This window comes from Microvirga tunisiensis (assembly GCF_009296175.1).
Taxonomy (GTDB): Bacteria; Pseudomonadota; Alphaproteobacteria; order Rhizobiales; family Beijerinckiaceae; genus Microvirga; species Microvirga tunisiensis.
Window position 1 is genome coordinate 1 of record NZ_VOSK01000020.1, and the last position, 53,824, is coordinate 53,824.

45 protein-coding genes and 3 pseudogenes are annotated in these 53,824 nt (G+C 64.4%); 19 read left to right on the forward strand and 29 right to left on the reverse strand.

Going from position 1 to position 53,824, the window contains the following annotated elements:
* Nucleotides 1-346 precede the first annotated feature (346 nt).
* A complete protein-coding gene (locus tag FS320_RS08410) occupies nt 347-943 on the forward strand; it encodes an NADPH-dependent FMN reductase (protein WP_152710777.1) in 597 nt (198 codons plus the stop codon).
* Between the two features lie 81 nt (nt 944-1,024).
* Here the strand turns inward: FS320_RS08410 and FS320_RS08415 are convergent, their stop codons facing one another.
* The 5 genes from FS320_RS08415 to FS320_RS08435 form a co-directional block, all read right to left on the reverse strand.
* On the reverse strand, nt 1,025-2,188 hold the full coding sequence (locus FS320_RS08415) for an iron-containing alcohol dehydrogenase (RefSeq protein ID WP_152710779.1): 1,164 nt from the start codon (nt 2,186-2,188) through the stop codon (nt 1,025-1,027).
* 11 nt (nt 2,189-2,199) lie between these two features.
* Nucleotides 2,200-3,591: an aldehyde dehydrogenase family protein gene (locus tag FS320_RS08420; RefSeq protein WP_152710781.1), complete on the reverse strand. Its 1,392-nt coding sequence runs from the start codon at nt 3,589-3,591 to the stop codon at nt 2,200-2,202.
* Between the two features lie 73 nt (nt 3,592-3,664).
* Entirely contained in the window at nt 3,665-5,035 is a 1,371-nt protein-coding gene (locus FS320_RS08425) for a glutamine synthetase family protein (RefSeq protein WP_152710783.1), read from the reverse strand.
* Nucleotides 5,036-5,098: 63 nt separating this feature from the next.
* Nucleotides 5,099-6,634 (reverse strand): amino acid permease, encoded by a 1,536-nt coding sequence (locus FS320_RS08430; RefSeq protein ID WP_152710785.1) that lies wholly within the window; start codon nt 6,632-6,634, stop codon nt 5,099-5,101.
* Nucleotides 6,635-6,697: 63 nt separating this feature from the next.
* Nucleotides 6,698-7,486, reverse strand: a complete 789-nt coding sequence (locus tag FS320_RS08435; RefSeq protein WP_152710787.1) for an N-formylglutamate amidohydrolase — start codon at nt 7,484-7,486, stop codon at nt 6,698-6,700.
* 124 nt (nt 7,487-7,610) lie between these two features.
* Between FS320_RS08435 and FS320_RS08440 the strand changes: the two genes are divergently transcribed.
* Entirely contained in the window at nt 7,611-8,498 is an 888-nt protein-coding gene (locus FS320_RS08440) for a MurR/RpiR family transcriptional regulator (protein WP_338105308.1), read from the forward strand.
* Between the two features lie 4 nt (nt 8,499-8,502).
* On the opposite strand, the gene FS320_RS08445 is transcribed toward FS320_RS08440, so the two are convergent.
* Complete coding sequence (locus FS320_RS08445; RefSeq protein WP_244627041.1) at nt 8,503-9,567, reverse strand: AbrB family transcriptional regulator; 1,065 nt, start codon at nt 9,565-9,567, stop codon at nt 8,503-8,505.
* A gap of 197 nt (nt 9,568-9,764) precedes the next feature.
* Between FS320_RS08445 and FS320_RS08450 the strand changes: the two genes are divergently transcribed.
* The gene (locus tag FS320_RS08450) at nt 9,765-10,229 is read left to right on the forward strand and encodes an RbsD/FucU domain-containing protein (protein WP_162002880.1); all 465 of its coding nucleotides are present in this window, start codon (nt 9,765-9,767) and stop codon (nt 10,227-10,229) included.
* A gap of 10 nt (nt 10,230-10,239) precedes the next feature.
* Here FS320_RS08450 and FS320_RS08455 read toward each other — a convergent pair whose 3' ends face one another.
* The 4 genes from FS320_RS08455 to FS320_RS08470 form a co-directional block, all read right to left on the reverse strand.
* Entirely contained in the window at nt 10,240-11,442 is a 1,203-nt protein-coding gene (locus FS320_RS08455; RefSeq protein WP_152710791.1) for a pyridoxal phosphate-dependent aminotransferase, read from the reverse strand.
* A 116-nt stretch (nt 11,443-11,558) separates the two neighbouring features.
* Nucleotides 11,559-11,993 carry a large conductance mechanosensitive channel protein MscL gene (gene mscL, locus FS320_RS08460; RefSeq protein WP_152710793.1) on the reverse strand — a complete coding sequence of 145 codons (435 nt, stop codon included), beginning with the start codon at nt 11,991-11,993 and terminating at the stop codon, nt 11,559-11,561.
* A gap of 54 nt (nt 11,994-12,047) precedes the next feature.
* On the reverse strand, nt 12,048-12,575 hold the full coding sequence (locus FS320_RS08465) for a VOC family protein (RefSeq protein ID WP_152710795.1): 528 nt from the start codon (nt 12,573-12,575) through the stop codon (nt 12,048-12,050).
* Between the two features lie 10 nt (nt 12,576-12,585).
* Nucleotides 12,586-13,020 (reverse strand): DoxX family protein, encoded by a 435-nt coding sequence (locus FS320_RS08470; protein ID WP_152710797.1) that lies wholly within the window; start codon nt 13,018-13,020, stop codon nt 12,586-12,588.
* A gap of 103 nt (nt 13,021-13,123) precedes the next feature.
* Here FS320_RS08470 and FS320_RS08475 point away from each other — a divergent pair.
* Together FS320_RS08475 and FS320_RS08480 are read left to right on the forward strand one after the other, a co-directional pair.
* Nucleotides 13,124-14,037 (forward strand): annotated as a pseudogene (locus FS320_RS08475) (LysR family transcriptional regulator).
* 72 nt (nt 14,038-14,109) lie between these two features.
* On the forward strand, nt 14,110-17,619 hold the full coding sequence (locus tag FS320_RS08480; protein WP_152710799.1) for a PAS domain-containing hybrid sensor histidine kinase/response regulator: 3,510 nt from the start codon (nt 14,110-14,112) through the stop codon (nt 17,617-17,619).
* 119 nt (nt 17,620-17,738) lie between these two features.
* On the opposite strand, the gene FS320_RS08485 is transcribed toward FS320_RS08480, so the two are convergent.
* The 9 genes and pseudogenes from FS320_RS08485 to FS320_RS08520 form a co-directional block, all read right to left on the reverse strand.
* The gene (locus tag FS320_RS08485; RefSeq protein WP_152710801.1) at nt 17,739-18,452 is read right to left on the reverse strand and encodes an aspartate/glutamate racemase family protein; all 714 of its coding nucleotides are present in this window, start codon (nt 18,450-18,452) and stop codon (nt 17,739-17,741) included.
* A 7-nt stretch (nt 18,453-18,459) separates the two neighbouring features.
* On the reverse strand, nt 18,460-19,083 hold the full coding sequence (locus FS320_RS08490) for a 2-hydroxychromene-2-carboxylate isomerase (RefSeq protein ID WP_152710803.1): 624 nt from the start codon (nt 19,081-19,083) through the stop codon (nt 18,460-18,462).
* A 56-nt stretch (nt 19,084-19,139) separates the two neighbouring features.
* Nucleotides 19,140-19,688 carry an acyl-CoA thioesterase gene (locus FS320_RS08495; RefSeq protein WP_152710805.1) on the reverse strand — a complete coding sequence of 183 codons (549 nt, stop codon included), beginning with the start codon at nt 19,686-19,688 and terminating at the stop codon, nt 19,140-19,142.
* Nucleotides 19,685-20,194 (reverse strand): DinB family protein, encoded by a 510-nt coding sequence (locus FS320_RS08500; protein ID WP_152710806.1) that lies wholly within the window; start codon nt 20,192-20,194, stop codon nt 19,685-19,687. The genes FS320_RS08495 and FS320_RS08500 overlap by 4 nt, the downstream gene beginning before the upstream one ends.
* Before the next feature lie 190 nt (nt 20,195-20,384).
* Nucleotides 20,385-22,595, reverse strand: coding sequence for an FAD-dependent oxidoreductase (locus FS320_RS08505; RefSeq protein ID WP_152710808.1), 2,211 nt, complete (start codon nt 22,593-22,595; stop codon nt 20,385-20,387).
* A gap of 26 nt (nt 22,596-22,621) precedes the next feature.
* A complete protein-coding gene (locus FS320_RS08510) occupies nt 22,622-23,830 on the reverse strand; it encodes an acetyl-CoA C-acetyltransferase (RefSeq protein ID WP_152710810.1) in 1,209 nt (402 codons plus the stop codon).
* Between the two features lie 127 nt (nt 23,831-23,957).
* Nucleotides 23,958-25,751, reverse strand: a complete 1,794-nt coding sequence (locus FS320_RS08515; protein ID WP_152710811.1) for an acyl-CoA dehydrogenase C-terminal domain-containing protein — start codon at nt 25,749-25,751, stop codon at nt 23,958-23,960.
* A 304-nt stretch (nt 25,752-26,055) separates the two neighbouring features.
* On the reverse strand, nt 26,056-26,184 hold the full coding sequence (locus tag FS320_RS49695) for a MerR family transcriptional regulator (protein WP_274597155.1): 129 nt from the start codon (nt 26,182-26,184) through the stop codon (nt 26,056-26,058).
* A 29-nt stretch (nt 26,185-26,213) separates the two neighbouring features.
* Nucleotides 26,214-26,464: pseudogene (locus FS320_RS08520) on the reverse strand (MerR family transcriptional regulator); the annotation flags it as partial.
* A 359-nt stretch (nt 26,465-26,823) separates the two neighbouring features.
* Here FS320_RS08520 and FS320_RS08525 point away from each other — a divergent pair.
* From FS320_RS08525 to FS320_RS08540, 4 genes are all read left to right on the forward strand, one after another.
* Nucleotides 26,824-30,030: an SEL1-like repeat protein gene (locus tag FS320_RS08525; protein ID WP_152710813.1), complete on the forward strand. Its 3,207-nt coding sequence runs from the start codon at nt 26,824-26,826 to the stop codon at nt 30,028-30,030.
* 211 nt (nt 30,031-30,241) lie between these two features.
* Nucleotides 30,242-31,171, forward strand: a complete 930-nt coding sequence (locus FS320_RS08530) for a sulfite exporter TauE/SafE family protein (protein WP_152710815.1) — start codon at nt 30,242-30,244, stop codon at nt 31,169-31,171.
* On the forward strand, nt 31,168-31,929 hold the full coding sequence (locus FS320_RS08535) for a TIGR02186 family protein (protein ID WP_162002882.1): 762 nt from the start codon (nt 31,168-31,170) through the stop codon (nt 31,927-31,929). Before FS320_RS08530 ends, FS320_RS08535 begins: the two co-directional genes overlap by 4 nt.
* Before the next feature lie 78 nt (nt 31,930-32,007).
* Nucleotides 32,008-32,982 carry a nitrilase family protein gene (locus FS320_RS08540; RefSeq protein WP_152710817.1) on the forward strand — a complete coding sequence of 325 codons (975 nt, stop codon included), beginning with the start codon at nt 32,008-32,010 and terminating at the stop codon, nt 32,980-32,982.
* Between the two features lie 136 nt (nt 32,983-33,118).
* Here the strand turns inward: FS320_RS08540 and pdeM are convergent, their stop codons facing one another.
* Nucleotides 33,119-33,820 (reverse strand): ligase-associated DNA damage response endonuclease PdeM, encoded by a 702-nt coding sequence (gene pdeM, locus FS320_RS08545; protein ID WP_162002884.1) that lies wholly within the window; start codon nt 33,818-33,820, stop codon nt 33,119-33,121.
* Nucleotides 33,817-36,321, reverse strand: a complete 2,505-nt coding sequence (locus FS320_RS08550; RefSeq protein ID WP_152710819.1) for a ligase-associated DNA damage response DEXH box helicase — start codon at nt 36,319-36,321, stop codon at nt 33,817-33,819. Before FS320_RS08550 ends, pdeM begins: the two co-directional genes overlap by 4 nt.
* 93 nt (nt 36,322-36,414) lie before the next feature.
* On the opposite strand from FS320_RS08550, the gene FS320_RS08555 reads away from it, so the two are divergent.
* Both FS320_RS08555 and FS320_RS47710 read left to right on the forward strand, forming a co-directional pair.
* Complete coding sequence (locus FS320_RS08555) at nt 36,415-36,897, forward strand: GNAT family N-acetyltransferase (protein ID WP_152710820.1); 483 nt, start codon at nt 36,415-36,417, stop codon at nt 36,895-36,897.
* Between the two features lie 85 nt (nt 36,898-36,982).
* Nucleotides 36,983-37,804, forward strand: coding sequence for an SDR family oxidoreductase (locus FS320_RS47710; RefSeq protein ID WP_162002885.1), 822 nt, complete (start codon nt 36,983-36,985; stop codon nt 37,802-37,804).
* Here FS320_RS47710 and FS320_RS08565 read toward each other — a convergent pair whose 3' ends face one another.
* Nucleotides 37,805-38,734: a class I SAM-dependent DNA methyltransferase gene (locus FS320_RS08565; protein ID WP_244627043.1), complete on the reverse strand. Its 930-nt coding sequence runs from the start codon at nt 38,732-38,734 to the stop codon at nt 37,805-37,807.
* Between the two features lie 863 nt (nt 38,735-39,597).
* On the opposite strand from FS320_RS08565, the gene FS320_RS08570 reads away from it, so the two are divergent.
* The 4 genes from FS320_RS08570 (at nt 39,598) to FS320_RS08585 (ending at nt 43,628) form a co-directional block, all read left to right on the forward strand.
* On the forward strand, nt 39,598-40,653 hold the full coding sequence (locus FS320_RS08570) for a ligase-associated DNA damage response exonuclease (RefSeq protein WP_152710824.1): 1,056 nt from the start codon (nt 39,598-39,600) through the stop codon (nt 40,651-40,653).
* Nucleotides 40,650-42,383 carry a cisplatin damage response ATP-dependent DNA ligase gene (locus FS320_RS08575; protein WP_152710826.1) on the forward strand — a complete coding sequence of 578 codons (1,734 nt, stop codon included), beginning with the start codon at nt 40,650-40,652 and terminating at the stop codon, nt 42,381-42,383. The genes FS320_RS08570 and FS320_RS08575 overlap by 4 nt, the downstream gene beginning before the upstream one ends.
* Complete coding sequence (locus FS320_RS08580; protein ID WP_152710828.1) at nt 42,380-42,829, forward strand: secondary thiamine-phosphate synthase enzyme YjbQ; 450 nt, start codon at nt 42,380-42,382, stop codon at nt 42,827-42,829. The genes FS320_RS08575 and FS320_RS08580 overlap by 4 nt, the downstream gene beginning before the upstream one ends.
* Nucleotides 42,830-42,905: 76 nt before the next feature.
* A complete protein-coding gene (locus tag FS320_RS08585) occupies nt 42,906-43,628 on the forward strand; it encodes a response regulator (protein WP_152710830.1) in 723 nt (240 codons plus the stop codon).
* Here the strand turns inward: FS320_RS08585 and FS320_RS08590 are convergent.
* On the reverse strand, nt 43,625-44,566 hold the full coding sequence (locus tag FS320_RS08590) for an alpha/beta hydrolase (RefSeq protein WP_152710831.1): 942 nt from the start codon (nt 44,564-44,566) through the stop codon (nt 43,625-43,627). The two genes, FS320_RS08585 and FS320_RS08590, sit on opposite strands and share 4 nt — an antisense overlap.
* 110 nt (nt 44,567-44,676) lie before the next feature.
* Between FS320_RS08590 and FS320_RS08595 the strand changes: the two genes are divergently transcribed.
* Both FS320_RS08595 and FS320_RS08600 read left to right on the forward strand, forming a co-directional pair.
* Nucleotides 44,677-44,940, forward strand: coding sequence for a DUF6460 domain-containing protein (locus FS320_RS08595; protein ID WP_152710833.1), 264 nt, complete (start codon nt 44,677-44,679; stop codon nt 44,938-44,940).
* 17 nt (nt 44,941-44,957) lie between these two features.
* Nucleotides 44,958-46,295, forward strand: a complete 1,338-nt coding sequence (locus FS320_RS08600; protein WP_152710835.1) for an MATE family efflux transporter — start codon at nt 44,958-44,960, stop codon at nt 46,293-46,295.
* Nucleotides 46,296-46,304: 9 nt separating this feature from the next.
* Here the strand turns inward: FS320_RS08600 and FS320_RS08605 are convergent, their stop codons facing one another.
* Nucleotides 46,305-47,390, reverse strand: coding sequence for a quinone-dependent dihydroorotate dehydrogenase (locus FS320_RS08605; RefSeq protein WP_152710837.1), 1,086 nt, complete (start codon nt 47,388-47,390; stop codon nt 46,305-46,307).
* The gene (locus FS320_RS08610) at nt 47,387-47,731 is read right to left on the reverse strand and encodes a DUF952 domain-containing protein (RefSeq protein WP_152710839.1); all 345 of its coding nucleotides are present in this window, start codon (nt 47,729-47,731) and stop codon (nt 47,387-47,389) included. Before FS320_RS08610 ends, FS320_RS08605 begins: the two co-directional genes overlap by 4 nt.
* A gap of 154 nt (nt 47,732-47,885) precedes the next feature.
* On the opposite strand from FS320_RS08610, the gene FS320_RS08615 reads away from it, so the two are divergent.
* A complete protein-coding gene (locus FS320_RS08615; protein WP_152710841.1) occupies nt 47,886-48,518 on the forward strand; it encodes a S24 family peptidase in 633 nt (210 codons plus the stop codon).
* A 7-nt stretch (nt 48,519-48,525) separates the two neighbouring features.
* Here the strand turns inward: FS320_RS08615 and FS320_RS08620 are convergent, their stop codons facing one another.
* The gene (locus FS320_RS08620; protein ID WP_152710843.1) at nt 48,526-50,259 is read right to left on the reverse strand and encodes a lysine--tRNA ligase; all 1,734 of its coding nucleotides are present in this window, start codon (nt 50,257-50,259) and stop codon (nt 48,526-48,528) included.
* Nucleotides 50,260-50,364: 105 nt separating this feature from the next.
* Nucleotides 50,365-51,279, reverse strand: coding sequence for a transporter substrate-binding domain-containing protein (locus FS320_RS08625; protein WP_152710845.1), 915 nt, complete (start codon nt 51,277-51,279; stop codon nt 50,365-50,367).
* Nucleotides 51,280-51,310: 31 nt separating this feature from the next.
* Between FS320_RS08625 and FS320_RS08630 the strand changes: the two genes are divergently transcribed.
* Complete coding sequence (locus FS320_RS08630; protein WP_152710847.1) at nt 51,311-53,176, forward strand: glycosyltransferase; 1,866 nt, start codon at nt 51,311-51,313, stop codon at nt 53,174-53,176.
* 179 nt (nt 53,177-53,355) lie between these two features.
* Here FS320_RS08630 and FS320_RS08635 read toward each other — a convergent pair whose 3' ends face one another.
* On the reverse strand, nt 53,356-53,670 hold the full coding sequence (locus FS320_RS08635; RefSeq protein WP_338105309.1) for an ATP-binding domain-containing protein: 315 nt from the start codon (nt 53,668-53,670) through the stop codon (nt 53,356-53,358).
* A gap of 43 nt (nt 53,671-53,713) precedes the next feature.
* Nucleotides 53,714-53,824, reverse strand: a pseudogene (locus FS320_RS47715) (IS5/IS1182 family transposase); the annotation flags it as partial.

Consider the following 53,824-nt stretch of genomic DNA (forward strand, 5'->3'; position numbering starts at 1 on the left):
GGAAGCGTAGAATGGTTCATGGCGGGTGGGTTCTCCCAGAAATGAGGCGGATCGGATTCAACAACCAAATCCTAAGTCATCTCAGGCACTTGAGCTACACCCGCCAACCCTCCATGAATTTTCCGGGTTAGGTCCCTCGCCCATCTGGACGACGACCTGGACGCTCCACTTGTCGCCGACGCGTGATAGGATCTCGGTCACCGTCCGGCAGTTGGTGGGAACATGGATGTGACTGGGTGACATGAAAGTGCCTCCTTGCGCGACGCCCAGGAAGTTACTTAATGAGCCTCGGTTACAAAACGGAACTTAAGGGTTCCGGCCTTCGAATGCAAACCAAGGACATGTCATGAAGCCCAAGCTTCACATCATCATCGGCAGCACCCGCCCTGGCCGGATCGGCCCCAGCATCGCCCAATGGTTCAACGACTACACGGCCGAGCATGGCAAGTTCGAGCCTGTTCTGGTCGATCTGGCGGAGTTCAACCTGCCGGTCTTCGACGAGCCCGAGCACCCGATGAAGCAGAACTACCGCCATGCCCATACCAAGGCTTGGGCTGCGAGCGTGAGCGCCGCCGATGCCTTCGTATTCGTGACGCCGGAGTACAACTACGCTCCGCCCCCGGCTCTCGTGAATGCGTTCAATTACCTGTCCCGCGAATGGAACTACACTCCCGTCGGCTTCGTGAGCTATGGCGGCATTTCGGGCGGCCTGCGTTCGGTTCAGGTGGCGAAGCAGATCGTCACGACCCTGAAGATGATGCCGATTCCGGAAGGCGTGCCCATGCCGATGGTGTTCCAGAACCTGGACGAGACCGGCAATCTCAACGCTCCCGACATCTACAAGACCTCGGCGGCCACGATGCTCGACGAACTCTTCCGCTGGACGGAAGCGCTCAAATCGCTCCGGGCCGAGCGCAAGACTCCCCTGAAGGCTGCCGCTTAAACGCCGACCGATATCCGTCAAAGGAAAAGGCACCGCTGCAGCGAACAGCGGTGCCTTTGTCATTTCATAGCGGGCAATTCGTCAGAGACGCCCGGCCAGCGCATCCTCGAAGAGCTTGCGGGCGCTCTCCTTGGCGATCGGCACCGGATTGCCGCCGGCGGTGGGATCGTTGGGCGCCATCTCGGACATTTCGTCGAAACGAGCCGCATCGACCTTCAGGCCTTCCAGGGTGTGCGGCACGCCAAGATCCTTACGCAGTTGCAGCACCCAATCGAGGAAGGCGTGGAACGAAGGTTCCAGGCCGATATAGGCGGCGAGCCGCTCGATCCGGGTCTCGATGGCCTTGCGGTTGTAGACGAGCACATAGGGCATGAAGACCGCATTGGTCAGGCCGTGGTGGGTGTCGTAGAGCGCGCCGGTCGGATGCGAGAGGGCGTGAATCGCACCCAATCCCTTCTGGAACGCGGTAGCGCCCATGGCGGCGGCCGACATCATCTGCGCGCGGGCTTCGATATCCTTTCCGTCCTTGTACGCCCGCGGCAGGTATTCCTTCACGAGGCGGATGCCCTCGACCGCAATGCCGTCCGCCATCGGGTGATAGCCCGGTGCGCAATAGGCCTCGATGCAATGCGCGAGCGCATCGAGGCCCGTGCCCGCCGTGATGTGCTGCGGCATGCCAACCGTGAGCTCCGGATCGCAGATCACGATCTTCGGCATCATCAGCGGATGGAAGATCACTTTCTTGGTGTGGGTGGATTCCTGCGTGATCACGCCGGCGCGGCCGACTTCGGAACCCGTACCCGCCGTCGTCGGGACAGCGATGATCGGGAGAATGCCTTTCGGGTCGGCGCGGGTCCACCAATCGCCGATATCCTCGAAATCCCACATGGGACGGGCCTGGCCCGCCATGAAGGCGATGACCTTGCCGGCATCGAGCGCCGAGCCGCCGCCGAAGGCTACGACTCCGTCGTGCTTTCCGGCCTTCAGAGCCTCGAGACCCTTGTAGACATTGGTCTCGACCGGGTTCGGCTTGATGTCCGAGAAGATCGCGGCCCTCAGGCCGGCGCTCGTCAGTTGATCCAACGCCGCCTTCGTCATGGGCTGTGTGGCCAGGAATGGATCCGTCACGATGAGCGGCGCCTGCAGGCCAACCGACTTGCAGGCATCAGTGAGTTCGGAAATGCGGCCTGCGCCGAAGCGGATCGCGGTGGGATAGTTCCAGTTGGATCGGGGAGACGTGGTCATGATGCTTTCAATCAGATCTGGCGGAGGTGGTAGGATTTCGGACGGGTGAGCGAATCGTAGGCCAGTCGCGAAAGGCTCGCGCCGCGGCCGGTGTCCCTCACGCCTGTCCAGGCGAGCGCGGGATCGAGATAATCGCAGCGATTCATGAAGACAGTGCCGGTCTCCAGCTTTTCGCCGATGGCTTCCGCCGCATCGACATCCGAGGTCCAGATGGCGGCGGAGAGGCCATAGGGCGAGTCGTTCATGAGGCGGATCGCCTCCTCGTCGCCCTTGACCTTCATGATGCCGACGGTCGGGCCGAAGCTCTCCTCGCGCATGACGCTCATGGCATGGTCGACGTCGGTGAGCACCTGCGGCGCGAGGTAGGCGGAATTGCCGGCATCGGCCGGGAACTTCTTGGCGTCGATATGGGCCTTCGCGCCCTTTGCCACCGCTTCCGCGTTCTGCTGGCGCACCAGGTCGGCGAAGCGCTTGTGTGCCATCGGGCCGAGCGTCGTCGTCTCGTCGAGCGGGTTGCCGAGCACGTATGTGTTCACGAGATCGATCGCGCCCTCGACGAAGCGGTCGTAATGCTTCTCGTGGACGTAGATGCGCTCGATGCCGCAGCAGCACTGGCCCGAGTTGAAGAACGCGCCATCCACGAGGTTCTCGATGGCGTGATCGATGTTGGCATCCTCGCGCACATAGGCCGGATCCTTTCCGCCGAGTTCGAGGCCGAGCGAGGTGAACGTGCCTGCCGCTGCGCGCTCGATGGCACGGCCGCCGGAGACGGAGCCGGTGAAATTGCAGTGATCGACAAGACCGGAGCCCAGGATGCGGCTCGTCTGGTCGTGACTCAGGTGCAGGTTCTGGAACAGGCCCTTCGGCATGCCCGCCCGGTCCATTGCCATCTGAAAGCGCTCGCCGGCGAGCACCGTCTGCGAGGCATGCTTCAAGAGCACCGCATTGCCGGCCATGAGCGCCGGCACGATGGTGTTGATGGCGGTGAGATAGGGATAGTTCCAGGGTGCGATGACAAGAACGAGACCTACGGGCTCGCGCTTGATCATGCGGCGAAAGCCCGGCTTCTCGTCGTCGGCCGGGATGGGATGCAGGCTCTTCTCCGCAATCCCGATCATGTGGCGCGCGCGCTCCTCGACCCCGCGGAACTCGCCACCATAACGCACCGGGCGGCCCATCTGCTGGGCGATTTCGGGCACCACTTCCTGGTTCATCGCAAGCAACGCGTCGAGGAAGGCGGAGACCTTGCCGGCACGCTCCGACAGCGAGGTGTTTCGCCACGCCTTCTGCGCCTCTCGCGCCGAGGCAATAGTGGAATCGATGGCAGTCTCTGACATGATAGGACGGCGGACGAGCTCGCGTCCGTCGATGGGGGAAATGCAGACGATATCGGAATCGGCCATGATGTTATGTCTGAAAGACCATGATCCCAGAGAATCATGGTCTTCTCCTGTGCTTTGAGTCTGGATGAATCTTTTAGATGATCTCGAAGTAGCGGGCGAGTTGCCAATCGGTGATGGCCTTGCGGGCCTCACGCTCCTCCCATTCGCGCGTGGCCGCATAATGCTCGACGAAGGTGTCGCCGAAGAGTTCACGCGCAGCCTTGGAGCCCTTCAGACGCTCGGCGGCCTCGCCGAGGGAGCGCGGCAGGGCCCGCTCCTTGGGATGCTCGACCGCATAGGCATTGCCTTCGATGGGCTCACCCGGATCGATCCGGTTCTCGATGCCCCAGAGGCCGGAGCCGATCGCGGCGGCCAGCGCGATATACGGGTTGATGTCGGCGGCAGCGACCCGGTACTCCACGCGCTGCGACTTTTCGGAACCGGGAACGACGCGCAGGGCCGTGGTGCGGTTCTCGACACCCCAGGCAGAATCGGTCGGCGCCCAGAAGCCCGGAATCAGTCGCGTGTAGCTGTTCACCGTGCAGGCGACCATGGCGAGCAGTTCCGGCATCAGCTTCTGCTGACCGCCAACGAACCAACGCATGGTTTCCGACATGTTGTGCTTAGCCTGTGGATCGTAGAACGCGCCCTTGCCGGAGGTGATATCGCGCAAGGAGGTGTGCAGATGGCCGGACTGGCCAGGCCAGTCGCGCGACCACTTCGCCATGAAGGTCGCCATCCAGCCGCGGCGCTGCGCCAAGATCTTGGTGTAGGTCTTGAACAACGCCGCCTTATCGGCCGCCTTCAAGGCATCATCGACGCGGATCGCGGCCTCCAGAACACCGGGGCCAGTCTCCGTGTGCAGTCCCTCGATCTCGAAATCCATCCTGTTCGCGAGGTCGAGAAGCTCGTGATAAAAGTCCGCGTGAACGCCTGAGCGCAGCACCGAGTAACCGAAAAAGCCCGGCGTGATGCTCTTCAGGTCGCGATAGTTCTTCTCGCGCACGGAATGCGGCGTTTCCTCGAACAGGAAGAACTCGAACTCCGCTGCAGCCGAAACGGCAAAGCCCATATCCTCCGCTTTTTTCAGCACACGGCGCAGCACGCCGCGCGGACAGGCGGCCTCCGCATAGCCGTCGAACTCGGCGAGGAAGAAGGGCAGGTTGTTCTCGAAAGGAATGAGCCGCATGGTCTCCGGCAGCACCCGCACCGACGCGTCCGGATAGGCCGTATGCCAGCCGGTGAGCTTCGTGTTGTCGTAGAGCTGATCGTTGGAGTCCCACCCCAGCACCACGTCGCAGAATCCGAAGCCCTTCTCGAGAGCGGATTCGAACTTGTCGCGGGCAATGTACTTGCCGCGCATGATGCCGTCGATGTCGACAACGCCGACCTTCACGAAGGGAAGATCGCGGCTGCGCACGTATTCCGCAGCCTCGGCGGCATTCTTGATCTTGGGAGCGTCCATTCGAAAAACCTTGACCGAAGAGGAAAAATGGGAGCGCGCGCAACTGCGCGCTCCCGGTTCGCATCAATGGGACTTGTATTCGCTCTCGCCCTTGGTGAGCGCGAACTCCTCCTCCGGCGAAAGGATGAGCTTATGGCGTCCGATGAGCAGGAAATAGGCCATCATCACCGCATAGTAGATGGCGACGCCAATGACGGCTGTCTGGAAGACCGAGTCCGTCAGCTGGAAGTAGAGCGTCACCGCCGCGATCACCATGCAGATCACCGCGCCCGCGATGCCGAAGGGGCTGGTGTAAGGCCGATGCAGGCTCGGGAACTTCTTCTTGAGCACGATATAGGACATGCCCTGCATGAAGTAGGCGAGCATCGCACCTGCGACCGCCATGTTGAGCAGCGTGCCGCCGATGACGGTGGCACCCGCTTCGGCACCGCGCGCGAACCAGATGATCAGCATCACCACAAGACCGAGCACAGCGCCCGCGATCAGCGCCATATGCGGAGTCCTGCGCTCTCCGTGAGTAACCGACAGGAAGCTCGGGAAGTAGCCCGCCCGCGAGAGCGAGTAGATCTGCCGCCCGAAGGCGAAGATGATGGTGTGGAACGAAGCGATCAGTCCGATCACCGCAACCGCCGCCAGGATCTTCGCGATATCCGTGCCGAACAGGGTGCGGAACCCGTCGAGCAGCGGCTCGCCGGACTTGCCGAGGCCTGCGGCGCCCGGCGCGATGCCCGTATTCAGGAAGAGCACGAGGAACGCGGACGCGATCAGTGTGAGGATACCGGCGATGATGCCCTTGGGCATGTCCCTCTGCGGATCGTGCGACTCCTCCGCCGCGAGCGGCAGCTGCTCGATGGCCAGGAAAAGCCAGACTGCGAATGGCAGTGAGGCCAGAATGCTGCCCACGCCCATGGGCAGGAACGGGCCGTTGCCGTTTGGCATCTCCGCACCATCAGGGCCTATGTTCAGCGCCCAGCGCGAGAAGTCGAACTGACCGGAGAACAGGACCGACAGGTAGAAGGCGGCAAGCACGGCAAGGGCCGCGAGTGTTACGCCCACCGTGACCTTGAACGAGAGCTCGACGCCGATGATGTTGAGCCCGACGAACAGCGCGTAGCACAGCACCCAGTAGACGGGCTGGAACGCCGGCGCCGTCTCGAAGATCGCCGACAGATACGAGCCGATGAAGAATACGATCACGGCGGGCGTGAGCACGAACTCGATATTCTCGGCAATGCCCGTGACGTATCCCGCCCACGGCCCCATGGAGGTGCGGGCGAAGGAATAGGCGCCACCCGTATGCGGCAGGGCCGGCGACATCTCGGCGAGCGAGAAGGTGAGGCCGAGATACATGATGGCGATGATGATGGTCGCGAAGAACATCGAGCCGAAGCCGTTCGCGAGACCCAAGTTCCAGCCCGAGTAATGGCCAGAGATCACCGCCCCGACGCCGAGCGCCCAGAGCGACCAGACGCGGGCATGACGCTTGAGACGCCGCGCTTCAAAATAGCTTTCATCCACCGTGGTGTAGGTAATGCCGGCAGAGCCCTGCGCTCCGGCCGGCGGGGCATGTACCCCGGTACTTCCTTGTCCGACTGACATCGAGTTGATCCTCCAAGAAGTTCTGTCTTTCGGGTCACGGCACATTCTGCGCCATGCCCGTCATCAGAGCGTCCGTGCCCCCTCCCTCAAAAGCGGCGCCAGACGGTTGGCCCACGACGCCTGTCCGTCTTGTGTGCGGATCAGGTCGTTGCGGATTTCGATCATCAGCGGAGGAAGGCCGCGCCTCTCGGCGTGGCGCTCAAGGGTGTGGAACACCCGATCCGCCGGTGAATAGGGTTCGTTCATGCCGACGACGAGTGCCGGATCCTGTTTCAATCCGGCCTCGACGCTGCGCGCATAGCGCTCATCATGGTTGAAGATCAGGCCGATCTGCCAAGGGCGCGGCACATCCCGGTAAACCGGTGTGAAGGAATGGATGGAGACGATTGCCATCAGCTGCCCTTCCGCCTCACGGGCCTTCGCGAAGGCGTCGACCGCGCCGTGAAACGCATCATATACCTCGCGTACGCGGGTCGACCGCTCCGTCTCATCGAGATCGACGTTGCCCGGAATCGTGGTGCGCTCGCTGAGCGTCCAGATCGAGTCAGGCGCGGACGGCTCCCGGTTGAGGTCGAGCACGAGGCGCGAAACGGTGGCATGGATCAGGGGCGCATCGAGCAGGCGCGAGAGTTCTTTCGCCACGCCAAGCGCCCCGGGGTCCCAGGCGATGTGGCTTGCGAGCTCGGCCGACCCGAGTCCCAGGGTGCCATAGCGCGCCGGAAGGCGGTTGGAGGCATGTTCGCAGATGAGCAGGATCGGTGAGCGTCCTTGCGGATTCTCCACGACGGCAACCGGCTGCTCTGCCGTTGCGGCAGAGGATGGATCGGCCGGCTTCCGACTCGCCTGCGTCATGCAGTTCTCCTTTGACCTGCCTCGAGGCAGGCCAGCCCCCGTTTGAACGCTTGATACGTTTCTTTTATTTTTCTCGCGTTCTGAAATTTCTGATACAGCTTTTCAAAAGCGTCAAGGAGGGGGTGTGAATCAATCCGGTATGCGTGACGACCATCGCCCCTCTCCAACCGATCCATCGAGCCTGGCCGAGCGCATCCGCCATGAGATGGATACCTTCACCCCCAGCGAGAAGCGTGCTGCCCATCTTCTCCTGAGCCATTATCCCTTCGCCGGGCTCGATACGGTGGCCGAGTTCGCTTCCCGGGCCGGCATTTCCGCACCGTCAGTCCTGCGATTCGTCACGCGGCTCGGTTTCGGCGGCTTTCCGGATTTCCAAAAGCATTTGCGCGGAGAACTGGAAGCCCAACTTCTCTCGCCGCTCGCCAAGGCGGGTCCCTCCGACAAGGGCCAGGGTGCGCCGGCGCTCGCTTCCTTTGCGGAAGCCGTCATCGGGAACTTGCGGGCGACGGTGGAGAACATCGCCCCGGCGGAATTCGACGCGGTCGTGGCGCTGCTGTCGGATCCGCGCCGACACATCCATTTTACCGGAGGGCGCTTCACCGGGGCGCTCGCGCGCTATGCCGAGAGCCATTTCCGCATCGTGCGCAGCCACGTGGATTTCATCGAAGGCCAGCCCGTCCTCTGGCGCGACCGGCTGATCGAGATCGGCCGCAAGGACGTGATCGTCGCCTTCGACATCCGCCGCTATCAGGAGGATGTCACGGCGCTGTGCGAGACGGCCGCGAAGCAGGGCGCGACGGTCGTTCTTCTCACCGATCCCTGGCTCTCACCCATCGCCCGCGTCGCCCGGCACGTGCTGCCGGCGCACATCGTGGCGCCCTCCAACTGGGACTCGTCCACCGGTCTCCTGCTCCTGACGGAGGCGCTCGTCGCGGCCGTCACCAAACACCTGTGGGACACCGCCAAGCCACGCATGGAGGCGGTCGAGCGGCTGCGGAGCGGGAGATCGTAATGGCCTATTCCGCGGCTTCCGGCTGGCGTCGTTGCAGCCACGCGATGAGAAGCGGCAGAACCAGTCCGATGCCCAGGAAGCGAACGAGGTGGTGGATGCCCACATAGAGCGGATCGAGTCCGAGGATCAGCGCCAGCACGGTCATGGCTTCGAGTCCACCGGGGGCGAAGGCCACGAGTCCGTTGGCGAAGCTGACCCCTGCGAGCCAGGCCGCGACACCTGCGAAGAGCGCGGCCACCACCATGCCGACCGTGAAAGATCCGAAAGCCGCCACCAGCGCTCGCCTCAGGGTCGAGCGCTGGAGATTGCGGAACCGTTCGGCGATGAAGAGCCCGATCAGCACGAGGCCGCCCGTGGCGATGACCGGAGGGATGACGCCCGTCACCCATTCGGTGCCATGGCTGACGGAACTGACGATGGTGGCGCCGAGCAGGATCGGAGCGGCCACTTTCAGCCGGTTGAACACCGTCCCCAGAGCGAGCCCGCCGAGAAGAATGAAGGCCATGCCCTCCGGGCTCTCGATGGGAAGCCCCTCCCCGATCAGAGCGCCGCCATTACCCCCGCCGCCCGTGACAACGACGAGGCTCGGCAGGAGCGCGATGAGGACGAAGAGACGGAAGTTCTGCACGATGGCGATGGAGGCGACCTCCGCGTTCCGGTCGGCGGCCACCGCCAGAACAGTCGAGAGGGCACCGGGCACGGAGGCCAGCACCGCATCGGCCTTGCGCCAGCCCGACATGCGCGTGAGCCAGGCAGTCGAGGCGGCCGAGATCGCCACGACGCCGATGACAAGGAGGATGAGGCTGCCCGGATAGCGGCCCATGGCGGCGATGGCGGCCGGCGAGACCGCTGCCCCCATGGCGGCGCCGGAGGTCAGCATGGCGGCATCGGCAAGCGCCTTCGGCAGGGGCACGGCCCAACCGGTGAGGCCCCAGAGCGTGGCCGCGATAGCCGAGCCCGACAGCCAAGCGGCCGGAACGCCGAGCCCGTGGAAGACGAGCCCGCCGAGAGCGGCAACCAGGATCTGGATGAGATGGGCGAGGACGAGACGCATCACGGCTCTGCTCATGAACGTCCTTCACCGTCGCGTCAAATGCCGATGGTGCGCAGATGCCATGCGGTCACGATCTGCCCGTGCCTAGCGTATCGTGCGGAACAATGACCCCGGTTTCCGCACCGAACGGTGCGCTATCAAAGAGTGAGCATTGCAGAGATCTTAAAAGCCTGCTGAGATTGCGCTCACTCAAACAAGACGTGGAGGAAACGGTGCTGCACGGAATCGACCCGGCGCTCAATGCGGATCTGCTGTATGTGCTCCAGGCCATGGGCCATGGCGATGATCTCGTGATCTGCGATGCCAATTTTCCCGCTGATTCCATCGCGCGCCAGACGACCTACGGCCGGTTGATCCGCACGGACAATATCGGCTCGCCCCAGGCTATCCGCGCCGTCCTCTCGCTGATGCCCCTCGACAGCTTCGTCGAATATCCCGCAGAGCGCATGGAGGTCGTCGGCAATCCTGACGAACTCCCGGCCATTCAGCAGGAGGCCCAGACCGCGATTGATGCGGTGGCGCAACGCGATGCCGGACGCGACACGTGGCCGATGGGTTCGGTCGAACGCTTTGCGTTCTATGAGCGCGCGAAGAAGGCCTATGCCATCGTCGCAACCGGCGAGCGCCGCTTCTACGGCTGCTTCATCCTGAAGAAGGGTGTGATCCCGCCTCCGTAGAGAACCAAGCTCAGGCCACGAGCCTTGGCAGGGCCTCGCTGATGCGGCGGACCGCTTCTTCCACATCCTCGGGCCTGCGCAGGTAGCACAGACGCAGGTAGCCCTCGCCGGCTTCCCCGAAGGCAGAGCCCGGCGCGAGGCCGACATTGGCCTCGTCGATGAGCCGGAAGGCGATGTCCTTCGAGTTCGTTGCGCCCTTGATCTTCAGGAAGGCGTAAAAGGCGCCGCTCGGCGGCGCCAGTTCCACGAGGCCCGTCTCCGCCAAGCGTCCGACGATTTCCCGTCCGTAGCGTGCCTTGGCGATCTGGTCGGCCAGGAAGCTCTCACCCTGCTCGATGGCGGCGACGCCTGCGCGCTGGATGAAGACCGGCGTTCCGGACGTCTGGTACTGCACGAGGTTCTCGATGACCTGCCCCAAACCCAGTGGGGCCTCCAGCCAGCCGAGGCGCCAGCCGGTCATGGCCCAGTTCTTCGAAAAGGTCTGGATGAAGAGGATCTTGTCCTCCGGCTCCATCACATCGCGGAAGGATGGCGTGCGTCCATCGATGGAGAGCGCCGGGTCATGGACGAAACGGCTGTAGATCTCGTCTGCCATGATCCAGAGCCCATGACGCCGGGCCAGATCGAGTACGGTGCGAAGATCCGCATGGCTTGCGACCCATCCGGTGGGATTCGAGGGCGAGTTGATCACGAGGACGCGCGTCCGCGGCGTGATCGCCTTTTCGAGCCGCTCGAAATCGAGATGCCAGCCTTTGGCGTCGATCGTCATCGGCACCGCGACGGGCCGTGCACCGGCAATCGTGATCGCACCGGCGAAATTCGGCCAGGCGGGCGTCGGAACCAGGACCTCGTCGCCGTTGCCGGCGAGCATGCGGAAGGCGAGCTGCATCGCGGGCATGCCGCCGGAGGTGACGAAGAAGCGCTCGGGATCGAAGGCTTTGCCGTAGACCTGCTCGTGGTAGCCGGCGATGGCCTGGCGCAGTTCGGGAATGCCGCGCTGGTAAGTGTAGAAGGTCTCGCCCTTCGCGAGCGATTGGGCGGCTGCTTCGCAAATGAAGGACGGTGTCGGCAGATCGCCCTCGCCCACCCAGAGCGGGATGATGCCGGGCTTCAAGCGGCCGTAGCTGAAGACGTCGACGATCCCGCTCGTCGGCGCCTGCTCCGCTTCGGGGCGCAGGCTGAGAACGGATGGAATCGAGACGGACGCATTCATCGGAGACTTCCTCGAAAGACAGGCGAACAGGGATGGCCCGTTCGCCCGCTCAAGGCAAGCCTCGAACGCGTCTTATGACAAAAGACGAAGGGTCCAATCGAAACCGGTGATGGGTTTCAGGCTGTCCGGCCAGTCTTCAAGAGGTCGCGGATCTCCGTCAGCAGCTTCACGTCGGCCGGAATTTCCGCAGGCTTATCTGCCGTCCCGGTCTTCGCATCCTCCGCGCGGCGCAGGCGGTTCATACCCTTGACCAGGAGGAAGAGGATCCAGGCGATGATGGCGAAGTTGATGGCGACCGTGATGAAATTGCCCCAACCGAGCACGGCCCCCTGCTTCTTGGCTTCGTCGAGCGACCCCGCCGTGATGTTGCCTGTCAGGGCCGTGAAGTAGTTCGAGAAGTCAAGGCCGCCAGTGACGGCCCCGATGATGGGCATGAAGATGTCGCCGACGAGAGAATCCACGATCCTGCCGAAGGCGGCACCGATGATAATGCCGATGGCAAGATCGACCACATTGCCGCGCAGGGCGAATTGCTTGAATTCATTCCACATGACCGCACCTCTTTGCTTAGCCCCAAGCTAAAGCTGCCCGATCTGGGAATTTCGTCAAGCTTCCCGGCTGGCTAAAAGATCCTGCAGGTCGAGGCGCTGCGTGACCATCGCGAGTTCGCCATCGGCGGTTCTCGGCCACTGGTCTTGCGGACGGTCGACATAGAGCTCGATTCCGTTCCCGTCGGGATCGCTCAGGTAGAGCGCCTCGCTCACCCCGTGGTCGCTCGCGCCTTGCAGGGGAATGCCAGCCTGGGCCAGCCGATAGAGGGCATCGGCGAGGGCTGCCCGCGTCGGATAGAGGATCGCCACATGATAGAGGCCCGTGGTGCCGGGAGGCGGTGGGGAGCCGCCCTTGCTCTCCCAGGTATTCAGACCGATGTGGTGATGATAGCCGCCCGCCGAGACGAAGGCGGCCTGGGTACCGTAGCGCTGAATCAACTCGAAGCCGAGTACGCCGCAATAGAAGGCAAGCGAGCGTTCGAGATCGGCCACCTTCAGGTGAACATGGCCGATCCTGACGCCGGGATCGATGGGGCGTGCCACCGGCGTTCCGGTGACATCATGGGAAATGGGCTTGACCATGGGGGGTGCCTCAGGCTGACCGCGTGGACAACGCCGGAGCAGTCTTCGCCGATCCGGCCCGCACCGCAAGGGCGCCGTCGCCCAGGAGAGCCTGCGTCACGAGAGCCGCGATCCAGAACGCCAGGTATTCCCAGCCGCCATTCGGATTGTTGAAGAAGAACCCGGCCGGGCCGTGGACGAATGCAATGGCGCCGAGAAGGACCGGGATCAGGGCCAGCGAGACCCAACGGGTGAAGAACCCGACGATGAGGGCAATACCACCGGCCGTTTCGGCTGCAATGGTCAGGTAGGCCAGGGCCGGAGGCAGGCCGAGGCTGCCGAAGAATTGGGCCGCGCCAGCCGGCGTGAACACGAAGACCTTGAGGCCCGCGTGGGCGAGGAACAGGATTCCGAGCGTGATGCGCAGGATCAGGGCGGCGTAGGGAGCGGTGCGGGTATCGACCATGGGAGATCTCCTGAATTGGGTCCTCCCCTATGATCTCAAACTCAGAATATGATAATCCTTGCTTCAGAATATCACTTCACACCAAGAGAGTGAGATCGTTGCGATGCTCGACCGCGTTACCGGCATGCAGGTCTTCGTTCGCGTCGCGACGCTCGGCAGTTTCTCGGCGGCGGCGCGCGCCCTCGACCTGTCTCAGACCATGGTGACGAAGCATGTGGCAGCCCTCGAAGACCGGCTCGGCGTCAAACTGCTGCACCGGTCCACGCGCAAGCTGGTGCTGACGGAGGGCGGCCGGAACTATCTCACTGCCTGCGAGCGCATTCTCGCCGAGATCGAGGAGGCGGAGGCCTCCGCGAGCCTCGACCGCGTCGAGCCGAGGGAACGCTGCGGCTCAACGTTCCCCTCACCTTCGGCTTCCGGCAGGTCGTCCCGGCTCTCACCGAGTTCAGCCGGCTTTATCCCGCCGTCTCGTTCGACCTCGGCTTGGCCGACCGCTATGTCGATCTCATGGAGGAGGGATGGGATCTGGCGATCAGGATCGGGCGGCTGAAGGATTCGAGCCTCGTCGCGCGGCGACTCGCCGCCTGCCGAACCATCATCTGCGCCTCTCCCGCTTATCTGAAGCAGCACGGAATTCCGCAAACCGTGGACGATCTCGCCCAACACAATTGCCTCGGCTATACCCTGCCGAGCGTCATCGGGGCGAACCGGTGGGCGTTCGGCATCGACGGTGATATCGTGGTGCCGATCCAGGGCAATCTGCGGGCCAACAACGGCGACGCCCTGCTGGCTGCAGCCGTCGCCGGACAGGGGCTGATCTATCAGCCCACCTTTATCGTGGGCGACAGTCTGCGCGAGGGCAGCCTCGTTCCGGTTTTGAGCAACTATCCGACCTATGAGCCCGCCATCCATGCCGTCCTGCCATCGGGCCGACAGGCTCCGGCCAAGGTCCGCGCCTTCGTGGCGTTCCTGGCCGAACGCTTCGGGCCGGAGCCGGAATGGGACCGGGACCTGTGACTGCACCCGCCATGGCTTTCACGCCCTTAACCCGCTAAAGCTATTTTACATTTGCTTGTGAGGGTTGAGCCTATGGTTGCCACCTGGGCCGTCGTGTTGTCGGCGCTGGTTTATCTCTGCTTCCTGTTCACAGTGGCCCATTGGGGCGACGGCGGCGGGCGGCGCTTCATTCAGGGCCCGGCCCGCTCTACCATCGCGGCCCTTGCGCTTGCGGTCTATTGCACGTCCTGGACCTTCTTCGGATCGGTGGGGCTTGCGAGCCATTCCGGCTTCGACTTCCTCGCCATCTATATCGGCCCAATCCTCGTCATCGGCCTGGGCTATCCCCTCGTTGCCCGGATCGTCAGGGTGGCGAAGACGCAGAATATTTCCTCCATCGCCGACTTCGTCGCGGCTCGCTACGGCAAGAGCGAGCGGGTCGCCGCCCTGGTCAGCCTGATCGCGCTCGTCGGCTCCATTCCCTATATCGCGCTGCAATTGAAAGCGGTCTCGTCCTCGCTCGACGTGTTCCTGGGTGCGGCCAACGAGGCGTTTCCGTCGCAGCTTCCCTTCATCGGCGATCTCGCCTTCGTCGTCGCCCTCGTGCTGGCGGGCTTCGCCGTCGCGTTCGGCACCCGCCACACGGATGCGACCGAGCACCAGAACGGGCTCCTTCTGGCGATCTCCATCGAGTCGGTGGTGAAGCTCATCGCCTTCCTGGTCGTCGGCGTCTACATCACCTTCGTGATGTTCGACGGCTACGATGCCATCGTGCAGCGGCTCCATGCGCAGGGGACCAGCGCGGACCTGATGGGACGAACCTCGGGGTTCGGCAGCTACATCACCCTCATCCTGCTCTCGACCTGCGCGGCGCTTCTCCTACCGCGACAGTTCCACGTGACGGTGGTCGAGAATCACGACATCGCGGATCTGAAGCGCACCGCCTGGCTGTTTCCGCTCTATCTGGTCCTCATCAACCTCTTTGTGATCCCGATCGCGCTTGCAGGCCTCGGCTCGTTTCCCGAAGGCACCATCGACCGCGACATGACCCTGCTGGCGCTGCCGCTCAGCGACAAGGCGGGCATCGTCGCGGTTCTCGCCTTCCTCGGCGGTTTCTCGGCCGCGACGGCCATGGTCATCGTCGATTCCGTCGCCGTGGCGGTGATGATCTCGAACCATCTCGTCATGCCCATCGTCTTGCGGCGGCGCGCCTTTGCGGGCGTCGATCCCGGCAGCTTCGTGATCGGCGTGCGGCGCATCTCGATCGTTCTCGTTATTCTCCTCGGCTATGTCTATTACCGCGCCTCCGGTGAAGCGGCGCTTGCGGCCATCGGCCTCTTGTCCTTCGCGGCTATCGCGCAGGTCGCGCCCGCCTTTCTCGGTGGGCTCATCTGGTCACGCGGCACGGCGTTCGGCGCCAGCGTCGGGCTCGTCGTCGGCTTCCTCACCTGGGCCTACACGCTTCTCCTCCCGAGCCTCGTCTGGGATGGCGTGTTCTGGTCCGACGTGGTCGTCACCGGCCCGTTCGGCATCACCGCTCTCAAGCCCACATCCCTGTTTGGCGTCGACCTGCCGCAACTCACCCACGGCGTCGTCTGGAGTCTCACGCTCAACATCCTCTGCTATATCGGCTTCTCGCTGTGGCGGCCGGTGACCGCGATGGAGCAGATCCAGGCCAATGTCTTCCTGGGCGAGGCGGCCGCCTCCGCGGCACCAAGCTTCCGCCTGTTCCGCGCCAGCGTCACCGTCGGCGAGTTGCGCGCCACCGTCGCCCGCTACCTCGGCGAGGAGCGGACGAACCGCTCCTTCGAGGGCTTCACCCATAGCCGTGGACAGAATCTGGAGCCGCGTGCGGAAGCCGATGTCCATCTTCTGCGCTATGCGGAACACCTCCTGGCCTCGGCGATCGGCACGGCATCGTCGCGCCTGGCGCTGTCGCTGCTGCTGCGCCGACGCACCGTTTCCACGGAAGCGGCCCTCAAGCTGCTCGACGATGCCTCCGCGGCGATCCAGCACAGTCGCGATCTTCTCCAGCATGCGCTCAACTATGCCAAACAGGGCATCACCGTGCTCGACAGCGACCTGCGCCTGCTTGCATGGAACCAAGCCTTCATCGATCTCTACGACATGCCGCCCAATTTCGTTCACGTCGGCATCAGCATGGAACGCATCGTTCATTACAATGCCTCGCGCGGATCGTACGGACCCGGCAGGATCGACGAACTCGTCGCCGCCCGCCTCCACTCCTTCCGCCACGATGTGGAGCCCGTGCGCCTCAGGCTCTATCCCTCCGGCAAAGTCATCGAGATCCGCTCGAATCCGCTCCCCGATGGCGGCCACGTGACCACCTACACGGACGTGACCGAAACCGTTCTGGCCGAGGAGGCGAGCCGCCGTGCGAATGAGACCCTGGAGCAGCGCGTGCGCGAGCGAACCGAGGAACTGACGCGTCTCAACGAAGCACTGCGAAGCGCCAAGGCCGAGGCCGACGAGGCGAACATCTCCAAGACCCGCTTTCTCGCCGCCGCCTCGCACGACATTCTGCAGCCGCTCAACGCGGCGCGGCTCTACGCGGTCTCGCTCGTGGAGCGGGATCGCGAGGCGGGCGATGGGTTGCTTGCCGAGAACATCGACGCCTCGCTCGATGCGGTGGAGGAAATCCTCACGGCGATCCTCGACATCTCGCGCCTCGACACGGGCGCCATGAAGCCGCAATGGTCGAGCTTCCGCATCGATGAACTGTTCCGCCAGTTGCAGCGGGAATTCGAGCCTGTGGCCCGCAACAAGGACCTGAAACTCACTTTCGTCCCCTCCTCCCTGACGGTACGCTCCGACCGGCGCCTGATGCGGCGCCTGCTGCAAAACCTGATCTCCAACGCGATCAAGTACACGCCGTCGGGCCGCGTGATCGTCGGCGGACGCCGGCGCGGCGGTCATCTCGTGCTGGAGGTGTGGGATACGGGCCTCGGCATTCCGCCGTCGAAGCAGCGCATCGTGTTCCGCGAGTTCCAGCGCCTCGATCAGGGCATGAAGGCCGCGCGCGGTCTCGGCCTCGGCCTCTCCATCGTCGAGCGCATCGGCCGCGTGCTCAAGCATCCGATCACGTTGAATTCGGAAGTGGGGCGCGGCTCGGTGTTCCGGGTCGAGGTGCCGGTGGTGGCGGCTCTTCCGGCAACCGCCGCGACACCCGAGCTGCCCAAGCCTGCCGCGACGGTGCTGTCGGGCCTGCGCGTCCTCGTCATCGACAACGAGCCGGCCATCATCGAAGGCATGCGCCTGCTTCTTTCGGGCTGGGGCTGCGATACCTGGACGGCGTCCGATCTCGAGACCGCACATCGGGCACTGAGAGCGCACAAGGCCGTGCCGGAGGTGATCATCGCGGATTATCACCTCGATGACACGGACGGCCTCGAACTCATCAAGGCCCTGCGTTGGAAGACCCAGGTCGACACGCCCGCCGTGCTCGTGACCGCCGACCGCACGCCCGCCGTGCGTGACGCCGCCGCCGCGATGAACATCCACGTGCTCAACAAGCCGCTGAAGCCGGCAGCCTTGCGGGCGCTTCTGACGCAATGGCGGGCGACGAAGGTCGCGGCGGAGTGAGTGCCGTCTTCCCGGCATGCCCGCAGGTGCTGCGGGCATTCACGTCTTGAAACTGCTGTGGTTTCGAAGACGTGGATGGCCGGGCCAAGCCCGGCCATGACGCCGGAGTGAAATCGGTCTTATAGACCCTTCGTCGGTTTCAATGCCCAATCGACAGCCGCAAGCGCATGGATCGTCGTCGTGTCGAACAGCGGCACGGCGCTGTCCTCGTCGGAGACCAGCATCATGATCTCGGTGCATCCGAGGATCACGGCCTGCGCGCCGCGCTCGATCAGACACGCGATGATCGCCCGATAGGCCTGCCGCGATTCCGGCCTGATCTGTCCGAGCACGAGCTCCTTGTAGATGATCTCGTGCACGATCCTCCGGTCGTCTTCGTCCGGCACGATGACCTCGAGCCCATGGTGCTCATGCAGGCGGCCCTTGTAGAAATCCTGCTCCATGGTGAAGGCCGTGCCGAGAAGGCCGATGCGCTCCAATCCTGCAGCCTTGATCCTGCCGGCCGTGGGATCGGCGATGTGCAGAAGCGGAATGCTCACGGACGCGGAGATCGCATCGGCGAGGCGATGCATGGTGTTGGTGCACAGAACGATGAAGTCCGCCCCGCCGCGCTCCAGCCTCACCGCCGCCGCCTTCATCTCTGTCGCGAGGCGATCCCAATCCCCTTCGTGCTGCAGCCGCTTGATCTCCTCGAAATCGAGGGAATACATCAGGCATTGCGCCGAGTGCACGCCGCCGAGCCGCCGGTTCATCTCCCGATTGATGATGCGGTAATACTCGGCCGAGCTTTCCCAGCTCATGCCGCCGATAAGGCCGATGGTCGCCTGTCTCATGGCACGTTCAGGGGTTCGGCGTGTAGGGCGCGCGGCCGGAGCTCAAGGCATCGTCGAGCAGTTCGAGCCGGTCCTGCCCCCAGAACACCTCGCCGTCGAGCACATAGGCGGGCGAGCCGAAGACGTCGCCCGCAACGGCATTTTCGAGGTTGAGGGCGTAGATCGCCTCGGTGGTGCTGCCGGTCACCACATCCATGAGGGCGGACGAGTCGAGGCCCGCCTGCTCCGCGATTACGCTCAGAACGAGAGGATCCCCTAGGTTGCGCTCCTCCTCCCATACGGCGGCGAAGGCGCGGCGCAGGAAGGCATCGGGGCTCTTGCCGGAGGCCGTGATCGCAATGACGAACCGGTCGGCGAGATTCACGTCGAAGGGCCAGTGCTTCGGACTGATGTTGAAGGACAACGCGCGCTTCTCGCGCCAGCGCTGCAATTCGAGGATCCGATAGCGCTGCCGCGCCGGATGACGCTGGGCAAGCGGCAGACCGCCGGTTTCCGAGAAGACCCGGCCGAGGAAGACCGGCTTGTAATTAATCTCGACCCCATGCTTCTGCGCGATCTCCATGAAGGGCGCATGGCCGATATAGGCCCAGGGGCTCACGAGGGAGAAATAATAGTCGATGATGCGAGGCATGGGGGTCCGATTCGGGGTTGGTCAGGCCGCAACGGCGTCGGCCTCACCTTGGACCATCAGGCGGCGCTCTTCAACGTCTCTTCTGCCATGAGGAAAGCCTCGACCTCGGGCGCAGCCGCCGGTGCCGCGGCGGTGATTCCGATCTCGCCGAGCAGGCGGTCCATGGGGACGAAGCGCCTCTCCTTGCGGTCATAGAGCCCTGCCCTGACAAGAGCGATGGCGTTGAGGATAGAGCTTCCGCCCTTGGATCTCGAGACAAGCCGGTGCTCCATCACCACATGGCTGTCGGACCAGGTGAGGATGCGGGTTTCCAGAGTGAAGGAGCGAAAGGGCCTCAGTTCCCGCCTGAAGCGGATCTGCCCCGCGCCCACCACGGGCACCCAGCCACGCTTGAGGATAGGCCGCCACAGGCCAGAGCGGATCATGATGTCGGTGCGGCCGAGATCCATGAGTGTCCAGTAGCGCCCGTTGTTCATATGCAGAGACGTGTCGAGGTCGTGCGGCCAGACGCGGAAGGTGAGGCGCGATACGTCCCGCACCGGATCGAGCTTCGGTCGGAAGAACGACATGATGATCAGGTGAAGGACGCGCAGCCACAGGTTCATGCCAGACCCATGCCAGACTTGCGCTGGAAAAGGATGAGATCGAGGGACGGCGCCTCGAGCCCGAAGCCCGTGAGCAGGCCATGGACCTGCCCGCGATGATGGGTCTGATGGTTGAAGAAGTGGATCAGGGCCGGTGCCAGCGGCTGCTCGATCTCGACCGGGTTCGTAATCGTCTTGTAGCGGATGCGGCCGCCAAGATCGGCCTCCGACAGGCTGTCGATATAGGCGATGATCCGCTCGTCTTCCCTGTGACGCGCGTCCCGAAGGTCATCGAGGTTCTCGAACAGGATCGCATCGAGCCGGTTCGGCGCATCGCCCCGCCCGGAAAAGCGCTTCAACCAGATTCGGTCGGCGACGAGGAGATGGTTCAGAGTGCCGTGAACCGACTTGAAGAAAGCCCCGCGATCCGCGCGGTAATCCGCATCGGGCAACTGCGCGACGACATCGTAGATGCGCTCGTTGCACCACGCATTGTAGCCCGCCATCATGGCGAAGTGCGGTTTCATGGTGAGGCTCCTTCAGGGTCGTCGCTGCCCTCGATTCATGTGACGCGGCAGAGCTTCGGTCAAGCTTTGACCTCTGACCCCACTTTCCGCCATGGTCGGGTCTGTCCCGGCCATTCCGAGCGGATCGGCGTGGAGCCTTTCGGAACGAGATCACCGGCACAAGGCCGGTGATGACGAGTGCCAGGAAACCTCAGGCGGCCTTCTTCGTCCCAGCGGCACGACCATAGAAGGTCTCGCCGCTTGACGCCATGTCGAGGAGAATGCGCGGCGGCGCGAAGCGATCACCGTGCTTGTCCTGCAGGCTCTTGCACAAATCCACGAAGGCTTTCGCGCCCATGAAATCGATGTAGGAGAGCGCGCCGCCCGTGTAGGGCGCGAATCCGAAGCCCAGGATGGAGCCCACATCCGCCTCGCGCGGATCGGTGATCACGCCCTCCTCGAACGTACCCGCGGCTTCCAGAGCCTGCGTGACGAGCAGGCGCTGCTTCAGTTCCTGCATGTCGACAAACTCAGCTTCCACATGCTTCGTCTGAAGATCCTTCAAGCCGGGCCAGAGGCGCTTCTGCCCACCTTCCGGATAATCGTAGAAGCCTTTGCGGTTCTTGCGGCCGAGCCGGCCTTCCTTCTCTACCAGCGTCGTGAGAAGTTCCTCCTGCTCCGGCACGATGGCCGTCTCACCCAATTGCGCTTTCGTGGCGCGCAGGATCTTGAGACCTAGATCGACGCCGACCTCGTCATTGAGGGAGAGCGGTCCGACCGGCATGCCGGCCTGCTTGCCGGCCTGCTCGATCATCGCCGCGGGCAGGCCGTCGGCGAACATGAGATGGCCTTCGAGGATATAGGCGAGCACGCAGCGATTGGCGAAGAAGCCGCGGGAATCGTTGACGACGATCGGCGTCTTCTTGATCGCGCGCACGTAATCAAGCGCGGTGGCTAGCGCCTTGTCGCCCGTCTCCTTGCCCATGATGATCTCGACGAGCATCATCTTCTCGACCGGCGAGAAGAAATGGATGCCGATGAACTGGCCAGGGCTCTTCGATTGCTGGGCAAGGCCCGTGATCGGCAGGGTCGAGGTGTTGGACGCGAAGATGCAATCCGGGCGGATCGCGGCCTCCACCTTCTGGATCACCTCGGCCTTCACCTTGGGATCCTCGAACACCGCCTCGACGACGAGGTCGCAATCCTTCAGGTCATTGTAGTCGGCAGACGGCGTGATGCGCGCGAGCAGCGCGTCGCGATCCGCCGTCTTGGCGCGGCCCTTCATGATCTGGTCGGACATGAGCTTGTGCGAATGTGTCTTGCCCTTCTCGGCGGCTTCCACGTCGCGGTCGATGAGCACGACCTCAAGGCCGGCATTGGCCGTCACATAAGCGACGCTCGCGCCCATGAAGCCCGCGCCGACGACGCCGACCTTCTTCAGACTCGTCGGCGGCACATCCTTCGGCCGGCGCGCGCCCTTGTTCAGATCCTGCATGGAGATGAAGAGTGTGCGGATCATCGCCGCCGCCTCCTTCGAACGCAGAATCTTGGCGAACCAGCGCGATTCTATCTTCAGGGCGAGATCCATCGGCAGCTGCAAACCCTGATAGACGGATTCCAGGATTGCACGGATCGCCGGGTAATTGTCCTGGGTCTCGCGGCGGTAGATGGCGTTGGCCGGGGGCCAGATCTGCATGCCGGCGGCGGAATAGACCTTGTTGGACGGCAGCTTGTAGCCCTTCTGGTCCCAAGGCGCGATGGCAGAGCCACCGTTCCTGATCCAGTCCTTCGCCGTCTGCACGATCTGGTCGCGCGGCGCGACCGCGTGGGCGAGGCCCATGTTGCGCGCCATGAGCGGACGGATCTGCTCGCCCTTGAACAGCATCTGCAGGGCATCGCCAGTCTGCATCAGCCGCGCCACGCGCTGCGTGCCGCCGGCGCCGGGGAAGAGCCCAACCTTCACCTCCGGCAGGCCGACGCGGGTGGAATCCACATCCGACAGCACGCGGAAATGGCACGCGAGCGCCAGCTCGAAGGCACCGCCGAGGCATACGCCATGCACGGCCGCCGCGAACGGCTTGCCGCTGGTCTCGAGACGGCGGTAAAGCAGCGAAAGCTTGCGCGATTCCTCGAAGAAGAACTGCATCGCAGCCTCTTCGCCCTTCTCCTTCGCAAGCCGCGCGTATTCCGCGCCGAGCCCCTGGAGCATGGTGAGATCGGCGCCGCCGGAGAAAGCCTCCTTGCTGGAGGTGATGACGCAGCCCTTGATGGCCTCGTCGCCGGCAACCGTTTCGATGATCTGCTCCAGCTCGCCCATCACCTCGGGGGTGATCACGTTCATGGAACGGCCGGGCATGTCCCAGGTCGCGAGCGCGATGCCGTTGGCGTCGACCTCGAAGCGGAAATTGGTGAAGTTCGTCATGGTGGTTATCCCCTTCCCGCCTGTTCTCAAACCCGCTCGATGATCGCTGCCGTGCCCATGCCGGCGGCAACACAGAGCGTGATCAGCGCCGTCTGCTTGTCGGTGCGCTCCAGTTCGTCGAGCACCGTGCCGAGGATCATGGCGCCGGTAGCGCCGAGCGGATGGCCCATGGCGATGGCGCCGCCATTCACGTTGACCTTCGCAGGGTCGAGGTCGAGCGCCTGCATGTAGCGCAGCACCACCGACGAGAAGGCCTCGTTGATCTCGAAGAGATCGATGTCGTCCCTCGTCATGCCGGCCTTGCGCAAAGCCAGTTCCGACACGTCGATGGGACCGGTGAGCATGAGCGCGAGATCGGACCCGATGGAGGCAAAGCCCTTGATGCGGGCGCGAGGCTTCAGTCCGGCTTTCGTGCCGCCGTCCTTGCTGCCGACGAGCAACGCGGCCGCGCCGTCGACGATGCCGGACGAGTTGCCCGCATGGTGCACGTGATTGACGAATTCCACGTCCGGGTGCGCAGCGATGGCCACCGCATCGAAGCCGCCCATCTCGCCCATCTGCACGAAGGCCGCCTTGAGCTGACCGAGGGACTGCATGTCGGTCTGAGGCCGCATGTGCTCGTCCTTGGACAGGATGGTGAGGCCGTTCACGTCCTTCACCGGCACGACGGATTTGACAAAGCGCCCCTCGTCCCAGGCCTTCGCCGCGCGCTTCTGCGACTCGACCGCATAGGCGTCGACATCGTCGCGCGTGAAACCGTACTTCGTCGCGATGAGGTCCGCCGAGATGCCCTGCGGCAGGAAGTAGGTGGGAATGGCGATGCCCGGATCGACAGGCCACGCGCCGCCGGAGGCGCCCATGCCGATGCGGCTCATGGATTCGACGCCGCCGCCGATGGCGATTTCCTTCATGCCCGACATCACCTGCGCGGCGGCCAGATTCACCGCATCGAGGCCCGAGGCGCAGAAACGGTTGATCTGCACACCCGGCACCTCTTTGCCGAAGCCCGCCTTCAGCGCGGCCGCGCGCGCGATGTCGCCCCCTGCCTCGCCGATCGGATCGACGCAGCCCAGCACCACGTCCTCGACCAGCATCGGATCGAGATCGTTGCGCGTGCGGATGGCGTCGAGCGCCGTCACGGCCAGATCGACCGCCGGAACCTCGTGCAGCGAACCGTCCGGCTTGCCGCGTCCGCGCGGGGTGCGAACGGCGTCGTAGATATAGGCTTCAGCCATGGAGGCCTCCCAGAATTATCATGTGCCATCCCGGATAAGCGAAGCGCGATCCGGGGCCGTTTTCAAGAGCGTGTACTCGTCATGCGGTCCCGGCTTTCCGCTGATGCTCCAACCGGGCCGTGTTTGATCAGAACGCTTCCATCGGCAGCGCCATGGTCGTGTCCGCGCCCGTGGAGATGCGGGCAAGGCGCATGCCCGTCTCGGGCATCAGGCGCTCCATGAAGAAGCGGCCGGTCAGGAGTTTGGCGTCCATCCTGTCGGCGACGCCGTCGCCCTGGGCCTTCCTCGCCTGCGCGGCCTTCGCCATCTTGGCCCACATGTAGCCCATGGCCACGAGGCCGAAGAGATGCATGTAGTCGGTCGCGCCGGCTCCGGCGTTGTCGGGCTTTGCCATGGCGTTCTGCATGAACCACATGGTGGCCTGCTGCAGATGGCCCAGGCCCTGCTGCAGAGGCACGATATAGGCCTTCAGGCTCTCGCCACCGGCATTCTCCTGACAGAAAGCGCCGACCTCGTTGAAGAAGGTCATGACGGCGCGTCCGCCGTCCTTGCCCAACTTGCGGCCGACGAGGTCCATGGCCTGAATGCCGTTGGCGCCCTCGTAGATCTGTGTGATGCGGGCATCGCGCACGAACTGCGACATGCCCCATTCCTCGATGTAGCCGTGGCCGCCGAACATCTGCTGCGCCTTGACGGCATTGTCGAAGCCGAGATCGGTGAGCACGCCTTTCACCACGGGCGTCATCAGGCCCATGTAATCCTCGGCGGTCTGGCGCTGAGCATCGTCGGAGGAGCGATGCGCGATGTCGCTGTTCAGCCCCGTCCAAACGATGAGCGCGCGCGCCGCTTCGTTGAACGCCTTGATGGAGAGAAGCGTGCGGCGAACGTCCGGATGCACGATGATCGGATCGGCCGGCCTGTCGGGGAATTTCGGCCCCGTGAGCGCACGGCCCTGCAGACGGTCCTTCGCGTAAGCCACGGCGTTCTGATAGGCGACCTCCGACTGGGAGAGACCCTGCACGCCGACGGCGAGGCGCGCCTCGTTCATCATCACGAACATTGCGTTCAAACCGCGGTTCGCCTCACCGACGAGCCAGCCCTTGGCGCCGTCGTAGTTCATCACGCAGGTGGCATTGCCGTGAATGCCCATCTTGTGCTCGAGGGAGCCGCAGGAGACACCGTTGCGGTCGCCGAGAGATCCGTCGCCGTTGACGTGGAATTTCGGCACCACGAAGAGTGAGATGCCCTTCGTACCTTGCGGAGCGCCTTCGATGCGGGCGAGCACCAGATGGACGATGTTCTCCGCCATGTCGTGCTCGCCGGCGGAGATGAAGATCTTGGTGCCCGAGATCGCATAGGAGCCGTCGCCGTTCGGCACGGCCTTGGTCTTGAGCAGCCCCAGATCCGTGCCGCAATGAGGCTCGGTGAGGTTCATGGTGCCGGTCCAGGCGCCTTCGATCATCTTGGGCAGGTAGGTCTTCTTCTGCTCCTCGGTGCCGTGCACCAGCAGCGCCGCGATGGCGCCCTGGGTCAGGCCCGGATACATGCCGAGCGCCAGGTTCGCCGAGGAGACGAATTCCTGCATGATGGTGTTGAGGACGGAGGGAAGCCCCTGTCCGCCATATTCCTCCGGCGCGGCAAGCCCCATCCAGCCGCCGGCGGCATAGGCCTCGTAGGCCTGCCTGAAGTCCTTCGGCGTGGTCACCGATCCGTCCGGATTGCGGGTGCAGCCCTCCTGATCGCCGGAGAGGTTCAGCGGCGCGAAGACCTCTTCGCAAAGCTTGGCGCCCTCCGCGAGGATCGCCTCCACCGTGTCGGGCGTCGCATCGGCAAAGCCGGGCAGGTTGTTGTGACGCTCAATCGGGAACACGTCGTTCAGGAGGAACATGACGTCTTCGACGGGGGCCTTGTAGACCGGCATTCGGACTCTCCCAGATCGGACACCGGCATCGAAGCTTCCTCTAAGGAAGCACACCGGCCAAGTAGATAGTTTACATATAAACCATCTCGTCGTTTTTGAAAGAGGTAGGGTGGGAAATCTTTGATGGAAGCGACGACCGTCGATTTCCGGCCACGCCACAGACACGGACGCGTCGACCGGAGGTCCGACCAGTCGTCCTTCCTGTCCTGGCTCACGCACAAGCGGAAACGCCCCCCGGCAGCAGACGACATGCTTGCTGCCAGGTGGGCGTCGTTGAAAGATCAGGTTTTTGAGGTGCCGCGGTTCAGGCCGCGACTGCCACACCCGCGCGCCGGGCGTGGAGTTCGGCCAGCGCCTCTTCGATCTCGATCTTCTGCTGCTCGAGGTGGCGGATCTGGTCCTCGATCTGGTCAAGGGAGAGCTTGAGATTCATAGCCGCTCCATTGCCCGACCGTTCCTCCGCCAGCATCGCGGATCTCGGTCAGGGTGAAGCCAAGCTGCTTGCCCTTGAGGATGACGGAGAGACGCTCGCGATCCCGGGCATCGTAGATGCGCGCCGTTCCGTCCCGCCGCGGGGACAGAAGACCGCGGTCTTCATAGAACCGCAGGGTGCGGAGGGTTACCCCGAACTCACGTGCGAGATCGCCGATCGTATAAAGTTTCGCACCCTCTCCGGTCTCGCCGGCATGGGTGCTGCCTGCCAATTGATCCATGGAACGCCCCGTTATTTCTTCGTCACCGGTCGGTGTGAGCACTTCCCCTTCAGTAATAATATAATACAACATGACTTAAGACTTGCAAGCGTATTGCGCACGTCATCTGCCGCTGGGGCAAAAGAAAGTCCTCTTTCGGGAATTCCGATAGGGAAGAGACCCGACCTCCGGGCACTATTTGCCGCTAAATCCCCTCCGTTTAACGGGTTTTTTACCGTGCCGGACAAAAGTTGCGGCGTCGGACGAAGGGTCTGGAGGTGTCGTGATTCGCCTCTTTCAGGCTCCTGGCCCGGAGGCGAGCATCGGCACGGGGCCGTAGCCAGCCTCAGAAGTTCACGCGTATCCCCGCGAGCCCAACCATGAGACGACCCGTCTTCTCAAGACCTGATGACCTGGACTTCGACGCCCGCGAGCTGATCGCCGCCGCGGCTCGCCGGGCCGGCATGAGCCTTGAGGACTGGGCCGCAGCCGTGCTCGAAGAGAGGCAGGACAGGCCGGCGTCCCCGCGCCGGAAGGCCGGCAGCGATCTCGAGAGCCTGATCGCCCGGATGTCCCCTCCGCCCCGGTCCCAGCCGAAGCGGGATTATGAAGCCCTGATGGCGGCCGTGGCGGCCGAGAGCGAGCGTCAGGCTCAGGATCAGGCCTCCCAGACGGCCATTGCGCTCGAATCCATGGCCAGTTGGATCGAGCAGGCTGAAATCCGCCTGAACGAGGCGGCCCGCAGCTCGGTGGACCAGCAGGACCGGATCGCCGCCGTGCTGTCCCAGGCCCTGTCGTCCCTGAAGGACCGCCTCGACACGGTGGAGCGCCAGGTCACCTCGGAACGGGCTGCTCCACCGCGCATCGAATTCCCCATGGAGGAGGCGCTCAAGGCGCTCGCGCCCGTTTCCGCAACGCTCGTCGGCCTGCGGGCCGACATGTCGCGCCTCGCCACATATCTGGAACAGCCCAATCCCATCTGGGGCCCTTCCGTCGAAGGTATCCGGACCGAGATCGACGGGCTGCGCTGCGGCATCGAAAGCCTTGCAACCCGCGAGGAGATCGCAGCCCTCGACGCTGCCCTCGGGTCGATTGCCAAGGATCTCGAGCAGGGACCGACGACGAAGGATCTGCGCACCCTCGCGAGCTCGATCGCCGTTCTCTACGAGCAGATCCAGTCTCTTTCGGGAGAGGTGAGCGAAGGACTGCATCGGCGTATCGGCCATGAGATCGACCACATCAAAGGCAAGATCGACGCGATGGCCGAGACGGGGGTAGACCGCTCCGTCGTCGATTTCCTCAGCTGCCAGATCGTCGATATGCGCCAGGATCTGGCGCATCGGGCCGAGCCGCAGCAGATTGCCAAGCTTTCTGACAATATCGAGATCCTCGGCCGTCAGGTTTCCGAGCTTCGCCTCCATCAGGTGAGCAAGAGCGACTTCACCGCCCTGAAGACGTCCCTCGACGATGTCTGCTCGGCTCTCTTCGTCACCGCCACGGCGCAGGAGACGAGCAAGATTCCCGAGCAGCTGGAGATCCTGGGTCGGCGCATCGACGTTCTCGCCCGCCGTCCCGAGCCGGCACCGGCCGATCTCACCCCGATCAGCGAACAGCTCGAGCGCTTGACCGAGCGGATGGCCGGCCTTTCCGACAGCCGCACCGAGAACGGTCACGCGCTGACCGGAACGATCGAACGGCTGTCCTCGCGGATCGAGGCCGTTGCCGAACAGGAGGCTTCCTCCCACGAGCCTCTGATGCAGAGGTTCGACCGCATCGAGCAGGAGCTGCGCGAGTTCGGCCGGCGGACGGACACCTCCGGGATGGCGCAGATGCTGCGCTCCATCGACGAGAAGCTCGAGCGGACGCCGCCTCACCCTGCAGGCCTCGATGCCCTCGAACGGCAGGTCGTGGCCCTGGCCGAACGCTTCGAGCAGATGCCCGGAGAGGCTCTGCACAGGACCCTTCACGAGGCGACCGGGCATCTCAAGAACCTTCAGGACGAGGCCTTCGGCATTGCCGAGCGCGCCGCCAGGACCGTGCTGAACGACATCCGCCCCTCCCTGCCGGATTCCGGCGATCTCGATGCGCTCAAGCATGGCTTCGTCGAGCTGAAAGCGTTGCACAATCGGTCCGACAAGAAGACACAGGAAACCCTGCGCGCCGTCCACGATGCTCTGGAAGCGCTCGCCTCCCGCCTTCCGAACCAGCCACCCTCCGCCCCTGGCGGGACGCTCAAGTCCGGGCTGGACGTGCCATCCACTCCATTGCCGCCGGCCGATCGTCTCGAAGTCGCCGTGCGCAGGCTCCATGCGGCCACCCTGTCGCAAATCCAAGAAGTCGCGCTTCCTTCCTTCGACACGACGTCCTGCGAAGCCCTGAATGTCTCGACACCGGAGGCTCCACAGACCGGCACAACCATACCGGCCGCTCCGGAAGCCGCCCCAGAAGCCGCTCTCGGCAATGTCCGCGCCAACTTGATCGCCGCAGCCCGGCGGGCTGTGCAGAATGCGGCACCGGAACCGGCTTTGCCCGCTCCCCTCTCGCTCTCGAACCCGAAGGAGGAGCAGGCGGCTGAACCCGAAGAGCCGGAGGCGGATGAACCGACGCCGGCCTCCGCGTCCTTCTTCGAGCGTCTGCGCCAAAGCTTCGACAGCCATCGCCGTCCTCTTCTTTTCGGACTTGCCTTCCTGATCCTGACCGCCGGGACATTCCAGATTTTGTCCGGCGAGCGGGGCTCCCTTGACTGGGCATCGGCACCGGCCGGAAAACCGCAGGAAACGGCCCAGCCTGCCGCGGCGAAGCATTCCTCCCTGGCCAGTGACACCAGCGTCTTTCAGGCATCGAGCCTTGGCGCGGGGTTCCATCCTGGCCCCCCTCTCGCAGCGGGACAGTTTCTCGTCGATCCCGCGACCATCGGTGGAATCCCGTCCGATGCACCGGCCGAGCTGCAGCAGGCGGCTCTCGCGGGCGATGCGGCGGCCCTCTATGAAATCGCATCCCGAGCCGCCGAAGGGCGCGGCATGGCGAAGGACATGACCATCGCGGCTCATCTTTTCGAGCGGGCCTCTCAAGCGGGACTTCCTCCCGCCCAGGAGCGCCTCGCCATGATGCATACGAAGGGGGAAGGCGTTCCGCTCGATCTCAAGCAGGCCGCGTTCTGGTACGAGCGTGCCGCCTTGGGCGGCAACATCCGCGCCATGCACAACCTCGCCACCCTTCTCGCCTCGGGCCAGAACGGAAAGCCGGATTACGCCGCCGCCCTGCGCTGGTACGGCGAGGCCGCCGAATCCGGTCTGCGGGACAGCCAGTACAACGTGGGGATCCTGCTCGCCGGCGGCATCGGGGCAAAGCCCGACCAGTCCAAGGCCTTCCAGTGGTTCTCCCTCGCTGCGGACCAGGGAGACGCGGAGGCTGCCCGGAAGCGGGACGAGATGGCCGGACGCCTGAGCGCGGCCGAAATGAAGGCCGCCAAGGCGGCTCTCGAACTCTGGCGACCGAGGGCCGTCGATCCCGTCGCCAACAAGCCGCCGGCCTCCGACCAGGGCCGGACCGCCGCTTTGGATCGAACGCCGGGCAACAGGAGTTAAGCCTAGCGCATCGTGCGGACAGTGGATCCCGTTTTTCGCCCCGAACGGTGTGCTCATCAAAGAGGGAGCTTTGGATCCGACAGGGGATTGCCCTTTTCGGGTGCGATGCTCCAAGCAGGCTTTGTCATCTTCCGTTCAGAACATGACCGTTACACCGCCTGCATGATGCTGTAACAACGACGTGGCTGCACCGGCCATTGGGGGAACCGGGTTGCAAATCTATTTGCCGATTGCCGAGATGCCTGTGAGCGTTCTTCTCATCCTGGGGATGGGTGCGGCGGTAGGCTTCATTTCAGGGCTTTTCGGCATCGGCGGCGGCTTTCTGATGACGCCGCTCCTGATCTTCCTCGGCATTCCCCCGGCCGTCGCGGTGGCGACTCAATCGGCGCAGATCGTCGCCTCCTCCACGACCAGCGTGCTCGGAGCGCTGCGCCGCAATGCCCTCGACCACAAGCTCGGCGCCATATTGGTGGCGGGAGGATTCGTCGGATCGGCGCTGGGCGTATGGTTCTTCGCGGCGGCGAGACGGGCGGGCCAGCTCGATCTCGTCATCGTCATCTCCTACGTGACGCTCTTCACCATCGTGGGCAGCCTGATGCTCAAGGAGAGCATCCGGGAATTCTGGAGCCGACGGAAGGGCGGCGCTGTGCGCCTGCGGCGCAGGGCCGGCGAGCATGCGCCCTATCTCGGCTGGCCCCTGCGCATGCGTTTCTACCGTTCCAAGCTCTATGTCAGCATCATCCCGATCCTCGGGCTTTCGCTGTTCATCGGCTTTGCCGGCGCGCTGCTCGGCATCGGCGGCGGCTTCATCGTGGTGCCGGCGCTGCTCTATATTTTCCGGGTGCCGACCACCGTGGTCGTGGGGACCTCCCAGTTCCAGATCGTCTGCACCACGCTCGTCGCCCTCATTCTGCATGCCGTCACGAACCAGGCGGTCGACATGGTCCTGGCGATCCTCCTCATCGTCGGCGGCGTCTTCGGAGCGCAGTTCGGCGCGCGCATGGGGCGCCACCTGCGAGCCGAGCTTTTTCGCTTCCTGCTCGCCATCCTGCTGCTGGCAGTGGGCCTGCGCTTCGGCCTCGAACTCGTTCTGAAGCCGGACGAGCCCTTCTCCATCACGACGCAGGAGACGCGCACGTGAGGATCGTCGGCGCGCTCCTGATCCTCGTCGCCACGATGGTCTGCGCGCGGGCGGAAACCCTGATCACGTCGCTGTCGAACCATCGGGTACTGATCAACTCGAACTATACCGGAACGCAGATTGCCGTGTTCGGCGCCATCGAGCGGGATGCGCAGACGATCGCCCGCGCCACAGGTTACGACATCGTCGTCACCGTTCGCGGCCCGCGCCAGTTTCTGACCGTGCGTGAAAAGGAACGGCTCGGCCCTGTCTGGATCAACCAGGACCAGCAGAAGTTCCCGACGGCCCCGGCCTATCTGAACGTGCTCAGCTCCCGGTCCATTGAGGAGATTACGAGCGATCAGCTGCGCCAGCGCCAGAAGGTCGGCCTGAGTGCCATCATCAATGCCCCCGATTTCACCCTCTATCGCGGCGGCGCGGACCAGCCCTTCCGGGACGCGCTTTACAGGCTCAAAGCGGAGGAAGGCCTCTATCTGGAAGAGGAGCGCGGCGTGACGTTCCTGACGCCCGAGATCTTCCGCGCCAGCATCGCGCTACCGGCAACGGCCCCGCCGGGCAACTACGATGTCGACGTGACGCTCTTCGCCGACACCGTGATCCTGGCCCGCACCCAAACCCATTTCGAGCTGGTCAAGACCGGTTTCGAGGAACGGGTCGGGGTCATCGCCCGCGACTGGTCCCTGGCCTATGGACTGGCAACGGCCGTGATCGCTCTCTTCTTCGGCTGGCTTGCCAGCACGATCTTCCGGCGGGATTGAGCGAACGTCTCGCTCTCGGCTCTTTACCCGCGAGGATCGTCAGGCGATCCTGCCTGCTGCTCAACTCGGGGATACACGATGATGCTCAGGTGCGGAACGGTTCAGTTCCACCACAAAGCCGATGACAAGGGTTACAACATGGCGGTTGTGGAGCGCTTCTGCCGCGAAGCCGCCGAGAGTCAGGTCAAGATCCTCGCCTTTCCGGAAATGTGCCTGACCGGATACTGGCACGTGCGCAATCTCGGGCGGGAGCGCTTGGAGGAGCTTGCCGAGCCTGTGCCGTCGGGCTCCTCCACCCAGGCCATCGCCTCCCTGTCGGCCCGGTACGGCATGGCCATCGGCGTCGGCATGATCGAGCGCGGAGAGGATGGCCGTCTCTTCAACACCTATGTGGTCTGCCTGCCCGACGGGCAGGTCCACCGCCACCGCAAGCTCCATGCCTTCGAGAGCGACGATATCGCGAGCGGCGACAGCTACACGGTTTTCGATACACCCTGGGGGGTGAAGGTCGGCGTGCTCATCTGCTGGGACAACAACCTCGTCGAGAATGCGCGCGCGACGGCTCTTCTCGGGGCGGACATCGTCATGGCGCCGCACCAAACCGGCGGCTGCCATTCACGCTCTCCCCAGGCCATGGGCCTGATCGACCCTGCCCTCTGGGAAAACCGGCACAGCAATCCGGAAGCCGTCGAGGCCGAATTCCGCGGACCGAAAGGACGCGAATGGCTGCTGCGCTGGCTGCCGGCCCGCGCGCATGACAACGGCTATTTCCTTTTGTTCAGCAACGGCGTCGGCGAGGATGACGGGGAAGTGCGCACCGGAAACGCCATGATCATCGACTGCTATGGACGGATCATCGCGGAAACGTGGAAGGCGCAGGACGCCCTGGTCGTCGCCGACCTTGATCTCGACCTCCTGCCGCTCGCCACGGGACGGCGCTGGATCCGCGGCCGCCGTCCGGATCTCTACGGCCTTCTCACGCAACCGCAGGGCCATGAGCTCGCCCCACGGCAGGCCCGTTTCTCGGAGGCCCCTGTGGTGAAGGCGAAATGACTCGAGTCATTCACTGAAGGGCGCGCAACGGAAGGAAGAATGGGGATAGTGCGGGCATGTGGGCGGATCATCGACGCTCGCGTCATCACCGGCCTTGTGCCGGCCATGACGGCTGAACGGATGGTATAGGTTGCGTTCAATCCCGGCAGAGCATCGCCCGGGCGATGGCGAAGATGCGCTCGGTGCCGATGAGATGCGCGGTGAAGCCTTTGGGGAAGAGCGGCTTGAAGGCGGCATCGCAGGCGTTGAGTCCACCCGCATAGGCGCCGAGTGCGGGCATGACGCAGCGAGAGCCGTCGGTGAGGAAGCAGCGGCGGCGCGTTGCGCGCCCGCGCATGACCACCTTGCCGACCGGGTGCAGGTGGCCGGCGATCTCGGCCTGCTCTCCTGCCGCCGGCTCATGGCGCAGGGTGAGGGATCCGAGCGCCATCTCCTCGATCACCTGCCCGCCGATGCTGTCGGGCAGGATGCGGTCGTGGTTCCCCGTGACCCAGATCCAATCGCGCCCCTTCTGCACGTCGCCGAGCGTTGTGCGCTCCTCGTCGCCGAGCCGCTCAGGCCCGCCGATGTCGTGGAAGCTGTCGCCGAGCGCGATGACGCACTTGGGGTCGAAGCGAAACACCGCGTCGGAGAGCGCAAGAAGCGTCTCGCGGGTGTCGTAGGGCGGCAGCATCATGCCGCGCCGGGCAAAGGACGAGCCCTTCTCGAAATGGAGATCGGCCACGAGCAGCGTGTCCCGGTCCGGCAGATACATCGCCCCCGTCAGATCGAGGAGCGCCGGCTGGCCCTGGAGCTCGATTTCGTGTGTTGTCTGTTTGTTCTTACGCAAAGCCGTCACGCCAAAGCCTCGTCGAGAAGCGCTGCTTCCGCCTCGGCCAGAATCTCGTCCGCGTTATCGCTATAGACGCGCTCGCGGCCGATCTCCAGCATGACGGACACGCTCAAAGGAGAAACCCGGTCGAGCGGCTTGTGGATGATTCGCCCCCGGATGCGCTCTAGCATCATGCCGAGACGCCTCACGTCGAGGAGTCCCGTTGCCGCATCCGCCCGCGCGGCGCGCAGGAGCACGTGGTCGGGCTCGTGCTTGCGCAGCACGTCGTAGACGAGATCGGTGGAGATGGTGACCTGCCGCCCGGTCTTCTTCTCCCCCGGGAACCGGCGCTCGATGAGCCCGGCGATGACGGCGCATTGGCGGAAGGTGCGTTTCATGAGGGAGGACTCGGCGAGCCAATCCTCCAGATCGTCGCCGAGCATGTCCTCGGAGAAGAGTTCGTCCATGAAATGAGGATCACGACCCGCGCGGGACGCAATGTCGCCGGAGGCATAGACCGCGATGCCGTAATCGTTGGCGACGAAACCCAGCGGCTTGAGCTTCGCCCGCTCCAGGCGGCGGGTCAGCAGCATGCCGAGGGTCTGATGCGCGAGCCTCCCTTCGAAGGGAAAGCAGGTCATGTAGAAGCGGTTGCTGCGCGGAAAGGTCTCGACCAGCAGATCGCGAGGCCCCGGCACGATGGAGCGGCGGCGCTGCTGCAGCAGCCACTCGGTCATCTGTTGCGGCAAGCGGTCCCACTCGAACGGATCGGCCAGGATCGCCCGCACCCGCGCGGCGAGAAAGGTGGAGAGCGGAAACTTGCCCCCCTCGTAGGATGGGATCATCGGATCCGCCCCGGAGCCTGCGCGCGTCGCCAGCACCTCGTCCTCGGAGATGCCCTCGAAGCGCAGCACCTCGCCGGCGAAGAGAAACGTGTCGCCCGGCGTCAGCGTCTCGGCAAAGTATTCCTCGATCTCGCCGAGGATGCGGCCGCGCGGCAGCACGGTGCCCGGCCGCGAGCGCGCCGTCCTGCCGAGCCGCACCTTGATCATGCTGGATTCGACGATGGTGCCGACATTCAACCGATATTGCTGCGCGATCTTGGCATCGCGCACGCGCCAAAGGTCGTTCTTGCCCTTCACGATCTTGGCGAAGCGTTCGTAGGCACGAAGGGCGTAGCCGCCTGTGGCGACGAAGGCGACGCAGGCCTCGAAATCCTCCCAGCCCAAGCCCGCGTAAGGCGCGGCGGAGCGCACTTCCTCGTAGAGCTCATCCAGCTTGAACGGCTCGGCGCAGGCCATGCCGAGGATGTGCTGGCACAGCACGTCGAGGGCGCCGATGCGCGCATCCGGCGTATCCTGCGCCGCCTCGTGAACGGCATCCAGCGCCGCGCGGCATTCGAGGATCTCGAACCTGTTGGCGGGCACGAGATAAGCCTCCGACGGCTCGTCCATGCGGTGGTTCGAGCGGCCGATGCGCTGCATGATGCGCGAGGCGCCTTTCGGAGCGCCCACATTCACCACGAGGTCCACATCGCCCCAGTCGATGCCGAGATCGAGGGTCGCGGTGCACACCACTGCCTTCAGCTTCCCCGCCGCCATCGCCTCTTCCACGCGGCGGCGCTGCGACACGTCGAGCGAGCCGTGATGGAGCGCGATGGCGAGGCTGTCGTCGTTGAGCTTCCAGAGTTCCTGGAAGGTGTACTCCGCCTGCAGGCGCGTGTTGACGAAGACCAGGGTCGTCTTGTGGTCGCGGATGAGATCGTAGATCGCCGGCATCGACAGCGAGGCCGTGTGGCCCGCGAGCGGCAGGCGCTCGTCGAGTTCGAGCATGCGGATATCGGGCTGCGCGCCGCCCTGCACGACGACGAGGTCGGCCAGGTCCGCGTCCGTACGCTGCGGCACCAGATAGCGCCGCAGATCGTCCGGCTCGCGCACTGTCGCCGACAGCCCGACCGCGGTCGCCTGCGGGGCGATGGTCAGGAGCCGCGCGAGCCCGAGCGACAGCAGATCGCCGCGCTTCGACGTAACGAGCGAGTGCAGCTCGTCCAGCACCACGCGGCGCAGGTCCTTGAAGAACTCCCGTGCTTCCGCATGGGCGAGCAGGAGCGCCAGCTGCTCCGGCGTGGTCAGCAGAATGTCCGGCGGACGCTCGATCTGCCGCGCCCGCTTGTGGGACGGCGTGTCGCCCGTGCGCGTCTCGATGCGGATGGGAAGGTCCATCTCCGCAACCGGCGCTTCGAGGTTGCGGGCGATGTCAGTGGCGAGCGCCTTGAGAGGTGAGATGTAGAGGGTGTGAAGTCCTCGCTTCTCCTTCGACCTGCTACCCCCCCGCTCGGCCAGTTCCACCAGGCTCGGCAGGAACCCGGCGAGCGTCTTGCCCGCGCCGGTCGGCGCCACGAGCAGCACGGAGCGGCCCTGCCCGGCCTTGGCGAGCAGCTCCAACTGGTGGTCTCGGGGCGCCCATCCACGGCGCTTGAACCAGTCGCGGAAGGATTTGGGGAGAAGGGAGGCGGGGACTTGCGACATCTGTCCTAGACATAAGGTGCGCCGCGGCTTTCGCCAGGGAGCGCCTTGACGCTCGAAACAGAATTACATTAATTGCTGAATCAAGGAGATGTCATGAACGGCGGGCTTCGCGCAGCGGGACGGGACGAGTTGGAGGAGATTGGCCGGCTCTACCATGCCGTCTGGCAGGAGACGCAGGCTCCTCTTCAGCCGCCGGGCGTGGCGGCCGATCGCGACGAAGCATTCTTCATCGAGCGGGTGAGGCGCTTTCCCGTGCCGCCCCTCGCGGCCTATTTCGAAGGCAGGCTTCTGGGCTTCGCCGCCTGGGCGGAAAACACGCTCGGCCAGCTCTACGTCGCGCCGGAAGGGCGAAAGCTGGGTCTCGGCCGCGCCTTGCTGCTGGCAAGCGAACACGCGATCTGGGCAAGCGGCTTCGACCGGGCTCGTCTCCTGTGTCTCGTCGGCAATAGTAACGCCCGCGCCTTCTACGAACGCTGCGGCTGGCGCCTTGAGACCGACATCGTCGAGGAAGCGGAGACCCGGGGCGAGCCAGTGCCGGTGGCCTGCTGGGAGATGGTGAAGGATCTGAAGATGTGAACGCGTGCCAATGCTCGCTTGCCATCTCCCGCAAGATCATTTCAGCTTGGGCAACGCCAACAACGAGAATGAAAAGGCAATCGCCATGTCGCACGACTTCCAGTTCCAGAATGCTGTCGCCGTCGTCACCGGAGGCACGCAGGGCCTCGGCGAGGCCATTGCCCGCACCTTCGCCGAGCGCGGCGCCAAGGGCCTCGTGATCTGCGGGCGCAACGCGGAGCGCGGGCATGCGGTGGCGCGCGAGATCTCGAACCAAGGCTGCCAAACGGAATTCGTGCAGGCCGACCTGGAAAGCGTCGAGGAAGCCCGTCAGGTGACCGCACGGGCGGACAACGTGTTCGGGCGCGTCGACGTGCTGGTGAACGCGGCCGGCATCACGGATCGCGGCACGATCTTCGACACGAGCCCGGAGCTGTTCGACCGCATGTTCGCGGTCAACGTGCGCGCGCCCTTCTTCCTGATGCAGGAGGCCGCCAAGATCATGCGGCGCGAGAAGATCGAAGGCGCGATGGTCAACATCCTGTCCATGTCGGCCCATGGCGGCCAGCCCTTCATCACCGCCTATAGCGGCTCGAAGGGCGCGCTCGCCACGCTCACCAAGAACGCAGCCTTCAGCCTCATGCCCTGGCGCATCCGCGTGAACGCCCTCAACATCGGCTGGATGAACACGCCGGGCGAGGACCGGATCATGAAGACCTATCACGATGCCGAGGACGGCTGGCTCGAGAAGGCCGCGAAGGAGCAGCCCTTCGGCCGCCTGCTGGATCCGAAGGAGGTGGCACGGGCCGTGGCTTTTCTGACCAGCGGCGAATCCGGCATGATGACCGGCTCGGTGATCGATTTCGACCAGTCGGTGGCCGGCTGCTACGAGAGCGCGCCGCACCCCTCGACGCCGCCGCAATACTGATCAGCGCTGAAGCACGACGAGGAACCCGGGAACCGGCACGCCGCGGTCCTCCCGGGTCGAGACGCGCTCGAAGATGACGAGCGTAAATCCAGCGCTGTCCGCGAGATCGCGAAGATAAGACTCGCCGTGCGCGTATCGGGCATCCTCGCCGAGGACGAAACCGTCGCCCTCATGGGCCTGGACGGTGAAGGCGAAAAAGCCTTCACGTCCCAGCACGCGGTGTGCCTCCCGGAAGACCGCATCGAGGCCCGCCATGTAGACGAACACGTCGGCCGCCACGACGAGATCGGCCTCGCCCGTCCGGCGCCCACTCAAGAAAGCAACGAGTTCGCCCTCGTGCAGGGCATCGTAGAGCTTGGTCTTCTCCGCCTTTTCCAGCATGCGCGACGAGAGATCGACGCCCTCGACGGAGGCGCAGAATCCTGCGAGCTCCTGCGCCATCAGCCCAGTGCCGCACCCGAGATCGAGAGTCCGTCCGAAGCGATAATCCCGTATCCGCTTGGAGCAGGCCCGGCGCAGCGCATCGGCGATCAACTCCGGGCCGCGATAGGCAAGGCTCTTGGTCAGGTGCCGGTCGAATTTGGGCGCGTAATCGTCGAAGAGCGCCCGCACGTAGCCATCGGTGATCGCCTCGCCGGGCGCGAGCGCGCCGAGCCGGGCGAGATCGAGACGCACGCCCAGCGCATCCTCGGGCTCGAGCGCAAGCGCCCGACGCAGGGCCGTCACCGCCTCCTCCCGCAACTCCAGTTCGGCGGCCGAGCGGCCGAGCATGACATGGGCGGGGGCAAAGTCCGGAGCGAGCTCGATCACCTGCCGGGCCAGATCGGCGGCGGCCTCGAAGTCGCGCTCATCGAAGGCGGCACGGGCATATTCATAGCGGCGGTCGGCGCGAAAATCGCCGGTGGATCGGACGGTCGAGGGCTGCGGCATGGCTTGTGGATGCGGGAGAGCGGAAAGTCTGTCAATGGCGCGCCATCGTCAGCCTGGACGCTGCAGGCGATCCGGGATCGTGTGACGAGGGTGTTTTCCCCTCCCGTCTAGGGAATGGACAACGCAGTCGCGTGTCATCCTCGGCGAGCGTCAGCGAGGGAAGGGGATCCACAGTCCGGTGCCGAGCTGATGGATTCCCTTCCCCTCCGTTGCGCTCCGGCCGGGAATGACACCTGTTGGTTCGTGCATCCTCTCCGACGTCATGGCCGTCCCCGGGCTCGATCCGGGGATCGGTCCGGGCCATCCCGCTTCCAGACCCGTCGCCCTCATCCTGAGGAGCAGCCGTGAGGCTGCGTCTCGAAGGAGGGTCCGGAAGAGCCCTGAACTCCTCCTTCGAGACGCCGCTTGTCGCGGCTCCTCAGGATGAGGCCGAGCGAGACGGTCGGGATCACGGCCCGCGACACCCTCTGCCGTCATGGCCGGGCTTGTCCCGGCCATCCCGATAAGGTGAGGCTCGGCGCTTCTTGGACTGGGATCACCGGCACGAGGCCGGTGATGACGTCGGAGGGTGCAGTCGGAGGGTACGAGGGCCGAAGGGCGCAAGCCGATCCGGGAGCGTGAAAACCAGCACGGCACCGTCATCCCGCAGAGGCCGGGATCCATAACCGCGGCGGCACTCCAGTGGGGATTGTCAGCGGCTCCGCATTCCCACCCGCGCGGGAACGACAATACCGAGGGTCGGGCCTCCAACCTGCCGCACTCCCGGACCGCCTGCCCGGTCGTGGATGACGACGGCGAATCCCGTCGGAGACAGCACTTCTCCTCGGCCTGACATCGCCCGGCCGGACCCTATATTCTCACCCATGGCGCTGCGTTCCACCGACATCCTCACCCAGACCCCGCAAGGGCTCTATTGCCCCCTTGGCGACTTCCATATCGATCCGGTCCGGCCTGTGAAGCGGGCGCTCGTCACCCATGGCCATTCGGATCACGCCCGCTCGGGACACCGCTCCGTCCTGGCGACGCGGGAGACCCTGCTCATCATGGGCGTGCGTTACGGGGCGGATTTCGCAGGCTCCACGCAGGAGGCTCACTTAAGCGAGAGCCTGCGCCTCGGGGATGTGACCGTGCGCTTTACCCCTGCGGGTCATGTGCTGGGCTCGGCGCAGATCGCCATCGAAGCGGGAGGCACCCGCGTCGTCGTGTCGGGCGATTACAAGCGGGCGGAGGACCCGACCTGCCTGCCCTATGAGGTCGTGCCCTGCGACGTCTTCATCACCGAGGCGACCTTCGGCCTGCCGGTCTTCCGCCATCCGGACACGCGCGCCGAGGTGCGCAAGCTCCTCGATTCCGTCGCCCTCTTTCCCGAGCGCGCCCATATCGTCGGCGCGTATGCGCTGGGCAAGGCGCAGCGGGTCATGGCCCTCCTGCGCGAGGAAGGCTACGACAAGCCGATCTATCTGCACGGCGCCATGGAGCGCCTGACCGAATTCTATAAATCCGAGGGCATTCCTCTGGGCGAGACGCCCAAGGTCGTGGCCTCGGAGCGTTCGAAGCTTGCCGGTGCCATCGTGATCTGCCCACCCTCCTCGATCCAGGACCTGTGGTCGCGACGCTTTCCCGATCCCGTCACCTGCTTCGCCTCCGGCTGGATGCGGGTGCGGGCACGGGCGCGGCAGAAGGGCGTGGAGCTGCCGTTGGTGATCTCCGACCATTCCGATTGGGACGATCTGTGCCGCACGATCCGGGAAACCGGCGCCGGGGAGGTCTGGGTCACGCATGGGCAGGAAGACGCGCTCGTCCATTGGTGCACCACCCACGGCATCCGGGCGCGGCCCCTGCACATGCTGGGCTACGGCGACGAGGGCGAGGCGGAGGAGGCGCCTGCGGCTGGCGCGGAAGCGGGAGACGCCGCATGAACCGCTTCGCCGCCCTCCTCGACCGCTTGGGCTACGAGCCGCGCCGCAACGCGAAGCTGCGGCTGCTCGCGGACTATTTCCGCCATACACCCGATCCGGACCGGGGCTATGCGCTGGCCGCCATGACCGGCGCGCTCATGTTCAAGGAGGCCAAGCCCGGCCTGATCCGCGGCCTCGTCGAGGAGCGGACCGACCCGGAGCTGTTCCACATGTCCTATCACTATGTGGGCGATCTGGCCGAGACCGTGGCGCTGATCTGGCCCTCCCCCGGGCATGAGAGCGTGGCCCCTGCGTCGGGCGCTCCGGCCATCGGACACAACAATCCGCCGCCTCATGTCCCGAGTCTCACCGAGGTCATCGAAACCCTGGCGACCACGAGCAAGAGCGACCTGCCCGGCCGGGTCGCCGAGTGGATGGACGCTCTCGACGAGACGGGACGCTGGGCCTTGATCAAGCTGATCACCCGGGAGCTGCGTGTCGGCGTCTCCGCGCGGCTCGCCAAGACGGCGGTCGCCCAGCTCGGCCAGGTCGAGCCCGACGAGGTCGAGCTGATCTGGCACGGGCTGGAGGCGCCTTACGAGGACCTTTTCGCCTGGGTCGAGGGCCGCGGCCCGAAGCCCGAATCCGGCAATCCCGCGCCGTTCCGCCCCTCTATGCTCTCGCATCCCCTGGAGGACGAGGATTTCGCCAAGCTCGAGGCCTCCGAGTTCCTGGCCGAGTGGAAATGGGACGGCATCCGCCTGCAGGCCGCGGCCGGCCATGGCAGCGACGGGCGCCCGGTGAAGCGGATCTATTCCCGCACCGGCGAGGACGTCTCCCGCGCCTTTCCCGATCTGGTCGAGGCGCTGAATTTCGAGGGCGCCATCGACGGCGAATTGCTGATCGTCCGCGAGGGTCGGGTCCAGAGCTTCAACGTGCTGCAGCAGCGCCTGAACCGGAAGGCCGTGACGCCGAAGCTCATCGCGGAGTTCCCCGCGCACCTGCGTGTCTACGACATCCTGTTCGAGGGCGAGGAGGATCTGCGCGGCCTCCCCTTCGCGGAGCGGCGGAAGCGCCTGGAGGCGCTCGTCGCCCGCATCGACGACCCGCGCATCGACCTCTCGCCCATGGTGCCCTTCTCGACCTGGGAGGACCTAGCCGCCGCCCGCGCCGACCCGGCTTCCGTCGGCGCCGGTCTCGATGCGGATGCCATCGAGGGCTGCATGGTGAAGCGGGCGAACAGCCCCTATCTCCCCGGCCGACCCAAGGGCTACTGGTACAAGTGGAAGCGCGATCCGTACCTCGTCGACGCCGTGATGATGTACGGCCAGCGGGGTCACGGGAAGCGCTCGTCCTTCTATTCCGACTACACCTTCGGGGTCTGGCGCGATGGGCCGGGTGGACAGGAGCTGGTGCCCGTCGGCAAGGCCTACCACGGCTTCACCGACGAGGAACTGGTGAAGCTCGACCGTTACGTCCGGAACCACACGGTCAACCGCTTCGGCCCGGTGCGGGAGGTGGAATACGGCAAGGACAAGGGCCTCGTGCTGGAGGTGGCCTTCGAGGGGCTGCAGCGCTCGACCCGGCACAAATCCGGCGTCGCCATGCGGTTCCCCCGCATCAACCGCATCCGCTGGGACAAGCCTGCCGCCGAAGCCGACCGGATCGAGACCCTGGAAAGGATCCTGGAGCGCGGCGAGAAGGAGGTCTACCCGCTGCAGGACAAGGAAGCGAAGAGGCAGAAGGGATGAGGATCGAAACCGTGTCCGAAGGCGAGATCACGCGGCAGTCCAGCGGGCGGCTCGGCATCGACACGCGGGGTCAGGGATTGACCGAGATCACGGATGCGGTGGCGGCTTGGGTGTCCGGCACCGGCATCCGGCGTGGGCTTTTGACCGTCTTCTGCCGCCACACCTCGGCCTCGCTCCTGATCCAGGAGAATGCCGATCCTGATGTCCGCCGGGATCTGCTGACCGCCTTCGATCGTCTGGCTCCGCGGAACGCGGGCTATGTCCACTCGACCGAGGGTCCGGACGACATGCCGGCCCATATCCGGACCGTGATCTCGGGCGTCTCCCTGAGCATTCCCGTGATGGAAGGCCGGATGAGTTTGGGAGCCTGGCAGGGGATCTACCTCGCCGAGCACCGGGACAGGCCCCATCGCCGGGATCTTACTTTTCACCTGATCGGGGCGTAATCCACATGATCGAGTGTGTCGCCTCAGTACTTTCCCTTAGAATAGCCAGGGTCTTCGATTGCCGCCTTGCTATTTCATGAGGGATGCGGCTAAGGCTCAAGCAAGCGTCTCGTGGGAGAAGGCACACGTGCAAAGTCAAACCACCACGATCATCATTGCCGATGACCATCCGTTGTTTCGCGGGGCATTGAGACAGGCCGTCGCCTCCACCATGCCCCAGGCCCGGGTGGTCGAAGCGAGCGGCATGGATGACTTGAACGTCACTCTGACCCAGGAGCGGGACGTCGACCTGATCCTGCTCGATCTGACGATGCCGGGCGTACAGGGCTTTTCCGGATTGATGTCGCTCCGAGCCCAATATCCTGAACTGCCCGTCGTGATTGTTTCCGCAACGGAAGAGCCCACCGTGATCCGCCGCGCCATGGATTTCGGCGCCTCCGGCTTCATCCCGAAATCCATCGATATCGACAGCATCGGCGGCGCCATCCAGGCGGTGCTGGCCGGCGACACCTGGACCCCGCCGGACGTGGACCTCTCCGCTTCGGAAGATCCCGAAACCGCCGATCTCGTCCGCCGCCTCGGCACGCTGACCCCGCAGCAGGTTCGCGTCCTGACCATGTTGTCCGAGGGCCTGCTCAACAAGCAGATCGCCTACGAACTCGGCGTCTCGGAAGCGACCGTGAAGGCCCACGTGTCGGCCATTCTCGACAAGCTCGGCGTCGACAGCCGCACGCAGGCGGTCATCGCGGCCTCGAAGATCGGCGTGACCCAGCGCCCCTCCCCGGCCGGGGCCGATTAAAGCCTCTCGATAAACCTGTCGATCCGCGACAGCGCCTGTTCCGACAGAGCGCTGTCGAAGCGGATGAACACGTGGCAGCCGCCGGGCCAGATGGCGAGGTCGGTCGTGTTGCCTGCCGCCACCCAGCGCGACGCCATGAAGAGGCTGTCGTCGAGGAGCATGTCCTTGGTCCCGACGGAGAACAAAGCCGGCGGCAGTCCTTTCAGGTCGGCATTAAGGGGCGAGATATCGGGATCGCGCCGGTCGGGGGCCTGACCGCAGAAATTGTCGGCGAAGACCCGCACGTCGTTCGTGTTGAGGATCAGCCGCTCGTTGCCCCAATGCCGGACGCTCGGCGTGAGAGAAAGATCGTAGCACCCGGCGAAGAGATTGGCGCCCCGGAAGGGGGTCAGCCCGTGCCTGTCGCGCAGGCGCAAGATCGTCACTGCCGAGAGATGGGCACCGGCCGACTCGCCGCCGATGAACAGGCGCGAGGTGCCGAACCGGCTCTCCATCTCCCGGATGACCCAGAGAGCCGCCGCCTCGCAATCGTCGGGCGCGGCCGGATAGGCATGTTCGGGAGCGAGGCGATACTCGACGGAAACGACCACCAGTCCGCAGCTTTCCGCCAGACGGTCGAGCCAAGGGTCCTGCTCATCCGCCGTGCCCCAGGTCCAGCCGCCGCCATGGATATGGAAATAGACGCCGCGCGGGTTGTCCGGAGCGATGATGCGCAGGGGAATGGGACCAGCCAGTCCATCAATGGTGATGGTCCTGGCCCGGCTGCTAGACGGCATCAGGGGGAACGGCCCCAATCCCTGGCGACGCCGCTCCCGCACCACGGCCGGAGGCACCGACATCGGATCGGGCAGAGCGGCGAGCTTTGCCACGATCTCGGCATTCTGGGCGCGGATCTCGTCGCTGACGGCGGAGGGGTCGAAAAGGGCTGGATCGATCATGCGAAGCTCGGATTGGGTTGCGTTCGTCGCCGGCCCTTGCGATGAAGCACACGCAACGACCCAGGTCTATTACGCTTTCTTCCAGTGACGCTTTCTGACGAGATGAGGATATGTCCAACCTGAACCGCTTTCTCGGCGGCTCCCCCGGCTCCGTGCTGGTGAAGCTGATTTTCCTGTCCCTGCTCGTCGGCGCCTTTCTGGCGTTTCTCGACATCACGCCTGTCGCGCTGGTCGAAGGCCTGTTCAACTGGATCGCCTCCGTTCTCGACCTCAGCCTCGAGACGGTTCTCGATGTGGGCCGCTGGATTCTCTACGGCGCGATCATCGTCGTCCCGCTCTGGCTCATCTCGCGCCTGTTCAGCAGCCGGCGCTGAGACCTTCGAGGACCACCATGGACGGCTCAGCGACCGCACGGCGGCTGGACATCTCCCATCGTCGCATCCTGACCCTCGCGCTGCCGATGACCTTGTCGCACGTGACGACGCCCCTCCTGGGGCTTGTCGATGCGACAGTGATCGGACGGCTCGGCGAAGCGCATCTGCTCGGAGCGGTGGCGCTGGGCGCCGTAATCTTCGACTTCGTGTTCTGGAGCTTCGGGTCCTTACGCATGGCAACCGCCGGCCTGACCGCCCAGGCGACCGGCGCCGGCAACCGGCATGAGGTCGACCTGACGCTCGCCCGGGCTTTCCTGGTGGCCGGCGTGACGGGCCTTCTGCTGATCCTGCTGCAATGGCCCATCGCGACGCTGGCCTTCTCCATGGCGGGTGCGAGCCAGGCGGTGACCGATGCCCTCTCGACCTACTTCTTCATCCGCATCTGGGCGGCACCCTTCACCCTGGCGAACTACGTGATCCTGGGATCCACCTTGGGGCGCGGCCGCACGGATCTCGGTTTGTTGCTGCAGGTGGCGATCAATGTGGCCAATATCGTGTTCACGATGGCGCTGGTCCTCGGCTTCGGTCTCGGCATTGCGGGTGCGGCCATCGGCACGGCACTCGCCGAGGTGCTGGGGGCAGGCCTCGGCATCGTGGTTCTGCGTCGCCTCGGCTCTAACCCGCTGGCGGTCACGTGGCCTGAGGTCCTGCACCGGGCGGCCATGCTGCAGACGCTGGCCATGAACCGGGACATCATGATCCGCAACGTGGCGCTGATCCTCGCCTTCTCGATCTTCAGCGCCCTCGGAGCGCGGTCCGGCGATGTGACGCTCGCGGCGAATGCGGTGCTCTACAACATGTTCCTGATCGGCGGCTATTTCCTCGACGGTTTCGCCACCGCGGCCGAGACCCTGTGCGGCCAGAGCATCGGCGCCCGCGACGAACGGAGCTTCCGGCGCGCCATCCACTTGAGCCTGGGGTGGAGTTTAGGATTCGGCCTTGCCGTTTCTGCGCTCTTCCTGATCGGCGGCGGCTTCTTCATCGACTTCGTGTCGACGAACCCGGAGGTGCGTTCCTATGCGCGGGATTATCTGGTCTTTGCCGCTCTGACCCCGCTCTTCGGTGCTGCCGCCTTCGCCTTCGACGGCATCTACACGGGAGCGACCTGGACACGATCCATGCGCGACCTGATGGTGATCGCCTTCATCGCCTACGGAGCCATTCTTCTAGCGGCAGGCGATCTCGGCAACACGGCGCTCTGGATCGCTCTCCTGACTTTCCTGAGCGCACGAGGCCTCGGCCAGTTCATCCTCTATCCGCGGCTGGCGAAGAAGACCTTTGCCAGCCTGTCTTGAGCGGATATCTTAAAGCCGCCCCTGCGCAATCGCCGATGCATCGCGCCCGAGGGCTTGCGCCAGCGACGTGTTTTCGTTTTCGAGCGTCTGCAACAACCCGCGCTTGATGTCGCCGATGAGGCCGGGCCCCTTGTAGACCATGGCCGAGTAGAGCTGCACCAGGCTCGCGCCGGCGCGGATCTTGGTCCAGGCCGCTTCCGCGGAGTCGACGCCGCCGACACCGATGAGCGGAAACTTGCGCTCCACACGCATGAATGTCTCGGCGAGAAGTTTTGTGGACGGGACGAACAAAGGCTTGCCGGACAGACCGCCCATTTCCGAGGCGAGCGCCTTCTCCCTCAGGCTGTCGGCCCGGGCAGTGGTCGTGTTGGAGACGGTCAGCCCGTCGATGCCGCGCTTGAGCGCCGTGGCGACGATCGCATCGAGCGTATCGAGCGAAATGTCGGGTGCGATCTTCAACAGAATGATCGTCTTGCGCCTGCCCTGGTCCGCCTTGTCGCGTGCGTCCATGCTGCGGGCGAGGAGATCGTCGAGGAACGCCTCTCCCTGCAGATCGCGCAATCCCGGCGTGTTGGGCGAGGATACGTTGATCGTCAGAAAATCGGCCAAACCACACAGACGCTCGATGCACAGAACGTAATCGGCGATCCGGTCGGTCGAATCCTTGTTCGCCCCGATATTGACGCCGACGATACCCGGGCGTCCGCGACGGCTCGCGAGCCGCCGGCGGGCTGAATCGAGCCCCTCGCTGTTGAGGCCGAAGCGGTTGATCACGGCCTCATCGCGTGTCAGCCGGAAAACCCGCGGCCGCGGGTTGCCCTCTTGCGGCTTCGGCACCACGCCACCGAGTTCGACGAAGCCGAAGCCGAGACCGAGGAGTTGGTCGGGCACTTCGCATTGCTTGTCGAAGCCTGCCGCAAGTCCCACGGGATTGGGAAAATGCCTGCCGAACACATCGACGGACAGGCGCGGATCGTCCACCGGCGCCGGCGATATCGGCATCAGGGACAATCCACGGATCGTCAGCTGGTGCGCCGTCTCCGCATCGAGCGCATGAAGAGCGGGTTTGGCCAGGGAAAAGAGAGCGCCGATCATCGGGCAAGTTCCGGAAAGATGTGCTGGCCATCCTGGCCGAGGGGCAGTGGCTTCACCCATCGAACGGCGGAGAGGGACAGCGGAGCATAGAGGTGCGGGAACAGGTCTCCACCGCGGGAAGGCTCGTAACGAAGGGCTTCGCCCAGCGAATCGACATCGACGGCGACCAGCAGCAGATCGTCCTGCCCGGCAAAGTGCCTTTTAGCCGTCTCACGGACCTGTTCGGCTGTTGAGAAATGGATGTACCCATCCTGGATATCGACAGGCGCTCCTTCGAAGGAGCCGGCCTTTTCAGCCTCTTGCCAAAGAAAAGCGGGGCAAATTTTATAAATAATGCGCATGAAGTCTTGATTAGCCGTGCGTCACATCAGGAGCAACCCAAATTAGACATATTGTCTCAATAGTCTGTTGCCAGTTGTCTAAGCTTTCGGTCACATTTAATTCCTAATTATAGGTTCGCTTTCATTTATTTCGCTCCTAGCGAAGGTTAGTACAATGTTATCTCACGAGCGCGTCTGGGCTGCTATCGATGCATTGGCATCACGCCATGGCATGACCGCATCAGGACTGGCTCGCAAGGCCGGTCTCGACGCGACCAGCTTCAACAAGTCGAAGCGCGTGAGTCCCGAGGGCCGGGAGCGCTGGCCTTCCACGGAGTCGATCTCGAAAATCCTGAAAGCCACCGGCGCGACCCTGGAGGATTTTCTCCGCCTCGTCGAGCCCTCCGGTTCCTTGCGCCGCTCCATGATCCCGTTGATCGGCATGGACGACGCGGTAGCCGGCAACGTCTTCAACGAAGAAGGCATGCCGAACGAAGGTCCGGGCTGGGACGAGATCGAGTTTCCCGATTTCGGTCAGGAGAAGGTTTTCGCTCTCGAAGTTACGGGCGATGCCCTGGCCCCGCTCTACCGCGACGGCGACGTCCTCATCGTCTCGCCGACGGCCAGCACCCGCAAGGGCGACCGGATCGTCGTATGCACGACCAGTGGGGAAATTCTGGCCAAGGAGCTCAAGCGCCGCTCGGCCAAGACTCTGGAAATGACGTCCCTTGCCAAGGATCAGGAAGACCAGATGATCCCGACTGAAGAGGTCTCCTGGGCCGCCCGGATCATGTGGGCGCGGCAGTAGGCGCTCGTCAGGCTGCGCGGCCGGCCCCGCGCTCCTTCAGGAAAGCCTCGTGCTCGCGCACGAGATCGCCATTGAGCGCCTTTCTGATCAGCGCCCGCGTCTCCTTCACCCCGTAGAGAGCGATGAACGAGCCGAAGCGCGGACCGCGGGGCTCGCCCAGCAGCACCTGATAGATCGTATTGAACCACTCGATGGACACGCCCGGGCGCTCGGGCGTTGCGCCCTTGGCTTTGAGATCCTGATAGCGCGGTTCGGCCCGACCCACGTTGTAGATCTCTTCCTGGATCGCTTCCGCCGTCGCCGGACGGTCTCCGGCCTCGAAGGAGCCGAGCACCTCTTCCAGTCGCTGCAGCGACGCCGCCTCGACCTCGTCCGCCAGGCGATAGGCCTTCTGCGGCTTCACGAAATCCTCGAAGTAGCGCACGGCACGCTTCACGAGGCTGTCGAGACGCGGATGGGTCTCCGGCGAAACACCCGGCGCATAGCGGCGGATGAAGCCCCACAGCACGTTGGGATCCTCGGAATTCGCCACCGCCACCAGGTTGAGCAGCATGGAGAAGGAGATCGTCGTGCCGGGCTGATTGCCTCCGTCGGACGACACCAGCTCGGGAGCCGGCGGCTCGCCCGAATGGAGATGCCAGACCGGATTCATCAGGCGCGCCTTGGCATCCTGCGCCGGGTACTTCTCCAGGAAGGTCAGGTAATCGTCGACCTGGCGTGGGATCACGTCGAAGTAGAGCTTCTTCGCCTCGCGCGGCTTGTTGAACATGAACAGCCTCAGGCTGTCCGGCGTGCCGTAGGTCAGCCACTCGTCGATGGTGAGCCCGTTGCCTTTCGACTTGGAGATCTTCTGGCCCTTGTCGTCCAGGAAGAGCTCGTAATTGAACCCATCCGGCGGCAGGCCGCCGAGAGCCTTGGCGATCTCGCCCGACAGCTTCACGCTGTCGATCAGGTCCTTGCCCGCCATCTCGTAATCGACGCCGAGCGCCACCCAACGCATGGCCCAATCGGGCTTCCATTGCAACTTGGCATGGCCGCCCGTCACTGGCGTCTCGAAGCGCTCGCCCGTATCCGGATCGCGCCATACGATCGTGCCCGCGTCGAGCTTGCGCTCGTCGATCGGCACCTGCATGACGATGCCGGTCTTCGGGTGGACAGGCAGGAAGGGCGAGTACGATTGCTGGCGCTCCTCGCGCAGCGAAGGCAGCATGATCGCCATCACCGCGTCGTAGCGCTCGAGCACGGTGAGCAGCGTCTTGTCGAAGCGCCCGGCCTTGTAGCACTCGGTCGCGGACATGAACTCGTAGTCGAAGCCAAAGGCATCGAGGAATTCGCGCAGGCGCGCATTGTTGTGATGCGCGAAGCTCTCATGGGTGCCGAAAGGATCCGGCACCTGGGTCAGCGGCTTGCCGAGCGCGGAGGCCACGAGTTCCTTGTTCGGAATGTTGTCCGGCACCTTGCGCAGACCGTCCATATCGTCCGAAAAGGCGACAAGGCGCGTCGGGATGGTATCACTGGTCAGCACCCGGAAGGCATGGCGCACCATGCTGGTGCGGGCGACCTCGCCGAAGGTCCCGATATGCGGCAGGCCCGAAGGGCCATAGCCCGTCTCGAACAGAGCCTCTTTCTTTCCCGTCCGTTTGAGCCGCTCGATGAGCTTGCGCGCCTCCTCGAAAGGCCAGGCGGTGGCAGTCTGGGCGGCGTCGATCAGGGCAGGATCAAGGGTCAGAGGGTGAGACATGGGCCTAGTGCTTGCGGGAAAATGCTTCCAGAAGCGCGGCACACTAGGGATCAGACCTGTTAGGGTCAATGCGATAAACCCGTCCGCTCCAAGGCAGAGGGAAGGTTAGAACGGGCTGATCGGGAAGAAACGCAGGTAGAGCTCGGCGTATTTTCCTTCCTTCCACAATTGCTGCAGGGCGAAATCCAGGGCCCGGCGCAGGTTCTCATCCTCGGCTCGGGTGATGAAGCCGATCCCTTCGCCGAAGAAGCGGCTCTCCAGATAAGGCCCGCCGGAGAAGTCGCAACATCCGCCCGCCTCCTCTCCCCCGATCCAGAGCGCAAGGCCGAGGCCATCGGCGAACAGGTAGTCGATCTCGCCTGCCTTAAGGGCAGCCTGAGCGGCGGCCAGCTCCGCATAGGGCTTGAGGGTAGCGCCGGTCACGAAGGCTTTTGCGAAGGCCTCATGGGCCGTGCCGCCGACAACGCCGATGGTCTTGCCCTGAAAGGCCCTGGCTTCGGGAGTGGGCTGATTGCGGTCCTTTCGCACGGCAAAGCGAGCCGGAATCTTGAAATACGGGGCCGTCACGGCGAAACGCCGCCGCAGATCCGCCGTCACGGGAATGGCGGCAGCCACCACGTCGCCCTGCCGTTCGTTCAGGGCGTCGAGCAACATGTCGAAACGGCGGACCTGGATGGTGCAGGTGATGCCGAGACGCTCGCAGGCGGCGCGGGCGAGTTCCACCGAGAGCCCGGTCGGATTGCCGTCCAGCCCAGGAAAATGAAGCGGAGGAAAGTCGTCATCGACGAGAAAGCGGATCGTGCGGGTAGCTGGCAGGTCGGGCCGGTCGAGCTGCGCCTTGGGATCCCAGAAGTTCGGGATGGCCACGCCTTGCGCCTGCGCAAGGCTCGGCAACAACAAAAGAGCCGATAAGGCCCAAATATGCGCAGGGAGCTTGATCTTGGAAGGGAAGCGCGCAATCAATGTAATGATATCTCGAAGCATAAGCTGATATTCTCTTGCACGCGACCCCGCACCCATCAAGCGCGTCTTTCGAAAGTGTCTTGTGCTCATGAAGCTGGGTCTAGCGGAGCCAAGCCCACAGTCAACAGCACTGCCGGTCGAGATCGGCTTCCTGGCCCATCACGGGCATCCACCGGAAACCCTGCGCCAAGCCGCGATCCTCGCTCGATCCGTCGGGGTGCCGGCCGATGAATTTCTGCTGAAGCACAACCTCGTCGGCGAGGATGATTTCTACCGCGCCCTTGCGACCGAACTCCAGCTGCCTTTTTTGGCGGCCCCCCGCCTGTCGCGATCAGCCCATTATCCCAACAGCGTCTTGGCGGGCATCGCCCCCTTGGGAAACCGGAAATCCGGCTTCGTGATGGCGCCACGCGGTGAGGCGCTCGCCCGCTTCCTCAGAACGCGGCCCCGTGGTGGGCCGCTTGCGATCACCTCGCCATCGCGAATGAGAGAAGCGGTCTTTCGCGCTCGAGGCCCGTGGATAGCACATCGGGCCGCGTCCGATTTGGCCGAACGGACTCCCGATCTGGCAACCGATCTCAGCTATGCGCAGATTGCCGTACTGTCCATCGGTGTTGCGCTCATCTCGTTCGGCATCTGCCACGCTCCGGAGGCGACCGTCACGATCATGGGTGCCGCTCTGGGGCCGCTGTTCCTGGGTATGATCGTCCTGCGGCTCGCAGCCTCGATCTTGAACAATCCCATTGAGCCGAAAACCCAGTTGCCCCGCGCCGAGGATACCGGTCTGCCGGTTTATACGATCATCGCGGCGCTCTACCGCGAGAAGCGGGTGGCTGCCCGGCTCATCCATGCCTTGTCGCGGCTCGATTATCCTGCGGCGAAGCTCGACATCAAGCTCGTGCTCGAAACCGATGACCGCGAAACGCTGGAAACTCTTCAGGCTATTGAACTGCCGGGCAATACGGAGATCATCGTCGCCCCCAAGGGCGAGCCGCGCACCAAGCCGCGGGCGCTCAACGTCGCTCTGCCCCTGGCGCGGGGCCGCTTTACGGTCATCTACGATGCCGAAGACGTGCCGGATCCCGGCCAGTTGCGCCTGGCTGTCGCCCGGTTTGCAGGTCTGCCGCGCAACGTCGCCTGCCTTCAGGCGCGTCTGACCATCGACAACACGGACGATTCCTGGCTCACGCGGTTGTTCACCATCGAGTACGCAGCCTTGTTCGATGTGTTCAATCCCGGCTTGGCGGAGATCGGAAGCCCCATCCTCTTGGGCGGCACCTCGGTCCTGAAGGCAATCCATGGCTGGGATGCCTGGAACGTCACCGAGGATGCCGATCTCGGCATTCGTCTGGCACGGTTGGGCTACGAAGTCAGGGATCTTCCTTCCTCGACCCTCGAGGAGGCACCCAGCACCCTTGGCGTCTGGATGCGGCAGCGAACCCGGTGGATGAAAGGTTACGTCCAGACCGCGACCAGCCATTCGCGCAAGCCCGGGGCTTTGCTCCGGCAATTGGGCATCTGGCGCTTTTATGGCGCTCTTGTTCTGACCTGGGGCATCGTGCTCAGCGCCGTGGTCTATCCGCTCTTTTCCGCGCTGTTCCTGACATGGTGGCTTTCCGGAACGGCCAGACTCTTCGCTTCGCGATGGGAGCTCATGGGACATGCTTACAGCCTGACGCTGTTCTTCTCCGGAGCAATTGCGATCGTCGTTCCGGCGTGCTTTGCCCTTCACAGGCGCCGACTCTGGCGGCTTCTGCCATGGGTGCCGCTGCTTCCGTTCTATTACGGGCTTGTCAGCCTCGCGGCCTGGAGAGGTTTGTGGGAACTGGCGACTGCAACGTTCCGCTGGAACAAGACGAGCCATGGCCACGCCCGGACATCGCGGAGCGGCCTCGTTCAGAAGCACCAGGCTAGGGTAGTCGACACCAGATCGTTGAAGACGGCGCCACCATAGCGCCACCAGAGGAGACCGCCAGATGCGACCAGACACAGGACCGCGCCGGCCAGAAGGCTCACACGGACCCGTCTCTCCTGCTGTTCGGCTTGTCCCGTTCCCGCACTCACGCGTTCAAATCCTTCAAAGGCGGCCGCTGCGGACCAAACATAGAGCGCTCCGCGTCCAAGGGAAAGGGATCAGGCCTGGAGCCAGTTCCGCAATCTGGAGAGGCGTGGCTCTTCCTCATGAGTGACGGCCTGAGCCAGTGCGGCGCGGCTTCCGATCAGGATGACGAGGCGGCTTGCGCGCGTCACGCCCGTATAGAGGAGCTTGCGCCGCAGCATGGAGGCCTGCTGCAACGCTACAGGAATGATCACCGCCGGATATTCCGATCCTTGCGCCTTGTGGATCGTGACGGCATAGGCGAGGGCCAACTCGTCGAGTTCCCTGAGCGTGTAGACCACGAGCCTGTCGTCGAATGCGACCGTGAGTTCGCCCTCTGTGCGGCTCACCTCACGGACGATGCCGACTTCTCCATTAGAGGCTGGTGAGCAATTATCTTTCCTTTCGCGTGAGGCGACGCAGCAGGATGCGGCTCATGGCGAGATAGAGCAACATCTCGCCGGTCTCGACCAAGCGTTCGTAGTCCTTGGCGAGCCGCCGGTT

Excerpts from the sequence above, each read along its gene's own strand:
- FS320_RS08570 (WP_152710824.1), top strand. The coding sequence starts at position 39,598 with ATGGCGCTGCGTTCCACCGACATCCTCACCCAGACCCCGCAAGGGCTC.
- FS320_RS08605 (WP_152710837.1), bottom strand. The coding sequence starts at position 47,390 with ATGATCGGCGCTCTCTTTTCCCTGGCCAAACCCGCTCTTCATGCGCTC.
- FS320_RS08525 (WP_152710813.1), top strand. The coding sequence starts at position 26,824 with ATGAGACGACCCGTCTTCTCAAGACCTGATGACCTGGACTTCGACGCC.
- FS320_RS08505 (WP_152710808.1), bottom strand. The coding sequence starts at position 22,595 with ATGACGAACTTCACCAATTTCCGCTTCGAGGTCGACGCCAACGGCATC.
- FS320_RS08465 (WP_152710795.1), bottom strand. The coding sequence starts at position 12,575 with ATGGTCAAGCCCATTTCCCATGATGTCACCGGAACGCCGGTGGCACGC.
- FS320_RS08420 (WP_152710781.1), bottom strand. The coding sequence starts at position 3,591 with ATGGCCGATTCCGATATCGTCTGCATTTCCCCCATCGACGGACGCGAG.
- FS320_RS08590 (WP_152710831.1), bottom strand. The coding sequence starts at position 44,566 with ATGATCGATCCAGCCCTTTTCGACCCCTCCGCCGTCAGCGACGAGATC.
- FS320_RS08490 (WP_152710803.1), bottom strand. The coding sequence starts at position 19,083 with ATGCCTCGCATCATCGACTATTATTTCTCCCTCGTGAGCCCCTGGGCC.
- FS320_RS49695 (WP_274597155.1), bottom strand. The coding sequence starts at position 26,184 with ATGAATCTCAAGCTCTCCCTTGACCAGATCGAGGACCAGATCCGCCAC.
- FS320_RS08600 (WP_152710835.1), top strand. The coding sequence starts at position 44,958 with ATGGACGGCTCAGCGACCGCACGGCGGCTGGACATCTCCCATCGTCGC.
- FS320_RS08615 (WP_152710841.1), top strand. The coding sequence starts at position 47,886 with ATGTTATCTCACGAGCGCGTCTGGGCTGCTATCGATGCATTGGCATCA.
- FS320_RS08425 (WP_152710783.1), bottom strand. The coding sequence starts at position 5,035 with ATGGACGCTCCCAAGATCAAGAATGCCGCCGAGGCTGCGGAATACGTG.
- FS320_RS08510 (WP_152710810.1), bottom strand. The coding sequence starts at position 23,830 with ATGGCTGAAGCCTATATCTACGACGCCGTTCGCACCCCGCGCGGACGC.
- FS320_RS08415 (WP_152710779.1), bottom strand. The coding sequence starts at position 2,188 with ATGACCACGTCTCCCCGATCCAACTGGAACTATCCCACCGCGATCCGC.
- FS320_RS08430 (WP_152710785.1), bottom strand. The coding sequence starts at position 6,634 with ATGTCAGTCGGACAAGGAAGTACCGGGGTACATGCCCCGCCGGCCGGA.
- FS320_RS08500 (WP_152710806.1), bottom strand. The coding sequence starts at position 20,194 with ATGAAACCGCACTTCGCCATGATGGCGGGCTACAATGCGTGGTGCAAC.
- FS320_RS08485 (WP_152710801.1), bottom strand. The coding sequence starts at position 18,452 with ATGAGACAGGCGACCATCGGCCTTATCGGCGGCATGAGCTGGGAAAGC.
- FS320_RS08550 (WP_152710819.1), bottom strand. The coding sequence starts at position 36,321 with ATGTCGCAAGTCCCCGCCTCCCTTCTCCCCAAATCCTTCCGCGACTGG.
- FS320_RS08455 (WP_152710791.1), bottom strand. The coding sequence starts at position 11,442 with ATGAATGCGTCCGTCTCGATTCCATCCGTTCTCAGCCTGCGCCCCGAA.
- FS320_RS08630 (WP_152710847.1), top strand. The coding sequence starts at position 51,311 with ATGAAGCTGGGTCTAGCGGAGCCAAGCCCACAGTCAACAGCACTGCCG.
- FS320_RS08480 (WP_152710799.1), top strand. The coding sequence starts at position 14,110 with ATGGTTGCCACCTGGGCCGTCGTGTTGTCGGCGCTGGTTTATCTCTGC.
- FS320_RS08540 (WP_152710817.1), top strand. The coding sequence starts at position 32,008 with ATGATGCTCAGGTGCGGAACGGTTCAGTTCCACCACAAAGCCGATGAC.
- FS320_RS08410 (WP_152710777.1), top strand. The coding sequence starts at position 347 with ATGAAGCCCAAGCTTCACATCATCATCGGCAGCACCCGCCCTGGCCGG.
- FS320_RS08625 (WP_152710845.1), bottom strand. The coding sequence starts at position 51,279 with ATGGGTGCGGGGTCGCGTGCAAGAGAATATCAGCTTATGCTTCGAGAT.
- FS320_RS47710 (WP_162002885.1), top strand. The coding sequence starts at position 36,983 with ATGTCGCACGACTTCCAGTTCCAGAATGCTGTCGCCGTCGTCACCGGA.
- mscL (WP_152710793.1), bottom strand. The coding sequence starts at position 11,993 with ATGTGGAATGAATTCAAGCAATTCGCCCTGCGCGGCAATGTGGTCGAT.
- FS320_RS08495 (WP_152710805.1), bottom strand. The coding sequence starts at position 19,688 with ATGAACCTGTGGCTGCGCGTCCTTCACCTGATCATCATGTCGTTCTTC.
- FS320_RS08515 (WP_152710811.1), bottom strand. The coding sequence starts at position 25,751 with ATGCCGGTCTACAAGGCCCCCGTCGAAGACGTCATGTTCCTCCTGAAC.
- FS320_RS08555 (WP_152710820.1), top strand. The coding sequence starts at position 36,415 with ATGAACGGCGGGCTTCGCGCAGCGGGACGGGACGAGTTGGAGGAGATT.
- FS320_RS08585 (WP_152710830.1), top strand. The coding sequence starts at position 42,906 with ATGAGGGATGCGGCTAAGGCTCAAGCAAGCGTCTCGTGGGAGAAGGCA.
- FS320_RS08580 (WP_152710828.1), top strand. The coding sequence starts at position 42,380 with ATGAGGATCGAAACCGTGTCCGAAGGCGAGATCACGCGGCAGTCCAGC.
- FS320_RS08445 (WP_244627041.1), bottom strand. The coding sequence starts at position 9,567 with ATGAGCAGAGCCGTGATGCGTCTCGTCCTCGCCCATCTCATCCAGATC.
- FS320_RS08620 (WP_152710843.1), bottom strand. The coding sequence starts at position 50,259 with ATGTCTCACCCTCTGACCCTTGATCCTGCCCTGATCGACGCCGCCCAG.
- FS320_RS08470 (WP_152710797.1), bottom strand. The coding sequence starts at position 13,020 with ATGGTCGATACCCGCACCGCTCCCTACGCCGCCCTGATCCTGCGCATC.
- FS320_RS08595 (WP_152710833.1), top strand. The coding sequence starts at position 44,677 with ATGTCCAACCTGAACCGCTTTCTCGGCGGCTCCCCCGGCTCCGTGCTG.
- FS320_RS08575 (WP_152710826.1), top strand. The coding sequence starts at position 40,650 with ATGAACCGCTTCGCCGCCCTCCTCGACCGCTTGGGCTACGAGCCGCGC.
- FS320_RS08610 (WP_152710839.1), bottom strand. The coding sequence starts at position 47,731 with ATGCGCATTATTTATAAAATTTGCCCCGCTTTTCTTTGGCAAGAGGCT.
- FS320_RS08435 (WP_152710787.1), bottom strand. The coding sequence starts at position 7,486 with ATGACGCAGGCGAGTCGGAAGCCGGCCGATCCATCCTCTGCCGCAACG.
- FS320_RS08565 (WP_244627043.1), bottom strand. The coding sequence starts at position 38,734 with ATGCCGCAGCCCTCGACCGTCCGATCCACCGGCGATTTTCGCGCCGAC.